49 protein-coding genes and 1 riboswitch (1 of these 50 only partly in view) are annotated in these 57,671 nt (G+C 59.0%); of the genes, 30 read left to right on the top strand and 19 right to left on the bottom strand.

The window, feature by feature from the left end; translation table 11 throughout:
- Window positions 1-39: 39 nt before the first annotated feature.
- Window positions 40-1,341 carry an extracellular catalytic domain type 1 short-chain-length polyhydroxyalkanoate depolymerase gene (locus EDC30_RS05910; RefSeq protein ID WP_132257883.1) on the top strand — a complete coding sequence of 434 codons (1,302 nt, stop codon included), beginning with the start codon at window positions 40-42 and terminating at the stop codon, window positions 1,339-1,341.
- Between the two features lie 152 nt (window positions 1,342-1,493).
- Here EDC30_RS05910 and EDC30_RS05905 read toward each other — a convergent pair whose 3' ends face one another.
- Window positions 1,494-2,258: a helix-turn-helix transcriptional regulator gene (locus EDC30_RS05905; RefSeq protein ID WP_132257882.1), complete on the bottom strand. Its 765-nt coding sequence runs from the start codon at window positions 2,256-2,258 to the stop codon at window positions 1,494-1,496.
- 435 nt (window positions 2,259-2,693) lie between these two features.
- Between EDC30_RS05905 and EDC30_RS05900 the strand changes: the two genes are divergently transcribed.
- Window positions 2,694-3,995: an extracellular catalytic domain type 1 short-chain-length polyhydroxyalkanoate depolymerase gene (locus EDC30_RS05900; protein ID WP_207907219.1), complete on the top strand. Its 1,302-nt coding sequence runs from the start codon at window positions 2,694-2,696 to the stop codon at window positions 3,993-3,995.
- A 154-nt stretch (window positions 3,996-4,149) separates the two neighbouring features.
- Here the strand turns inward: EDC30_RS05900 and EDC30_RS05895 are convergent, their stop codons facing one another.
- The 4 genes from EDC30_RS05895 to EDC30_RS05880 all read right to left on the bottom strand — a co-directional run bounded on the left by EDC30_RS05895 (window position 4,150) and on the right by EDC30_RS05880 (window position 9,046).
- A complete protein-coding gene (locus EDC30_RS05895; RefSeq protein ID WP_165973742.1) occupies window positions 4,150-5,139 on the bottom strand; it encodes a glycosyltransferase family 2 protein in 990 nt (329 codons plus the stop codon).
- A complete protein-coding gene (locus EDC30_RS05890) occupies window positions 5,136-7,676 on the bottom strand; it encodes a 6-pyruvoyl-tetrahydropterin synthase-related protein (protein WP_165973741.1) in 2,541 nt (846 codons plus the stop codon). Before EDC30_RS05890 ends, EDC30_RS05895 begins: the two co-directional genes overlap by 4 nt.
- Window positions 7,677-7,750: 74 nt before the next feature.
- Window positions 7,751-8,557 (bottom strand): hypothetical protein, encoded by an 807-nt coding sequence (locus EDC30_RS05885; protein WP_165973740.1) that lies wholly within the window; start codon window positions 8,555-8,557, stop codon window positions 7,751-7,753.
- 96 nt (window positions 8,558-8,653) lie between these two features.
- The gene (locus EDC30_RS05880; RefSeq protein ID WP_132257877.1) at window positions 8,654-9,046 is read right to left on the bottom strand and encodes a GtrA family protein; all 393 of its coding nucleotides are present in this window, start codon (window positions 9,044-9,046) and stop codon (window positions 8,654-8,656) included.
- A 300-nt stretch (window positions 9,047-9,346) separates the two neighbouring features.
- On the opposite strand from EDC30_RS05880, the gene gspG reads away from it, so the two are divergent.
- The 12 genes from gspG to EDC30_RS05820 are packed head-to-tail and all read left to right on the top strand — an operon-like array spanning window position 9,347 to window position 20,673.
- On the top strand, window positions 9,347-9,799 hold the full coding sequence (gspG, locus tag EDC30_RS05875; RefSeq protein ID WP_279389747.1) for a type II secretion system major pseudopilin GspG: 453 nt from the start codon (window positions 9,347-9,349) through the stop codon (window positions 9,797-9,799).
- A gap of 8 nt (window positions 9,800-9,807) precedes the next feature.
- Window positions 9,808-10,284, top strand: coding sequence for a type II secretion system minor pseudopilin GspH (gspH, locus tag EDC30_RS05870; RefSeq protein ID WP_132257875.1), 477 nt, complete (start codon window positions 9,808-9,810; stop codon window positions 10,282-10,284).
- Window positions 10,285-10,294: 10 nt separating this feature from the next.
- Complete coding sequence (gspI, locus tag EDC30_RS05865) at window positions 10,295-10,669, top strand: type II secretion system minor pseudopilin GspI (protein ID WP_132257874.1); 375 nt, start codon at window positions 10,295-10,297, stop codon at window positions 10,667-10,669.
- 6 nt (window positions 10,670-10,675) lie between these two features.
- Window positions 10,676-11,368, top strand: coding sequence for a PulJ/GspJ family protein (locus EDC30_RS05860; RefSeq protein ID WP_132257873.1), 693 nt, complete (start codon window positions 10,676-10,678; stop codon window positions 11,366-11,368).
- Window positions 11,365-12,420, top strand: coding sequence for a type II secretion system minor pseudopilin GspK (gene gspK, locus EDC30_RS05855; protein ID WP_132257872.1), 1,056 nt, complete (start codon window positions 11,365-11,367; stop codon window positions 12,418-12,420). Before EDC30_RS05860 ends, gspK begins: the two co-directional genes overlap by 4 nt.
- Window positions 12,421-12,438: 18 nt before the next feature.
- Entirely contained in the window at window positions 12,439-13,698 is a 1,260-nt protein-coding gene (gspL, locus tag EDC30_RS05850; protein WP_132257871.1) for a type II secretion system protein GspL, read from the top strand.
- Entirely contained in the window at window positions 13,695-14,204 is a 510-nt protein-coding gene (gene gspM / locus EDC30_RS05845; RefSeq protein ID WP_132257870.1) for a type II secretion system protein GspM, read from the top strand. The genes gspL and gspM overlap by 4 nt, the downstream gene beginning before the upstream one ends.
- 35 nt (window positions 14,205-14,239) lie before the next feature.
- Window positions 14,240-15,001: a type II secretion system protein N gene (gspN, locus tag EDC30_RS05840; RefSeq protein ID WP_132257869.1), complete on the top strand. Its 762-nt coding sequence runs from the start codon at window positions 14,240-14,242 to the stop codon at window positions 14,999-15,001.
- Window positions 15,001-17,304: a type II secretion system secretin GspD gene (gspD, locus tag EDC30_RS05835; RefSeq protein ID WP_132257868.1), complete on the top strand. Its 2,304-nt coding sequence runs from the start codon at window positions 15,001-15,003 to the stop codon at window positions 17,302-17,304. Before gspN ends, gspD begins: the two co-directional genes overlap by 1 nt.
- A gap of 15 nt (window positions 17,305-17,319) precedes the next feature.
- Window positions 17,320-18,756, top strand: a complete 1,437-nt coding sequence (gene gspE / locus EDC30_RS05830) for a type II secretion system ATPase GspE (protein ID WP_132257867.1) — start codon at window positions 17,320-17,322, stop codon at window positions 18,754-18,756.
- Between the two features lie 8 nt (window positions 18,757-18,764).
- Complete coding sequence (gene gspF, locus EDC30_RS05825; protein WP_132257866.1) at window positions 18,765-19,985, top strand: type II secretion system inner membrane protein GspF; 1,221 nt, start codon at window positions 18,765-18,767, stop codon at window positions 19,983-19,985.
- A 25-nt stretch (window positions 19,986-20,010) separates the two neighbouring features.
- Window positions 20,011-20,673: a type II secretion system protein N gene (locus EDC30_RS05820; RefSeq protein WP_132257865.1), complete on the top strand. Its 663-nt coding sequence runs from the start codon at window positions 20,011-20,013 to the stop codon at window positions 20,671-20,673.
- Between the two features lie 5 nt (window positions 20,674-20,678).
- Here EDC30_RS05820 and hslU read toward each other — a convergent pair whose 3' ends face one another.
- The 4 genes from hslU to dksA all read right to left on the bottom strand — a co-directional run bounded on the left by hslU (window position 20,679) and on the right by dksA (window position 24,980).
- Window positions 20,679-22,022, bottom strand: coding sequence for an ATP-dependent protease ATPase subunit HslU (gene hslU / locus EDC30_RS05815; protein ID WP_207907218.1), 1,344 nt, complete (start codon window positions 22,020-22,022; stop codon window positions 20,679-20,681).
- A gap of 19 nt (window positions 22,023-22,041) precedes the next feature.
- Window positions 22,042-22,578 (bottom strand): ATP-dependent protease subunit HslV, encoded by a 537-nt coding sequence (gene hslV, locus EDC30_RS05810; RefSeq protein ID WP_132257864.1) that lies wholly within the window; start codon window positions 22,576-22,578, stop codon window positions 22,042-22,044.
- A 311-nt stretch (window positions 22,579-22,889) separates the two neighbouring features.
- Window positions 22,890-24,278, bottom strand: a complete 1,389-nt coding sequence (locus tag EDC30_RS05805; RefSeq protein ID WP_132257863.1) for an STAS domain-containing protein — start codon at window positions 24,276-24,278, stop codon at window positions 22,890-22,892.
- Window positions 24,279-24,575: 297 nt separating this feature from the next.
- Window positions 24,576-24,980, bottom strand: a complete 405-nt coding sequence (gene dksA, locus EDC30_RS19950) for an RNA polymerase-binding protein DksA (RefSeq protein ID WP_132258142.1) — start codon at window positions 24,978-24,980, stop codon at window positions 24,576-24,578.
- Window positions 24,981-25,011: 31 nt separating this feature from the next.
- Here dksA and EDC30_RS19945 point away from each other — a divergent pair, with 31 nt between their 5' ends.
- Window positions 25,012-25,506 carry a hypothetical protein gene (locus EDC30_RS19945; RefSeq protein ID WP_132257862.1) on the top strand — a complete coding sequence of 165 codons (495 nt, stop codon included), beginning with the start codon at window positions 25,012-25,014 and terminating at the stop codon, window positions 25,504-25,506.
- A gap of 53 nt (window positions 25,507-25,559) precedes the next feature.
- Here EDC30_RS19945 and EDC30_RS05790 read toward each other — a convergent pair whose 3' ends face one another.
- From EDC30_RS05790 to EDC30_RS05765, 6 genes are all read right to left on the bottom strand, one after another.
- Window positions 25,560-26,621, bottom strand: coding sequence for a CobW family GTP-binding protein (locus EDC30_RS05790; protein ID WP_132257861.1), 1,062 nt, complete (start codon window positions 26,619-26,621; stop codon window positions 25,560-25,562).
- Between the two features lie 126 nt (window positions 26,622-26,747).
- Complete coding sequence (xerC, locus tag EDC30_RS05785) at window positions 26,748-27,701, bottom strand: tyrosine recombinase XerC (protein WP_132257860.1); 954 nt, start codon at window positions 27,699-27,701, stop codon at window positions 26,748-26,750.
- A gap of 19 nt (window positions 27,702-27,720) precedes the next feature.
- Window positions 27,721-28,389, bottom strand: coding sequence for a DUF484 family protein (locus EDC30_RS05780; RefSeq protein WP_132257859.1), 669 nt, complete (start codon window positions 28,387-28,389; stop codon window positions 27,721-27,723).
- A gap of 155 nt (window positions 28,390-28,544) precedes the next feature.
- Window positions 28,545-29,396, bottom strand: coding sequence for a diaminopimelate epimerase (gene dapF, locus EDC30_RS05775; RefSeq protein WP_132257858.1), 852 nt, complete (start codon window positions 29,394-29,396; stop codon window positions 28,545-28,547).
- 48 nt (window positions 29,397-29,444) lie between these two features.
- On the bottom strand, window positions 29,445-30,311 hold the full coding sequence (locus EDC30_RS05770; protein WP_132257857.1) for an LpxL/LpxP family acyltransferase: 867 nt from the start codon (window positions 30,309-30,311) through the stop codon (window positions 29,445-29,447).
- On the bottom strand, window positions 30,308-31,165 hold the full coding sequence (locus EDC30_RS05765) for a lysophospholipid acyltransferase family protein (RefSeq protein ID WP_132257856.1): 858 nt from the start codon (window positions 31,163-31,165) through the stop codon (window positions 30,308-30,310). Before EDC30_RS05765 ends, EDC30_RS05770 begins: the two co-directional genes overlap by 4 nt.
- A gap of 230 nt (window positions 31,166-31,395) precedes the next feature.
- Here EDC30_RS05765 and metK point away from each other — a divergent pair, with 230 nt between their 5' ends.
- From metK to EDC30_RS05735, 6 genes are all read left to right on the top strand, one after another.
- Entirely contained in the window at window positions 31,396-32,559 is a 1,164-nt protein-coding gene (metK, locus tag EDC30_RS05760) for a methionine adenosyltransferase (RefSeq protein WP_132257855.1), read from the top strand.
- 294 nt (window positions 32,560-32,853) lie between these two features.
- Window positions 32,854-33,843, top strand: a complete 990-nt coding sequence (locus tag EDC30_RS05755; RefSeq protein WP_243656667.1) for a M14 family zinc carboxypeptidase — start codon at window positions 32,854-32,856, stop codon at window positions 33,841-33,843.
- Window positions 33,844-33,984: 141 nt separating this feature from the next.
- Window positions 33,985-34,064: riboswitch (S-adenosyl-L-homocysteine riboswitch) on the top strand.
- A 25-nt stretch (window positions 34,065-34,089) separates the two neighbouring features.
- On the top strand, window positions 34,090-35,514 hold the full coding sequence (ahcY, locus tag EDC30_RS05750; RefSeq protein WP_132257854.1) for an adenosylhomocysteinase: 1,425 nt from the start codon (window positions 34,090-34,092) through the stop codon (window positions 35,512-35,514).
- Between the two features lie 95 nt (window positions 35,515-35,609).
- Complete coding sequence (locus EDC30_RS05745) at window positions 35,610-35,951, top strand: phage holin family protein (RefSeq protein ID WP_132257853.1); 342 nt, start codon at window positions 35,610-35,612, stop codon at window positions 35,949-35,951.
- The gene (gene metF, locus EDC30_RS05740; RefSeq protein ID WP_132257852.1) at window positions 35,948-36,805 is read left to right on the top strand and encodes a methylenetetrahydrofolate reductase [NAD(P)H]; all 858 of its coding nucleotides are present in this window, start codon (window positions 35,948-35,950) and stop codon (window positions 36,803-36,805) included. The genes EDC30_RS05745 and metF overlap by 4 nt, the downstream gene beginning before the upstream one ends.
- Window positions 36,806-37,048: 243 nt before the next feature.
- Complete coding sequence (locus tag EDC30_RS05735) at window positions 37,049-38,548, top strand: methyl-accepting chemotaxis protein (RefSeq protein ID WP_132257851.1); 1,500 nt, start codon at window positions 37,049-37,051, stop codon at window positions 38,546-38,548.
- Window positions 38,549-38,637: 89 nt separating this feature from the next.
- Here EDC30_RS05735 and EDC30_RS05730 read toward each other — a convergent pair whose 3' ends face one another.
- Window positions 38,638-39,609: a helix-turn-helix domain-containing protein gene (locus EDC30_RS05730; protein WP_132257850.1), complete on the bottom strand. Its 972-nt coding sequence runs from the start codon at window positions 39,607-39,609 to the stop codon at window positions 38,638-38,640.
- A gap of 380 nt (window positions 39,610-39,989) precedes the next feature.
- Between EDC30_RS05730 and EDC30_RS05725 the strand changes: the two genes are divergently transcribed.
- Entirely contained in the window at window positions 39,990-41,246 is a 1,257-nt protein-coding gene (locus EDC30_RS05725) for an extracellular catalytic domain type 1 short-chain-length polyhydroxyalkanoate depolymerase (RefSeq protein ID WP_165973739.1), read from the top strand.
- 280 nt (window positions 41,247-41,526) lie between these two features.
- Entirely contained in the window at window positions 41,527-44,997 is a 3,471-nt protein-coding gene (locus EDC30_RS05720) for a pyruvate carboxylase (RefSeq protein ID WP_132257848.1), read from the top strand.
- A gap of 103 nt (window positions 44,998-45,100) precedes the next feature.
- On the opposite strand, the gene EDC30_RS05715 is transcribed toward EDC30_RS05720, so the two are convergent.
- Window positions 45,101-45,661 carry a 5-formyltetrahydrofolate cyclo-ligase gene (locus EDC30_RS05715; protein ID WP_132257847.1) on the bottom strand — a complete coding sequence of 187 codons (561 nt, stop codon included), beginning with the start codon at window positions 45,659-45,661 and terminating at the stop codon, window positions 45,101-45,103.
- 67 nt (window positions 45,662-45,728) lie between these two features.
- Between EDC30_RS05715 and EDC30_RS05710 the strand changes: the two genes are divergently transcribed.
- From EDC30_RS05710 to EDC30_RS05690, 5 genes are all read left to right on the top strand, one after another.
- A complete protein-coding gene (locus EDC30_RS05710) occupies window positions 45,729-47,663 on the top strand; it encodes a lytic transglycosylase domain-containing protein (RefSeq protein WP_132257846.1) in 1,935 nt (644 codons plus the stop codon).
- Window positions 47,660-48,649, top strand: coding sequence for a complex I NDUFA9 subunit family protein (locus tag EDC30_RS05705; RefSeq protein ID WP_132257845.1), 990 nt, complete (start codon window positions 47,660-47,662; stop codon window positions 48,647-48,649). Before EDC30_RS05710 ends, EDC30_RS05705 begins: the two co-directional genes overlap by 4 nt.
- Before the next feature lie 94 nt (window positions 48,650-48,743).
- Complete coding sequence (locus EDC30_RS05700; protein WP_132257844.1) at window positions 48,744-49,454, top strand: glutathione S-transferase family protein; 711 nt, start codon at window positions 48,744-48,746, stop codon at window positions 49,452-49,454.
- On the top strand, window positions 49,451-50,680 hold the full coding sequence (locus EDC30_RS05695) for a multifunctional CCA addition/repair protein (RefSeq protein WP_132257843.1): 1,230 nt from the start codon (window positions 49,451-49,453) through the stop codon (window positions 50,678-50,680). The genes EDC30_RS05700 and EDC30_RS05695 overlap by 4 nt, the downstream gene beginning before the upstream one ends.
- A gap of 206 nt (window positions 50,681-50,886) precedes the next feature.
- A complete protein-coding gene (locus EDC30_RS05690; RefSeq protein ID WP_132257842.1) occupies window positions 50,887-51,561 on the top strand; it encodes a GNAT family N-acetyltransferase in 675 nt (224 codons plus the stop codon).
- A gap of 162 nt (window positions 51,562-51,723) precedes the next feature.
- Here the strand turns inward: EDC30_RS05690 and EDC30_RS05685 are convergent, their stop codons facing one another.
- Window positions 51,724-52,254, bottom strand: a complete 531-nt coding sequence (locus EDC30_RS05685) for an EF-hand domain-containing protein (protein ID WP_132257841.1) — start codon at window positions 52,252-52,254, stop codon at window positions 51,724-51,726.
- 305 nt (window positions 52,255-52,559) lie between these two features.
- On the opposite strand from EDC30_RS05685, the gene EDC30_RS05680 reads away from it, so the two are divergent.
- Together EDC30_RS05680 and EDC30_RS05675 are read left to right on the top strand one after the other, a co-directional pair.
- Window positions 52,560-56,189, top strand: coding sequence for an indolepyruvate ferredoxin oxidoreductase family protein (locus tag EDC30_RS05680; RefSeq protein WP_132257840.1), 3,630 nt, complete (start codon window positions 52,560-52,562; stop codon window positions 56,187-56,189).
- Window positions 56,190-56,304: 115 nt separating this feature from the next.
- A complete protein-coding gene (locus EDC30_RS05675; RefSeq protein WP_132257839.1) occupies window positions 56,305-56,826 on the top strand; it encodes a GNAT family N-acetyltransferase in 522 nt (173 codons plus the stop codon).
- Between the two features lie 47 nt (window positions 56,827-56,873).
- Here EDC30_RS05675 and EDC30_RS05670 read toward each other — a convergent pair whose 3' ends face one another.
- Window positions 56,874-57,671, bottom strand: the 3' portion of a protein-coding gene (locus tag EDC30_RS05670) for a helicase HerA-like C-terminal domain-containing protein (RefSeq protein WP_132257838.1). 747 nt of this gene lie beyond the right edge of the window; only the last 798 of its 1,545 coding nucleotides appear in the window; its start codon lies beyond the right edge, outside the window — the gene reads right to left on this strand; it ends in the stop codon at window positions 56,874-56,876.

Raw genomic sequence — 57,671 nt, 5'->3', positions numbered from 1 at the left:
TCATTCCAACTAATAAGTTCAATACCGGAGACAAGAATTATGAGAAACACTTTGAAGGCCGCTTTCAAGCTCGGCGTCATTTCTGCAGCATTGCTCGCCCCGTTTGCCACCCAGGCTGCCACCGCCGGGCCAGGCGCTTGGTCGAGCCAGCAAACCTGGGCGGCCGATTCCGTCAATGGCGGCAATCTGACCGGCTTTTACTATTGGCCGGCCACGCAACCGGTCCATGCCAACGGCAAGCGCGCGCTGGTGCTGGTCTTGCACGGCTGCGCCCAGACCGCTTCCGGCGACGTGATCAACAATGGCGACAATGGCTATAACTGGAAAGCCGCCGCCGACCAGTATGGTGCCGTGATTCTCGCACCGAATGCCACCGGCAATGTCTCCAGCCAGCACTGCTGGGATTATTCCCGCACCAGCCATAGCCGCAGCACGGGCCACGAATACGTGCTGCTCGACTTGATCAACCGTTTCAAGAATGACCCGCAGTATGAGATCGACCCGAACCAGGTATATGTGACCGGCTTGTCCTCGGGCGGCGGTGAAACCATCGTGCTGGGTTGTATCGCTCCGGACGTGTTCGCTGGCTGGGCCTCCAATGCCGGCCCGACTCCAGGCACCACCACGCTGCAAATTGGCGCCGTGCCGTCTGGTTATACCGCCACCAATGCGAAGAATAATTGCCTGTCGCTGGCTGGCAGCAACTCCAGCTACTTTTCCACGCAAATTGCCGGCGTCGTTTGGGGCACCAGCGATTTCACGGTCGCTCCAGGGTACAACCCATTGATGATGGATGCGATGCGCCAGATTTACGGCGGCACCTTCACCAAGCAAGCCAGCACGTCAGTAGCAACCGGCGGCACCAACACGACCTACAAGGACAGTAGTGGCCGGGTGCGTACGCATGAATTGTCGGTCAGCGGCATGAGTCATGCCTGGCCCGCGGGCACTGGCGGACAGAACACCAACTACGTCACTAGCCAATACGTGAATTATCCGCTGTTCGTGATGGATTACTTCTTCACCAACAACATCCGCGCAGGCAGCGGCGGTGGAACGACAACCACCACGGCAGGAGGCACCACTACTACCACTGCCGCCGGCACGACCACCACCGCGGCCACCACGACCACTACCGCCTCCAGCACGACCACCACGGTAGCGGCGACTTGCTACACCTCCAGCAACTATGCGCATGTGACGGCTGGGCGGGCGCATAACAGTAGCGGCTATGCCCTGGCCAACGGTTCGAACCAGAATATGGGGCTGAACAATACCTTCTACACCAGCACGCTCAAGCAAACCAGCCCTGGTTATTACGTGATCGGTACCTGCCCGTAAGCAGGCACGGGTAGACGGAAGCGGGGCAGCCGACGGCATATCGTTTGGCTGCCTCGAATGGCAGGGAGTCAGTAATAAAAAAAGCGGATCGAATCAGATCCGCTTTTTTTATTGGACAGCAACGTCGCGTCGAGTCGCTTAAAGTCGCACTTCTAGAACAGCAAGCCCAGCAGCATCGCTTTGGCGACAGCCTGCGTGCGATTCCTCACCTGCAATTTCGAGAAAATCTGCTCGATGTGGTACTTCACATTCTTTTCCGTCATTTCGAGGATTTGCGCGATTTCCCAGTTGGTCTTGCCTTCGTTAATCCAGCGCAGGATCTGCTTCTGGCGATCGCTCAGCGCTTCATTCGGCGCCGTCAAATGGCTGAATTCCTGCACCGTTGTCAGGGCGCGCACCAATGCCAGATGCAGGTGCGGCGTGATCATCTTCATGATGAAGACTTCGCGCGGCCCAACTTCGCCGGGGATGCGCGAAAAGATGAAATACGACGACAGCGTGCGCTGCACATCGAGCACGCCATGGGCGACGGTATTGCGCAGCTGGTACTTGTTAAAAATCCGCACCCAGTCGGCAGGATATTGCGCATCGTCGCGCCCGCTCTGGAAAAACACCGGCTCCTGCTTTTCTCGCCAGCGCTGCATCAACGGGCTGTCAACCCGGCCTTCGGCACTGACCAGATCCTCAAAGTAAGCAGGGGGATAACTATGATGCAGCACCTTATGGGCGTAGCTGCCCTTAGGGCTGACGCCGCCTACGCCGCATACCATGACATCCTGGTGCAAGACGCTCTGCACTTCGTTGTTCAGTAGTGTCAGGAGAGCTTGCGAGTCGGCGACTGCGGTCGAGCGCACGATAATATTCATTAGCAGGCCGGGATCGACCCCCAATTCCGTCGCCTGCGCAAGCGCGTCCATCTCCGTTTCCAATGCCTGTCTCCGTTTCCGGCTTAAATTTTTTTATGACTCGCGCCATTTTTTAAAGGCTGCGCGCTCGTCTTTGCTGCGCTGCTCTTTGATCCTTTTAATGGGCTTTTTCGAATTTTATTCGGGCTATTTTGCTGCTTAGCAGCACATTTGGCGGCTGGCCAAATGGCCCGTTGTCTAGTCTTATACCGTTTACTATGATGAATTTATTGGCTTATCGCAATATTTTAATTGTCGTAAAGGCGAAACTTGTTGGCAAATGTTGCTAAGCCAAAAATCGAAGGATCACAGTACGCAGCCGGTTTTCAATCATAACCTCAATATCCGTGAGGTGAAAGATTGTGGCGGTATTGGCAACAAGATTTTACAAGAGCGAAAAGCCAACCCTTAAAAGTAGATCACATAAAAAATATTCAGGAGACATTTATGATGTCAAGTCAGACCACACAATCTTCGAAATTCTCGCTGTTCCTCAAGCGCGGGCTTCTCCTTGCGGCAGCACCCTTGCTGGCAATGAGCGCATCCTCGGCTCTCGCTGCGACCCAGGTAACCGGCTTCGGCTCGAACCCCGGCAATCTTCTGATGTACAAGCATGTGCCGTCCAGCATGCCGGCCAATGCGCCGCTGGTCATCGCCATGCATGGTTGCACCCAGAGCGCCTCTGCCTATGAAGCCACCGGCTGGACCCAGCTCGCCAACACCTACAAGTTCTATGTGGTGTATCCGGAACAGCAAAGCAGCAATAATCAGAACAAGTGCTTCAACTGGTTCGAGCCCGGCGACATCGCGCGCGGCCAGGGCGAAGCCCTGTCGATCAAGCAAATGGTCGACAAGATGAAGGCAGACCACTCGATCGATACGAATCGTGTGTATGTCACAGGCCTGTCGGCGGGCGGTTACATGGTCAACGTCATGTTGGCTACTTATCCCGACGTCTTTGCCGGCGGCGCGCCTTTTTCGGGCGGTCCGTACAAGTGCGCGACTTCGATGACCAATGCGTTCACCTGCATGAGCCCGGGCGTGGATAAAACTCCGGCTGCCTGGGGCGACCTGGCGCGCGGCGGCTACAGCGGCTATACCGGCCGTAAGCCGATCGTATCGATCTGGCACGGCGATGCTGACTATACCGTCAAGCAATCCAATCAGGTCGAAGAAGTGGAGCAGTGGACCAACTACCATGGCATCGACCAAACCGCAGACGTAAGCGACACGGTGGCCGGCTTCCCGCACAAGGTGTACAAGGATGCCAGCGGTAATGCGCTCGTGGAAACCTATACCATCACCGGCATGGGTCATGGCACTCCGGTTGATCCGGGCACCGGCTCCCTGCAATGCGGCACCGCTGGCGCCTATATCCTCGATGTGAATATCTGCTCGAGCTATTACGTTGCCAAGTTCTGGGGATTGATCGGCGGTAGCGGCACCACCACGACCACGTCGGCTGGCACCACTACGACTACGTCGGCAGGAACCACCACGACTAAGGCTTCAACCACGACCACCAAGGTTTCCACTACAACTACTGCATCCACCACGACGACAACTGCAGGCGCTTGCTACAACTCGAGCAACTACGCGCACGTGACGGCTGGTCGTGCTCATGACACCGGTGGCTATGCATATACCAACGGTTCGAACCAGAAGATGGGGCTGAACAACACCTTCTACACCAGCAAGCTGCGTAAGACCGGTACCAATTACTACGTCATCGACACTACTTGCCCGTAATAGGCAACATGGAGCGCGCTGTTGCGGCGCGCACCAAAGCAAAGCGGATCCAATGGATCCGCTTTTTTTATGCCAAGTTACCGGTGGTATGGGGCGACAACACTTTAAAAGTGGCCCGGCTATCTGTCTGCCACTCGATAAAGCTTTATGGTAGTTAAATAGTTTTGCTAGCCGTGATGTCGTGTTGAGTTGTGATAGCCGGCGCAGGCAAAATTTCACCGACCAGGAATTCGGGGCGGCCTTTGATTTCATCGAAGATCTGCGCCAGATACGCGCCCAGGATACCGATGCCAAGCAGGTTGGCGGAACCGAAGAACAGCACGACCACAGTCATCGATGTCCATCCCGACACGGCGACGTGCGTAAACCACGAGTAGACCGCCTGCAGTAATAGCAGGAAAGCAGCCAGCATGCCGAACAGGCCGAGACGGAACACGATCGACAGCGGCTTGGCGCTATAGGAAGTAATCGCCGTGACGGCTAGGCGCATCAGCTGCGCTGTGCTCCACTGGCTGCTGCCGGCGATCCGTGGCGCCACATCGAAGGCCAAGGGCACCGTGGTAAATCCCGTCCAAACGGTCATGCCGCGGAAGAAGCGAATCTTTTCCGGGAAAGCCAGCAGCGTATCGACCACGCGCCGGTCCAACAGCCGAAAATCGGAGGCGCCTTCGAGATCGAGCCCGGTAAGGGTATGCATCAAGCCATTGAACAAGCGGGCGTTGAGGCGCGCCAGCCAGCTGTCGGTATCGCGATTGGCTTTTTGCGCCGCCACGATTTGCGCTTTGCCGCTGCGCCACAGGTCGAGCATCTGCGGCAGCAGCGAAGGCGGGTGTTGGCCATCGGAATCCATGACCACGACGGCGCGCCCGCGCACCTGGCGCAGGCCGGCCAGAATCGCGGCTTCCTTGCCGAAATTGCGGGTGAAGCGCAAGCCATGCAGTTGCGGGTAACGCGCCAGTTCACCGCGCAGGCGCTCCCAGGTCGCATCGCGGCTGCCGTCATCCACTACCCAGACTTCATAACTGTCGCTGCACGTCGCCAGTACGCCAAACAATTGCGCGAGAAAGGCTGCTAAACCTTCTGCTTCGTTGAAGGCGGGGACGATAACGCTGAGTTCGGGTGTGGCAGGGATGGTCGAGTTCATTTGAGTTCGTCCAGCTTTTGAGTCCATTTGTTGTTCGGGTATTCCTCACGGAGTCGCTGCGCATAGGGCTTGATCGCTTCACGATTGCCATCTTCCCACTCAAGGAGAATATAGGTGTACATGGCTTCCGGCACCCAGAAGCCATGATAAGTGTCGATCAACTCGCGATAGCCGGCCTTGGCTTGCGTGCGTTTGCCGGCGAGTTCATTGGACTTGGCGTGCCAGAACAGCGCTTCTTCTTTCTTGGCGGGCGGCTTGCGCAAGACGAAGGCGCGCTGGAATTTCTCGCTTGCTTCGGCATAGCGGTTGGCATTCATCGCTTCCCATCCGGCCATATACACCCGTTCCGGCGAGTTGAGACCCAAATAAATTCCCGCCACGAGCAGCAGTAGCCAGCACGCAACCAACGGAATCCAGCCGCGCAGGCCGATTGGGGCGGAAACAGGAGCAGCCGGGCTGCCTGCCGCAACAGTCCTGCGCGCGCGCCAGAGCAGGAAAGCGGTCATCAAGAAGCCGATCGTCGTCGCAACCATGCCGAGCTTGCCGACCAGGGTATGACCATATTCCAGGCGGATCTGTTTTTCCTGCGGCACCACCAGCATGAAGCCCGGGCCGGCAATATGCATGCTGCCCTTTGTCGTGAGGTGCCAGCGCGGGTGATACGCCATCTTGATCAGATGCGGGCTGCCGACGGCATCAGTTTCAAACACGAGCTCATTGCGTGTCAAAGATATTTCGCGCACTGCCGGCGCGGCGCCCTGGTGCGGCTTGATCGCCAAATCCTTGCCATATACCGGCAGGTAGTTGTCGAAACGGCTGCGGGTGCGGAACCAGGCAAAGGCATCCTGCATCCATTCTTTTTGCGGCCGCAGCTGCAGTGGTTGGGTCACCACCTGTGCCATGCGGCTGTCGAAATTCTTCACGCGATACAGGGCAAACGGCGGCGCTTCCGCCGTCTTGGTGAAATGACCGCTATTTTCGATCGCGGTTTTGGCGCCGTCGCTGCGCAGCAGGATGGTGTCCGCATGCAGGAAATTCAAATGCCGCGCGGCGAATTCCGGGTCCAGGCTGCCGCTCGGGAAACGCACCAGCGGCGAAGAGGGTCGCGTCGAGATCTCCGACTGCACCTGGTAGATCGCCGGCCCCAGCACGGCGGATTCCATGTACAAGCCTTCCAGCACCGGGCGGTGGTTGAGGAACATGGGCAGCGCTTCCAGCGAACGGGTCGAGCCAAGATCGTTATTGTCCGGGTCATGCTCGAAAGCCAAGCGCGGGCTCCACAGGTTGCCGCTCATGGCAGGAAACAGGCGCGTCAGATTATGCCATTGCGGTTTGGCATCCAGTCCGGAGTGATTCCACAAGCCCCAGTCCGGCGCTTTCTGGATATTCGGGCCGAGCCAGCCCAGCATGCCAAGCGCGGCAGCGGTTGCCAGCAAAACGCGCGCGGAGACGAGCGTCACATCGGCGTTGCCAGTGCCGCTCAATGCGTACAGCGATTGACCCAGCAGCCAGCCGCAGGCAACCGCGCCAAACAGCCAGACCAGCGGAAAGAAGCGGATATCCGCAACGCCCAGCCGGTCGCCGGCGATGAACGCCACCGCAGCCAGGCCGGCGGCGCCGATGAAATAGCATAATGCGCGCCGCTGACCGCTTTCCCAGCCGCGCCGCACCCATGGCAGGACGACCAGTGCCAATCCGAGCGCACCACCGCCCAGCACCGGCCAGAGCGTCACCGGCAGCAAATCTTGCCATCCGCCGAGCGGAAAGGATGCATCGTTGGGAATGGTCAGGCTATGCATTTCCATCATCGGCCACAGCCAGCCGCCCAATAGCGCGAAAGCTAGCGCATGCCCTGCCATCAGCATGAAGAAGGTGCGCTTGAGACGCGCTGCCCGCTCGGGGCCGGCCGCGCCGCAATCGAGCAGCAGCAGGAAACTGGAAAAGCCCAGGATCAGCAGTGGAAAGCCATGCGAAAAACCGCTCGCCGCTTCCAGCAATGCCGCCAGCAGCCAGCCGCGCTGCAGCGTGACGGCGCGTGCCCATGCCATCATCGACAGCAGCGCAAACAGCATGCCGTAGCTGTAGGCGAATTCTCCGGCGAGCGTGGAGAGCAGGTTGCCGCCCCAGATCGAATTCTGTTCATGCACCAGGAAGGCCAATGCGCCCAGCGCGCCGAACATGGAAGCGAGCCAGGAGAATCCCAGCCAGCGCCGGCTGGCGGCGAAGACCGCGCCCGGCATCACCATGGCAGCCAGGAACGAGCCCCACTTGAAGGCGACCGCCAATCCCGTGAACTTGGACAGGCATGCCATGACAATGAAGGGCAGCGGAAAATAATAGGAAAGGAAGGGCATGCCGCCGAATACTTCCGGCATCCATGGCAGGATCTGGCCGGAAAACAGCAGGTCGTCGGCATACAGCTTGGCGTACAGCAGATGCGAGGCAGCGTCGCCGCCAGTCGGCCAATTTCCCGAATTGAGGAAGGCCACACCCAGCACCGAGGCAATCAAGCCTGCGCAAACCAAAGTAAACAACACATCGGCAATCCAGCCGATGTTCCTTAGCGATCGAGGAAATGGAACTGGTCGTGTCTTATTCATTTTTATTATGGTTAGATACTGTGTCGTTGGCGGGTGCCGGCCACGTGCCAGGCCAGCAGCGCCAGCCCGGCCAGCAGCGCGATCATGGCGGCGCTACGGAATCGGTCGCCCCGATCCAGCCAGGCAGTGCGTTGCTGACGCCCTGGCGCCCGGCCGGTCGGCACGACTTGCAGTCGCAAGCCCTGCGGCGTTTCGTGCAGCAGGAATGCGGTCGGCAAGCCTTTGCCCAAATCCAGGTTTTGCTCCTTGCTATCCTTTCCCCACTGGATGCGCAAGGCATCGGGTTGTGGCTGAGGCGTCGTCAAGCTGTCGGTCAGGGCGGCGATGCCTTCTTCCTGCGCCCATACCAGCCAGCTAACTTTGTGTTCGGGATTCTTGGGCGGAGCAATCCGCAGTTTGCCATGCTCGTAACCCGCGTCCAGGATCAAATCGCTGCCGGCTGGTTGCGGCTGGTTGAAAAAGGAAATCTGGCCAAAGCTGGCGCCAGCCTGGTCGAAGAACCGCACCATCACCGGGCGCAAGGTCTCGAGAGACGCCGGCGAAGGCGGCGCAGGTTGCTCGGTCCATACCATTTCCGCCTGGGCTTGCGGCCTGAATTCCACGGGGGTTGGACTGCCTGCCGCTGGCGGCAGCACTTCCCAGTGGCCATTATCCAGCAGGCGCATCACGACGGGATCGAATGCCGGGCTATCGCCCTGATTGCTGAGTAACAGCCGATTGCCGTTGATCGTCAGATTAAAGGAGATATTGCCCGCATGAGCAGGCAATGCCAGGATAAAAACCGGCAGCAAAAGCAGGCAAAACCAGCCGCGTGGCATTCGAAGAAATGGCCTCATGCTTGTTCGGATGAATGGTTGACATTTTGGACATGAAGGGGCCTGCCATGATAGCAGCTAGTGCAGGACTGGATTTGTCTATTTTCCATCGGCGACGTGGAAAGTCCAGAAGCGATTCGCCAAAAAGCTCCATACCATCACTAAGCCAGTAGTGATTACCTGGGCGAGCAGGTAATACAGATGTAGCAGGTCAACGCCGATCCACATGAATAAGGTATTGAGCAGCAAGCCGATAACGGCGACGACAGCGAACTTTGTCACGCTTTCGACGTGCCGCTTGTTGCTGCGAAAGGTGAAACGATAATTCAGGCTGTAATTGATCCACGCGCCCAGCAAGGCGCCCGCAGCCGACGCCGGCACGGCGTCAATCCTGGCAACCTGCACCAGCAGGATCAGCAGACCATAGTGACCAATCGCGGAGACGCAGCCCACACCGAAAAAGCGCACAAATTGTCGGAACAGATCGGTCATGTCAGCTCGTTTTCATGAAACTTCCATAATAAGTAAAGGGGTTGGACATGTCGAATTGATATTATTTTGCCGGTAAACTGATGGCAATCTGATGCCAACGACACTGCTCGCAAACCCGAATAGTAGCCGCTGGGGCACTTTTTGGGAATTTTTGAGTCTTAGAGTATCGTGTTTTAAATCAATCTTTCTCCAGATCAGGTTTTACCCTGCACGTGGATAGTGTAAGAATTGCTACTTCGGCCTTATACTTCCAATCTCTTTTTGTTCCTTTTATAAAAGTGAATCCGTATGGCAAATGCTTTGACTGTTTTTAAACAGCGTGCCGCGTCGCGTCGCCGCTCCCTTGGTTTTACGTTGATCGAAATCATGGTTGTTGTCGTGATCATGGGTATTCTGGCGGCGCTGGTTGTGCCCAAGCTGATGGGACGGACGGACGATGCACGCATCATCGCGGCTCGTCAGGATATTTCCACCATCATGCAAGGCCTGAAGTTGTACAAGCTGGACAACCTGCGGTATCCGACCACTGAGCAAGGCTTGCAGGCATTGATCGCAAAGCCGACTGCCGGCCCCGAGCCACGTGGCTGGAAGCAGGGCGGTTACCTCGAACGTCTGCCGAATGATCCGTGGGGACATCCGTACCAGTATCTCTCGCCAGGCATGCACGGCGAGGTCGACGTGTTTTCCTTTGGCGCGGACGGTCAGCCGGGCGGCACTGGCCCTGATGCCGACATCGGCTCCTGGGAACTGTAAGGATATCAATGAAGCACATTCGCCAGCGCGGTTTCACGCTGCTGGAATTGCTGGTGGTGCTGGTCATTGTCGGCATCATGCTGGGCTTTGTCACGTTGAATGCCCTGCCCAGCGGCCGGCAGGCATTGCAGAATGAAGCCCAGCGTATCGCCCTGTTATTGCAGCTGGCGCGTGACGAGGCGATTGTGCGCAATCGCCCGGTCGCCTTCGAAGTGGACCAGTACCGCTATCGATTCTGGATACTGGATGAAAACAATGTCTGGCAAGCGATGGATAGGGATGACATGTTGCGCGAGCGGGAATTTCAAAGGGCTCCGGTCAGTCTGGCCATCGATCCTCCCATGATGGGGCAGAACAACGACAATACGCTGCGCATCGTCTTTGGCCGTGAACCGGTCGATAAACCATTCATTCTGAGCATGTCGGTCGGCGACGCCACGGTATCGATCCGTGCCGATGGCATCGGCAACTTCACGGTGGATTAGCATGCCTGGTATGCGCAGATACTCCTCAAGAGGTTTTACCCTGCTAGAAGTGCTGGTGGCGCTGGTCATCGTCGGTACCGCGCTGGGGGCAAGCCTGCGCGCAGTCGGCAGCCTGACTCAGAACAGCAATGGCTTGCGCGCCTCCATGATGGCGACCTGGTCGGCGGAAAACCGCCTGTCGCAAATCCGCCTGGCGCGCGAATGGCCGGCTTTGGGCAAGCGTACCTTCGAGTGCCCGCAGGGGGATCTGCCGCTGCTATGCGAGGAGGAAGTCTTGCCGACACCGAATGCCAATTTCCGCCGGGTGGAAGTCGGCGTCTTCGACGCCCAGAATCCGCAGCGGCGCATCATCAAACTGTCGCAGATTGTGCCCAATAACGGCTAGATAAACATGCATACATCTTCGTCACGCCGATCTTCTCGCGTTACGCCCGCAGCGCGTAACCGGCGTGGCTTTACCCTGGTGGAATTGCTGGTTGCCATTACCGTGCTCGCCATCGTCGCGGTGCTCGGCTGGCGCGGACTCGACGGCATCATTCGTGCGCGGATTGCCCTGACTAGCGAAATGGAACAGACTCGGGGCATGCAATTGGCATTCGCGCAGATGCAGCGGGATTGCACCCAGTTGGTCGAACTGGATGCAATTCCAGGCCGCGTGCCGATCGTGGTCGAGCCCGATCGCATCGTCCTTGTGCGCAAGGTGTTCGCCGAGAATCAGCCTTCACGCATACAACTGGTCGCCTATAGCTTGCAAAACGGTGTGTTGACGCGTCGCGAATCGCTGCCCACGCGTGACCTGAATGCACTGGACACCTTGTGGCTATCCGTCACCAGCAATACCGGCGGCGCTCCCGGCGTGGCGCTGGAGTCGGGCGTGTCGCAAATGTCGGTGCGCACCTGGATGAATGATGGCGCCGGCTGGCGCACTCCTGGCGTGGATGCCGTTGCCGGCTCCAACCCGGCCTCGAACGCAAGTTCGGTTTCCTCTACCTCGCTGACCGTGCCGACCGGGATCGAAGTGTCGATCCGCATGAATGACCGGCCAGGCGCGCTGGTGAAAACTTTTCTGCTGGGGCCGGTATGAGAAGGGGTACTCGCGCATTTGACCGGCAGCGCGGCGTCGCGGTGGTGACGGCGCTACTGCTGACGACCCTGGCCATCACGATCGTCGCCAGCCTGTTCTGGCAGCAGCAGGTGCAGGTGCGCTCGATCGAAAACCAGCGCCTGCAGCTGCAAAAGCAGTGGATCCTTCGCGGTGCGCTCGATTGGTCGGCGCTGATCCTGCGTGCCGATGTCTCTACCTCCGGTGCCGATCATCTGGGCGAGCCATGGGCGGTACCCCTGGCCGAGACGCGCCTGGATCAGTATGTCGAAAACGGCCAGGCGGATTCCGATGCCGGTGAAGCGATCCTGTCGGGCAGCATCATTGATGCCCAGTCCCGCTTCAATCTGACCAACATGGCGACCGGCGGACAAATCAACCTGGCTGAAGTGGCGGTGTTTCGCAATCTGCTTGGTGAATTGCGCTTGAACCCTGGCCTGGCGCTGCCGGCCGCGCAGGCTATCGCCGCCGCGCAGCCAAAGATTGTGCAGCCTAACGCGACAACTCCCGATGGCAGCGCCAGCACCAGCAGCACGGTGTCCACGACCACCACCACGACAGTCATGATCAATCCCGGCATGAGCGGTGATGACCAGGCGCGGCCGCTGCGAATCGAGTACGTCGACGACTTGTTGGCGGTGCAGGGCTTTACGCCGGAGATCGTCAACAAGCTCAAGGACTACGTGGTGGTGTTGCCGCGCTCGACAAAAATCAATGTCAATACCGCATCCCGTGAAGTTCTCGCTGCAAAGATGCAAACTATTGATACACTGTCGGCATCAGACGCGCCGACGTTGATCGCTAGCCGTGACCAGGCATATTTAAGAGACAAATGCGAGATTGGCACGCGGCTGGCCAGAACCAACCTGGATTGCGACATCTTTGACTTCAAGACCGAATACTTTCTGGTCAACGGCAAGGTCCGCATGAATCGCGCGGGACTGGAAGTGCAGGCATTGATGCAGCGCGGTGGCATTGATAATCCCGTGGGAGCGGCGCGAATGCCACAAGTGATCTGGATTCGGGAAAATTAAAAGAATAGCGAGAACGCCTTGAGTACACTGTATATTCGATTGCCTTCGAAGGCCGCGGTGGAGGCAGCGCCGCCGGAGGCTGCGCCCGAGTGCCGCTTTGCGCTGGCGACCGATGGCGGCGCCGTCGAGCGCGAAAGTAGCGCCACGCTCGACCAGCTGGAAAAAACCATCAGCGCGGCCCAGAAGGTCGTCCTGCTGCTGGCCGCCAGTGATGTCAACCTGCTGCAGGTCCAGGTGCCGCCGATGCCGGCGTCCAAGCTGAAGGCTGCATTGCCCAATCTGGTGGAAGACCAGTTGATGACCGATCCGGCTGATTGCGTGCTGGCGGCCGGCCCTTCGATCGAAGGCAAGCGCACAGTGGCCGTGGTGAGCCGCGCATGGCTCGAACGGAACGTGCAGCGCATGCTGTCGCTGGGCGCACGCAGCGTTGCCGCGCTACCCATGCAGTTGTGCCTGCCCTACCAGCCCGATACCGTATCGGCTGCATTCACGGAATCGAATACCAGCCTGGACGTCGATCTGGCGTTGCGCATGAGCGACGTGGATGGCGTCGGCCTGGCATTGCTGCCCGCGCAGCCTGAAGCGGCGGCGCGCGAAGCCCTGGAATCCTTGGCGGCACTGGCGCCGCATCAGGCCATCGCGCTGTTTGTGCCGCAAGATCGCATTCCCGCCTACCAGGCAGCGGCGCAGGAAATGAATCAGGAAGAGCGCATCGCGCTGTTCGCGGATAACTGGCCGCGCTGGATTACCGAAGCCAAGGCATCGCCTTTCAATCTGGCGGCAGGATTGGGCGCGGCCGGCGGTCCCGGCCTGCAACTGCAAGCCTGGCGCTGGCCGTTGATCCTGGCGGGCCTAGTCCTGCTGATCAATATCGTTGGAATGAATGTCGAGTGGCTGCGCCTGCGGCGGGAAGCCAATGATCTGCGTGCCGGCATGGCGCAGACATTCAAGTCCGTCTATCCGAAGGAACCGCTGACCAGCGATCCGGTGCTGCAAATGCGCCGCAATATCTCGACGGCCAAACAGCGTGCGGGGCAACCCGCGCCGGATGACTTCCTGGTGCTGTCGTCGGCATTCGGCGATGCCTGGCAGGCGGCTACGCAAGGCCGTCCCGGTGCCGGCATTGCTTCGCTCGACTACAGTGACCGAGCCCTGCAAGTGACGCTGAAGGATGGTGCCGGCGCGCCCATCGAACAAGTGCGCTCCATGCTGCAATCGCGCAATCTGACCGTCACCCAGAAAAACGACAAGGTCTGGCAAATCAGGAGTGGCAAATGAGTCCAGCCGTTGAAAATTACCGTCAGAAGTTTTCGGATTTCTGGAATGCGCGCAACGAACGCGAGCGCAAACAATTACTGCTGATGGCGGTCGTCATCGTGCTGGCGCTGATCTACATACTGTTGATCGAGCCGGCATACGTCGGGCGGCAGCAGTTGCAGAAGAATCTGCCCACCATGCGCCAGCAAGCCGTCGAACTGCAAGCCATGTCGGCGCAAGCCTCGGCGCTGTCCCGTGAAACGCCGCCACCGCCTCCCCCCATGACCAGGGAAGCCATCGATGCCGCGCTGAATCGTGCTGGGCTGAAGGCTCAGAACGTGGCGATGGCAGGGACCGACATTGCCAAAGTTCAGCTTACCTCCGTATCCTTTGCCGGTATGGTTGCCTGGCTCGATGAAATGCAAAAAACTTCCCGGGTAACCGTTACCGAAGCGAATATTACTGCGCAGGCGCAAATCGATACGGTGAATGCAAATCTGACTTTGCAGCAACAAAAGAGCGAATAGTGGTGACTAAAAGCAAAGGCACAGTAAATCGCCTCATGCTATGGTTACTGGCAGGCATTGTCAGCATTGCCATTACGATCCTGGTTTTTCTGCCGGCGGCGTGGATGGCGACACTGCTGGAGCGCCAGACTGGCGGACGTTTTACCTTGGGGGATGCACAGGGCACATTGTGGCGCGGTTCCGCATTCGTTGGCGCGGCACCAAGCGGACGTGACCCGGTATCGCCATTGCTGCCGGGGCGTTTCAGCTGGACGTTGTCGCCGGCGATATTGATCGGCAAGACAAACATGACGCTGGAAAATCCGGCTGTCCTGTCGAAGCCGATGAGTGTCACCGGCAGCTGGCGAACATGGGAAATCAGCAGCGGCGAAATGGATTTGCCGGCCGAGCGCCTGGCGACCCTGGGAGCGCCGCTGAATACGATACAGCCGTCGGGACGCTTGCGACTGATGTGGTCGCCCTTGCTGCTGACGCACACGGGGCAAGCCGTTGCCCTGCAAGGCAGGATGATGCTGGAAATGCAGGATATGTCGTCGCGCCTGTCGCCGATCAAGCCCCTGGGGGCGTATGCGATGGCGTTCGACTGGGAGGGGCAACAGGCGCAGGTGGCATTGAAGACATTAAGGGGACCGATGCTGCTGTCCGGGTCAGGCATGCTGATCAACGGCCGGCTGCAGTTTTCGGGGAGGGCGGAAGCCGAAGCAGGGCAGGAGGAACGGCTGGGTAACCTGCTGAACCTGCTGGGGCCACGCCGCAGGGAAGGTAATAAAAACGTAACCAGGCTCGAGTTCAAATAATGAAAATCAAACCAAGCAAGACTTTCCAGGCAGGCAAGAATCTGTGCCGCAGCGGCGTGGTCGCTGCTCTCATGTGTGCCCTGGCGCTGCCGCCGGCATACGCACAGCAGCAGGAGCCTGCCAAGGGAGAAGCCGTACTGAATTTCGTTGGCGCGGATATCGAATCGGTGGTCAAGGCCGTGGGGCACTATACCAACATGACCTTCCTGATCGACCCGCGCGTCAAGGGCACGATCAGCCTGATCTCCGAGCGCCCGGTCTCGAAGTCGGAAGCCTTCAGCCTGCTGTCCTCGGCATTGCGCCTGCAGGGTTATACCGTGGTGATCGGCGATGGATTTGCCAAGGTGGTGCCGGAAGCGGATGCCAAGCTGCAAGCCGGTCCGATCCAGGCCGGTGCGGCGACGCGTGCGCGCGGCGACCAGATCGCTACCCAGATCTTCCGCCTGAATTACGAATCGGCCGCCAACCTGGTGACCGTGCTGCGGCCGCTCATTTCGCCGAACAACACGATCAATGCCAATCCCGGCAATAACTCGCTGGTGATTACGGACTATGCCGATAACCTCAAGCGCATGGGCAAGATCATCGCCGCGCTCGACAGCCCGGCTTCGGGCGACATGGATGTCGTTCCGGTTCGCCATGCGATTGCCAGCGACATCGCGACGATGGTCAACCGCCTGATGGAGCCGAGCGCCGGCGCTCCCGGTGGGGCCGACCGCATCAGCCTGCTTGCGGATTCCCGTACCAATTCGGTCATCGTGCGCGCGCCTTCGGCGGCGCGTGCCAACCTGGCCAAGTCGCTTATCGCCAAACTCGACCAGCCCACTTCCAATCCAGGTAACGTGCACGTCGTGTACCTGAAAAACGCCGACGCCACCAAGCTGGCGCAAACGCTGCGCGCCGTGGTATCGGCAGATGCCTCATCGCTGAATACCAACCAGCAGGGCTCGGGACTTTCCCAATCGCAGCAGGGCGCCTTTGGACAGCAAGGTGGATTGGGACAGCAGGGAAGCACCGGCACCACATCGGGCGCAGGCTTGCAATCAGGCCCGCTGGGCAGCGGTTCGAGTACCCAGCAAGCCGGGCTCCAGTCGGGGTCGGGCTCCGCCGGCTTCATCCAGGCCGACCCCTCGACCAATACGCTGATCATTACCGCCAGCGAAGCGGTTTATCGCAACTTGCGCGCCGTGATCGACAAGCTCGATGCCCGCCGCGCCCAGGTGTATGTGGAATCGCTGATTGTCGAAGTCAATGCCGATAATGCCGGTGATTTCGGCGTGCAATGGTTGGGACTGTCGGGGGATTCCGATAGCCGCTACCGTGTCGGCGGCGTCAGTGCGCTCAATCAGGGCGGCACCAATATCGTCAATCTGGCAACCTCCTTGGCTAACCTGGGTTCGGCCGAGGCAGGTGTCCCCAGTATTGCACCTGGCCTGTCGCTCGGCCTGTTCCGCCAAATTAATGGCCAGCTCGGACTTGGTGCCGTGCTGCATGCGCTGCGAAGCGTGTCCGATACCAATATCCTGTCCACGCCTAACCTGCTGACTCTGGATAACGAAGAAGCTCGCATCATCGTCGGCCAGAACGTGCCTTTCATTACCGGCCAGTACACGACCGCCGCATCGGGCGGAGCTGCCGGCGTGAACCCGTTCCAGACGGTCGAGCGCAGGGATATCGGTTTGTCATTGCGGGTCAAGCCGCAGGTTTCCGAAGGCGGGACCATCAAGCTGGGTATTTATCAGGAATCGTCGGATATCGATAGTTCGGTTTCCAGCACCGCCGGCATCATTACGACGAAACGTTCCATCGAAACCAATGTCTTAGTTGATGATGGTCAAATTATCGTCCTAGGCGGCTTAATTTCGGACACGACCCGGGATGGCACCGACAAGGTTCCCGGCCTGGGCGATATTCCCATCATTGGCAATCTTTTCAAAGCCCAGTCGCGGCAGCGCACGAAGCGCAACCTGATGGTGTTCCTGCGGCCGGTGATCATTCGCACCGCCGAGCAAAACGCCAGTGTAGTGGCCGATCGTTACGATTACATTCGCGGCGCACAGATGACCGCCACGCCGAGACAGTCCCTGGTCCTGCCCAACACCGGCGGACCAATGCTGCCGCCTCTGGAAAACGGCCGCCCAGTTGGCGGCACGATGTTGCAGCAAGCCTTGCCGCTGCAGCCGGCCGCCGTCAATGGCACCCAGCCGGCCAGCGTGCCGGCGGGGAGCATGCCACCGTCCAGCGTTCAGCCGTCCACCCAGACGGTGCCGCAGCCGGCGGCAGTGCCGGAACCGGGCAAATGAGTTATTGGAATCAATATGGAAAACGCAACAATCGAATCCCGCCTGCTGCCGTATGCCTATGCGCGCGACTTTGCCGTGCTGGCGCAGCGTGGCGGTGATGGTGCACCGGTAGAGGTCTGGGTCTCGGATGCGACCCAGCCTGCTGCCATCGCCGAGGTCAGCCGCCGTTTCGGCCGTATCCGCCTGAAGTCGATGGACCGGGAAGAGCTGGAGGCAGCGATCGCGCAGGCCTATGCGGGCTCCGGCGGTGACGCCGCCCAGGTCATCGATGAGTACGAATCGGATATGGATCTGGCCAAGCTGATGCGCGACATGCCGGCGGTCGAGGATTTGCTGGAGTCCGCCGACGACGCGCCGGTAATCCGCATGATCAATGCGCTACTCACGCAAGCCTTGCGCGAAGGCGCTTCGGATATTCACATCGAGCCGTTCGAACAGGTATCCGTCGTGCGCTTCCGCATCGATGGCGCCTTGCGCGACATCGTGCGGCCGAAGAAGGCGATCCATGCTTCGCTGATTTCGCGTATCAAGATCATGGCGCAACTCGATATTGCCGAAAAGCGCTTGCCGCAAGATGGCCGCATTACCTTGCGCATCGGCGGCAAGCCCGTCGACGTGCGTGTTTCGACCCTGCCTACCGGTCACGGCGAGCGCGCCGTGCTGCGTCTTCTGGACAAGGAAGCCGGCCGGCTCGATCTGAGCCATCTGGGCATGAGCGAATCGGTATTGCCCGAGTTCGACCGCCTGATTTCGCAGCCGCACGGCATCGTGCTGGTGACTGGCCCGACAGGTTCCGGCAAGACCACCACGCTGTATGCCGCGCTGTCGCGCCTCAATGCCTCGACCACCAATATCCTGACTGTCGAAGACCCGATCGAATATGAGCTGGCCGGCGTCGGTCAAACCCAGGTCAACGCGAAAATCGACATGACTTTCGCCAAGGCCCTGCGCGCGATCCTGCGCCAGGATCCGGACGTCATCATGATCGGTGAGATCCGCGACCTGGAAACCGCGCAGATCGCGGTGCAGGCATCGCTGACCGGCCACCTGGTGCTGGCAACGCTGCATACCAACGATTCGGCTGCAGCCGTTACCCGTTTGCTGGACATGGGCATCGAACCGTTCCTGCTGTCGTCTTCGCTCCTGGGCGTGGTGGCGCAGCGTCTGGTGCGCAAGCTCTGTCCGGAATGCCGCCGTTACGATGGCAAGACCTGGCACGCGGTCGGTTGCGACCACTGCGGCCATACCGGTTATCAGGGGCGTGTCGGCGTGTATGAGCTGTTGCAGACCAATGACGAGATTGCCGCGCTAATCCATAACCAGGCCTCTGAAGCCGATATCCGCGCTACTGCGCAGAAGTATGGCATGCGTACCATGCGCGAGGATGGCGAGCGCTGGCTGGCCGAGGGTGTGACGACCGAGGCCGAACTCTTGCGTGTTACTAAAGAATAGGTGGCGTCTTGCCAGCATTCCGATATGAAGCCGTCGATGCCGGCGGCAGTACCAAAAAAGGCGTACTGAATGCCGACAGCGCCCGTGCTGCGCGTGCCGATTTGCGCTCGCAGAGCATGGTGCCGATCAAGGTCGAGGCAATCGCTGCCCAGGTTGACGCGGCGGGCCAGACACGCTCGCGCGGCTTCGGCGACAAGCTCTCGACGGTCGAGATTGCATTATTTACGCGCCAGCTTGCCAGCTTGCTGGAGGCGGGCTTGCCGCTGGAGCAATCGTTTACCGCCTTGCTGGAGCAAGCCGAACGCACTTATGTGCGCGACCTAATCGCGTCGATCCGCTCGGAGGTGATGGCAGGCTCGTCGCTTTCCGATGCGCTTTCCCAGCATCCGCGCGACTTTCCGGATATTTACCGCGCCCTGGTCGCTTCCGGCGAGCAGATCGGTCAACTGTCACGCGTGCTGTCGCGGCTGGCCGATTACATCGAGCGGCGCAATTCGCTGGTGCAGAAAGTTCGCTTGGCATTTACCTATCCGGCGATTGTCACGATCGTCGCCTTCGCCATCGTCATTTTCCTGCTCACCTATGTGGTGCCGCAGATCGTTTCGGTGTTTGCCAATACCAAGCAGAAGCTGCCGTTCCTGACCGTGATGATGCTGGCGATTTCGGACTTCGTGCGCAACTACGGCTGGATCGTTGCGGTCGTCATCATTGTCGCCTGGCTTATCTGGCGCCGCATGCTGAAGAATCCATCGGTCAAGCGGCGCTGGCATACCTGGCTGCTGGACGCGCCCCTGTACGGCAAGTTCGAGCGCAGTCTGAATACCTCTCGCTTTGCCAGCACGCTGGCGATCACCACCGGTTCCGGCGTGCCGATTTTGCGCGCCTTGCAGACGAGCCGTGATACGCTTTCCAATGTCGCCATGCGCGAACAGGTGGAAGAGGCAACCAATAGCGTGCGTGAAGGCGTGAGCCTGGCGCGCGCGCTGTCGGCGCACCAGCATTTCCCGCCGATGCTGATTCACATGATTCGTGCCGGCGAAGTGACCGGTGAGCTGCCGACCATGCTGGAGCGTGCTTCCAATGCCCAGGAGCAGGATCTGGAGCGCCGCGCGCTGACGATTGCCGGCTTGCTGGAACCGGTGCTGATTCTGGCAATGGGTGCGGTGGTGCTGCTGATCGTGCTGGCAGTGCTCATGCCTATCATCGAGATCAACCAGTTGGTGCGCTAGCCCAGAAAATAATAAAAGGAATCGAATGAAGCAGTTGCCTCTCGTTGCCAGTTTCATCCTGTTCATCGCTCTGTGCGCTTCGGTGGCGTACTGGGGGCTGCAGTTATTCAAGCCCGCCGAGCGACCGGTGGCGCCGCCGCCGGCAACGGCACAAGCGGAGGTAAGGGTGGACGCCGCCGCTTCCCTGTTCGGCGGCCGGCCTGCGGCAGTGGCCGTGGCCAGCAACTATGAATTGAAGGGCGTGCTGATGTCGGGTACGGCGCGCGAAAGTGCGGTGATTTTGTCAGCCGATGGCAAACCGGCAGTAGCTATCCCGGTAGGTAAGGAAATCATGCCGGGCGTGGTCCTCAAGGAAGTGCATCCCATGTATGTGGTGCTGACGGAAAATGGCGTGCCCAAGCGGGTGGAATTGCCGGAAAGTGCCAGAGGCCAGTCTGACATGCTGATTACGGCGCCGGTACCGACGAGCCCTGGTCCGTCGCCAGCGCAGCCTACAGAACTGGGCAATCAGTCGCCACAGCCAGGGGCGATTACCAGCCCTACTTCGGCCTTGAAACCAATCCCGGGCTATGCCGGCGCACCGCCGAGCATGCAGTCCGGGCAGGCTGCGCCGGGTACGCCGCCCAGTCCCACCCCGCCTTCCGACATGGGAGGGCCGGGCGGACAAGTGCGTGCGCCAAGCCGCTGAACGGCTTACAGCACGTAGCGCGACAAGTCTTCATTGACGGCCAGCGCGCCCAGCTTTTCATCGACATAGGCCGCGTGGATTTCGACGGTTTTTTCCGTCATGTCGCTGGCCGTATACGACAGTTCTTCTAACAATTTCTCCATCACCGTGTAGAGCCTGCGGGCGCCGATGTTTTCGGTTTTCTCATTGACCGAATAAGCGATTTCCGCCAGGCGCTTGATGCCATCCTCGGCAAACTCCACCTTCAGGCCTTCGGTAGCCATCAACGCTTCATACTGCTTGGTCAGGCACGCATCGGTGGATGTCAGAATGCGTTCGAAATCCGCGATGGACAGCGACTCCAGTTCGACGCGAATCGGGAAGCGCCCCTGCAGTTCCGGGATCAGGTCTGAAGGTTTGGCCAAATGGAATGCGCCGGATGCGATAAACAGGATGTGATCGGTGCGGATCATGCCGTACTTGGTATTGACCGTGGTTCCTTCGACCAGCGGCAGCAAGTCGCGCTGTACGCCGGCACGCGAAACATCGGCGCCGCCGACTTCGGAGCGAGACGCGATCTTGTCGATCTCATCGAGAAAGACGATACCGTTCTGCTCGACATTGGCAATGGCCTTTTGCTTGAGCTCATCCTCGTTGATCAGCTTGGCGGCTTCTTCTTCCACCAGCAGCTTCAAGGCTTCCTTGATCTTGAGCTTGCGCTTTTTCTTGCGCCCGCCACCGATGCCGGAAAACATCGACTTGATCTGCTCCGTCATTTCTTCCATGCCGGGCGGCGCCATGATTTCCATGTGCGGCGCGGCTTCCGAGACTTCGACTTCAATTTCGCGGTCGTTCAGTTCGCCTTCACGGAGACGCTTGCGGAAGGTCTGCCGCGTGGAGCTGCCGGCGCCGGCATCTTCTTCCGGTGCGGGGCTGGAGTGAAAGCCGAAGTCGCGCGGCGGCGGCAGCAGGATGTCAAGCACGCGGTTTTCCGCGGCATCTTCGGCGCGCGAACGCACCTTGCGCATTTCCGATTCGCGCGTCTGCTTGATGCCGATGTCGATCAGATCGCGGATGATGGTGTCGACGTCGCGGCCGACATAGCCGACCTCGGTGAACTTGGTTGCTTCGATCTTGATGAATGGCGCATCGGCCAGCTTGGCCAGGCGGCGGGCGATTTCAGTCTTGCCGACGCCGGTCGGACCGATCATGAGGATATTCTTGGGCGTGATTTCGTGGCGCAGCGGTTCCTCGATCTGCTGGCGGCGCCAGCGGTTGCGCAGGGCGATAGCAACGGCGCGCTTGGCATTGGCCTGGCCGACCACGTGCTTGTCGAGTTCGGAGACGATCTCCGGAGGAGTCATATTCATGGTGTCAGTCTGCAATAGGTTATTCGAGGGTTTCGATCACGTGGTTCAGGTTGGTGTAGATGCACAGCTCGCCGGCGATGGTCAGTGCTTTCTTGACGATATCCTGTGGCGGCAGATCGGTGTTTTCCTGCAGCGCCTTGGCTGCCGATTGCGCGTACAAGCCTCCCGAGCCGATGGCGCCGACGCCGTCTTCCGGTTCCAGCACATCGCCATTGCCGGTGATGACAAGGGTTGATTCGCGGTCCGCGACCAGCAGCATGGCTTCCAGGCGGCGCAGCATGCGGTCGGTGCGCCAATCCTTGGCGAGCTCGACCGAGGCGCGCAACAAATGACCTTGATGCTTTTCCAGCTTGGCTTCAAAACGTTCAATCAGCGTGAAAGCGTCGGCAGTACCGCCGGCGAAACCAGCCAGCACCTTGCCGTGATACAGCCTGCGGATTTTGCGAGCGCTGGCTTTCATGACTGCGTTGCCGAGAGTCACTTGTCCATCGCCGCCGAGTGCGACCGCATTGCCGCGCCGAACGGAAACAATGGTGGTGCCGTGAAATTGTTCCATGAAAACCTCAATTGAAAGATGGCTGTTATTTTGCTCCGCGTCTGCAGGATTCACTCTGCCATGTAGAGAAGCGTTGAAACTGCTCAAGCCAGACGGACAGGCAATATCAAGATAATGGGGACCAAATCGGCAATTACAAGATAAGGCAATGACGAACGCAATGACGAGCGCAATGAGATTCGGCTGATCCCGGAAGACAAGCTAAAGAGCTGAACGAGGGAGGAACAGCCTGAATGGAATTAGCCTGGAATGGCTACCTTGCAATTCTGCAATTTCATGCAGGCTGGCGATGAGAGAAAGGCGGTTTAATGCTAGTTCTTGCGCAAGGTGATCTGGGCAACTTCACGCAAGCCGATCACTTGGAACAATGCCGCGACCAGATAGCTGACGTTACACAATTCAATCACTTTACCCTGGCCGGTCAATGGCGCCATCAAAGATAGCAATTGGCCGGCCGCGCTGAAATCGACGCGAATCAGGTTTTTACAATCAAGAACGGCATGCTCATGCCGGTTGATGTAATCCGTGATGGTGTTGAAGGCATTGCTGCGGACGTCGATCACGGCCGGCATTTGGAATTTTTCCGATTCCGCCTCTTGCGACAAATCCGGCAATTCTACGGCGGTCGATACTTTTTTCGGCGCGATAAAAGCCGGCGGCGATACCTCAAACGTGACACAGTAATCGATACTGGTTTCTTCGAATTCCTGTTCGCGGTTCAGCAATTGCAGAATTTCCAGCAGCAGCAACCACGGAGCATCGGTGGCATCCCGGCGGCCGGTTTCGATAATGCCGCGAATCTTGGAAGCCAGTTCGGGTGCGCCTACCAGAATCAGTTCGTAGCCTGCCTTCTGCAGTTTCTTTAATGTCGCCAGCAGCAGTTCGCAGCCTTCCGGCAAGACTTCGCTGACGCGCGCGAATTCCAGGCGCAACATGCCATTCTTTTCGCTCAGCTTCTGGGCACGCTCGAGTTGCTTGACGATTGATTCATCGAGCTTGCCGGAGAAGGTAATGGCAGGAGTGGCACTGGCGCTTGGTTGCACCGTATTGTCCAAATCGGCACGACCGTCGTCCCACGCCGGTGGCGACGTTTCAAACTTGGCAGCAAATTCAATCGACAGGTTTTCGAATTTGTCTTGCTTGCCCATGACCTGGTAAAGATCGAACAACATGCGCCAGACCATGCCGCTCTTTTCGCCGAGCGAAGGGTCGTGGATAGCGTCAAGCAGCATTTGTTCGACCAGATCATTTTGCTCATTGGCGAACAAGACCGCTGCTTCTTCGATGGCCGGATGCGTTTCCGAGCTGGCGACGACGACGCTGCCTGCTTTCAAGTCCAGGCCAAATGCCGTGGTGTTGTCGAGTCTCGGCAGAGCAGAGGTCGAAGCCGGCTGGCTATTGGCTGGCTGGCCAGTAGCGGTGGATGGCGATGCGGGCTTCGACGTTGCCGGAGGCAGAGTGTTCTGGCTGCCCGATTTACTGGATGAGCGACCCAGTTCCGAGGTCATTTCGGATTCGATCGCATCGATTTTTTCGGCGGTCGCGCGCGCTGCATCACGCTGCTGCAGATTGCGTGCGGGAGAGCGAGCGCTGGATGAACGAGCTTGTTCGCTGGCGGGCTTGCGGCGAGAAGCGTCCCGGTCAGACTCGGGTGTGTCTGCTTGTCGGTCCTTCTTGCCTAAAAACGAAAAAATCCCCACGTCTCTCCTGTCCCTATTACTACCGGCATCTGCGTATTTCCGTCATTACATCGCAGCATGCCAAAACCAGCGTTAGTCTGAAAGACTAAATTCCATTCGGCAATTATAGCCCTAAGAAAAGGGCGGATGTCGATTACAGCTTGCTGAGGGCGATTTGTCAAATGATCCGTGCTGAATGCCGTCTTTTTGGCAACAATATGCGAGCTGTCTTCATGCATCATTTCGGCGGACCACTGAAATGAAAATGCCGGCAAGTCGCCCTGCCGGCATGAATACAGAAAACCTGAATGGATGGTATCAGTCGCCGTACAGCTTTTGCTTGAGTTCACGACGTTGCTGCGCTTCCAGCGACAGGGTTGCCGTTGGACGGGCCAGCAGACGCGGGATACCGATCGGGTCGCCGGTTTCCTCGCACCAGCCATAGTCGCCAGACTCGATGGCAGCCAGGGATTGCTGCACTTTCTTGAGCAGCTTGCGCTCGCGATCGCGGGTGCGCAACTCCAGGGCATGCTCTTCCTCGATGGTGGCGCGGTCAGCCGGATCCGGCACCAGCACGGTTTCACGCAGGTGCTCGGTAGTTTCATCGGCATTCTTGAGCAAATCGCGTTCAAGTTGCTGCAGGCGAGCCTTGAAGAAGGCCAACTGCGCCTCGTTCATGTAATCCTTTTCATCCATCTTCAGGATTTGCTCTTCGGTCAACAGGCTGCCTTGGGCAGGAGTGTCAGGATTCGGTTTGCTTGTCTTGGTTGCCACTTCGCTTACTTTCGAATCGAGGGCGGTATCGACTGAAGGAGAAAGACGTTCCGGCGCACTCTTGGTGCTCTTGCGCGGGACCGGCTTTTCCGTTTTGCTTGAGGCAGAAGCAAGAGTTGCTGGAGCCTTGGCAATCGATTTCGCCGCTTTGTTAACTGCCGGCCGTTTTGACGTGCCGGATGATTTCGCAATGACCGCGCTCTTGGATGGCTTTTGTTCTGCTGCCTTCTTGGTTGCTGAACGGCTGGCCGCAGAGGCGGTTTTTTTTGCGGTCACGGATTTTACAGCAGATTTGCCCGAGATTTTGTTCAAACCGTTATTTGCCACGGATTTAGCGGCAGTTTGCTTTCCGCTGCTCGGGCTTTTCGCCTTGGGACTTGCAGTTTCGCTGATTTTTCGTGTTTTTTTTACAACGGTTGCGTTCATGGCGCGCTCCTTGAAGCAGTCCCGATGCCCATTGATCAAATTAATTTAATTCAGAAAAGCCTTTCCCATCTATTTATTAGCAATTTTCTGAACTGAACTAATTTATACCAAACATTGTTTTAATCCAGCAATAAAAATGTCTTTTGGTAAATCTTTTCCGATAAAGACCATTTTGCTGCAGCGCGGTTCGCCGTCCTGCCATTTCGCTCCCAAGTCCGTCCCCATCATTTGATGAACGCCCTGGAAGATGACCTTGCGCTCGCCGCCGGCCATCGACAGGATACCCTTGTAACGCAAGAGTTGCGGACCGAAGACCTGGATGATCTGGCCGAGAAATTCATCGAGCTTCAGGCTGTCGAACGGGCGCTCGCTGGTGAAGGCGAATGCGGCGATCTGATCGTGGCGATGGTGTGCATGTCCATGATGCTTGTGGTGGCCGTGATGGGCATGGTCGTGCTGACAGTCTGCGCTGCATGCATGCTCGTGGTGAGCATGCTCGTCTTCATCCGCACGCAGGAAGTCGGGATCGAGTTCCAGCTTGTCATTGAGGTTGAAGCCGCGCAGATCCAGCACGTCGGCAAGCGGCACGCGTCCGAAATCGGCCTTGCTGATCGGTGCGCGCGGGTTCATGCGGCCGAGCCGTTGCGTCAACTGGTCGATGGCAGGTTCGTCGACCAGGTCGGTTTTCGACAGCAGGATGCGGTCGGCGAAACCGACCTGGCGCTGCGCTTCTTCCTGCGCATCGAGCTGCTGCATGCCATGCCGGGCATCGACCACCGTAACGATGGCGTCGAGCATGTACCGCGAGGCGACCTCGTCATCCATGAAAAAGGTTTGCGCCACCGGACCGGGATTGGCCAGGCCGGTGGTTTCGATGACGACGCGGTCGAACTGGATTTTGCCGGCGGCGCGCTGGCGTGCCAGGTTGTTCAGCGCTTCAATCAGGTCGCCGCGCACGGTGCAGCAGATGCAGCCGTTATTCATTTCGACGATCTGTTCATTGCTTTCCTGTACCAGGATGGCATTGTCGATGTTTTCCGGGCCAAATTCGTTTTCGATGACCGCGATCTTGTAGCCATGCGATTCCTGCAGAATGCGGTTGAGCAGGGTGGTTTTGCCCGCGCCGAGAAAGCCGGTGAGGATGGTGGTCGGGATCAGTGCCATATCGAAAAGTCAGTGAAAGGTTCAGGACAGCCCAGAAATCCAGCGGTACGCGGCTTCGGACCTGGGCGCCGCAGGGATTTGTCGCGCGGTCTGCCGGCGCAGCCAAGACGCATGATGATAGCGCGGCTATTTTTTCTTTGCGCGGGGATGCGCCGCATCGTACACCTGGGCCAGGCGCTGGAAGTCCAGCGCGGTGTAAATCTGTGTCGCCGCGATCGAGGCATGGCCAAGCATTTCCTGCACGGCGCGCAAGTCGCCGGAAGATTGCAGGACGTGCGAGGCGAAGGAATGGCGCATCATGTGCGGATGGACGTCGGCTGGAATACCCAGCGCCTTGGCATGTGCCTTGATGCGCAACTGCACGAGGCGCGCCGACATGCGCGTGCCGCGCTCCGTTAGAAACAGCGCATGCGGGTCGAGCTTCTCCAGTGCCGGACGCACGGCGATCCAGGCAGCAAGTGCTTGCATCGCCGCGCCACCCACAGGCACCCGGCGCATCTTGCCGCCCTTGCCGGTGACGGTGACTTCGCCGGCGTCGAAATCGATCCAGCCGGCCGATTCATGGCCGTTTTCCTTGGCATAGCGGACATCCAGTTGCACCAGTTCAGAAATGCGCAAGCCGCTCGAATACAGCAACTCGAACATGGCGCGGTTACAGAGTTCGCTGGTGGCATTGGCATCCTTGCGCGGATTGGGTTGGTTCACGAGGCGCACGGCGTCATCCGCCGACAAGGCCTTGGGCAGGAGCTTGGCGCGTTTGGGCGGCTTGATGCCTTCGACGGGGTTGGCTGGCAAAGTGGTCTGCTGCGCCAACCAGGCATAGAAGCCGCGCCAGGCTGACAGCTTGCGGGCGATGCTACCGCCGCTCAAGCCTTGCGCATGCAATTGCGCGGCGAATTTACGGATGTGGAAATGATCGAGTGCTTCGAGCGATAGCGCCGGTTTGGCGGCCTCGGCCAGTTGCATCAGTTCGGCCAGGTCGCGGCGATAATTGGCGACGGTGTGCTCGGCCAGCTTGCGCTGTGTCGCCAGGCTATCCAGGTACCGGTTCAGCCATTCCTGATTACCGGGCTTTTCCATTGCCTTCTGCAGACTACGTTTAATCGAGAAGGCAAGTCGTCGCCGCCGCGGCGCAATCGCCGATGCGGGAAAGGAAATCGGTGGCCATGTCCGAGGTAAAGCGGCTGGCATCCGGGGAGCCTAGCACCAACAGGCCGAAGGTGTCGGCCGCGCCGTCGCGGCGCAGCGGCAGGATGGCGACGGACTCGATGGCCTGTGCTTCATCGATCCAGGAGGCGACTTCGAAATCGTTGTTGCGGCCGCAGAACGGGCCATTCAAGCCATTGGCAAACAGGCGGGCATCGTCGGAAACGCCCTCGGCGAACCAGGTGTGCGAATAGTCGGGTGCCACGCCCCACAGGCGCAGGGTGGCGTAAGGCACGCCGAAGATGGTTTGCAAGCCATCGATCAGCACGTGCGGCAAATCGACATCATTGCGCGCCAAGAGCAGGCTGCGCGCCCATTGCTGAAATTTTTGCGCGATCTCGTCATTTTCCCGGCCGATGCGAATGAGTTCGGCCAGCTTCAATTCCAGTGCGTGATATTTATGCCGCAGCACTTCCATCTGTCGCTCCTGCAGCGATACGGCGCGACCGCCCAGCGGGCTGGACAGCTTGACCTGTGCCAGCAGGTCGGCATGCTCTTCAAAGAAGTGCGGATGGTCGAGCAGGTATTGGGCGACGGTGTTGGAATCGAGTTGGGCAGTCATCGTGATTAGCCGATATCAGTGGGCAGTATGGTTGGCGCTAAAAGCAGGTCCTATAAAGCTTGCGCTAGGCAGATGCTGCAAGCGCGCTTGCTATATGTACAGGACGTGCGTAATTGTACATCGCCGGCTTGCGTTGGCGGCTTTTTCGACAACGGTCAGATGTCGATTTCGCCTTCAAAAACCGTGACTGCAGGCCCGGTCAGCATCACGTGCGCATCGCCGCCGTCCCAGGCAATCGACAGTTCGCCGCCGCGTGTCGAGACTGCCACGGGAGAATCGAGCAAGCCACGGCGGATGCCGGCTACCACGGCGGCGCAGGCGCCAGTGCCGCAAGCCAGGGTTTCGCCGGCACCGCGCTCGAATACGCGCAGCTTGACGTGGTGACGATCGATGATTTGCATGAAGCCGGCATTGACCCGCTTCGGGAAGCGCTGGTGGTTTTCAATTGCCGGACCATCCTGTTCCACCGGCGCGTTATCGACATCGTCCACCAACTGGACGGCATGCGGATTGCCCATCGATAGCGTAGAAAAGAGCAGCGCCTTGCTGTTGATCTCCAGCAGCCAGAGCTGGTCATCTCCTTGCTGTACAGGGTGAAGGCCGCTGGCATCGAACGGCACCAGCGCCGGTTCCAGAATCGGCGCGCCCATGTCGACGGTAATGCGGCCATCTTCCTGCATGGTCGGTTCGATCACGCCCGACATGGTTTCAACGCGGATGGCGCGCTTGTCGGTCAAGCCTTTTTCGATGACGAATTTGACGAAGGCGCGGGCGCCGTTGCCGCACTGTTCGACTTCGCTGCCGTCGGCATTGAAAATGCGGTAACGGAAGTCGACGCCGGGCGTTTGCGACTTTTCGATGACGAGCATCTGGTCGGCGCCGACACCGAAGCGCCGGTCAGCGAGCGCCTGCCATTGCGCCGGCGTGAAATCGATGGATTGGCGGATGGCGTCGAGCACGACAAAGTCGTTGCCGGCGCCATGCATTTTGGTGAATTTGATTTTCATGGTGCGATTATAGCGCTGAGCACTTGGTGCAGCGCTGCCTGAAGTGGCTTAGTCGTAGAAGCCGGGAGAGCCGGGCGGGCGGGTCTTGAAGCGCTTGTGCGTCCACAGGTATTCGGCCGGCATCTCGCGCACCCGGTCTTCGATGAAGGCATTCATGCGGCGGGTGGCGGCCAGCAGATCCTTGCCCGGATAATCCGGCACGGGCGGATAAAACTTCACCGTCCAGCCGCGATAATTGGGCAGGAAAGTGGCGATGACGGGGATCACCTTGGCGCCCGTGGCTGCGGCGATGCGAGCCGGCGCCGTCAGGGTCGCGGCGGGAACGCCAAAGAAAGGCACGAACTCGGCATCCTTCAAGCCAAAATCCAGATCAGGCAGCATGAAGTAGGGAAGGCCTTCGCGCATGGCGCGCAGGATCGGCTTGATGCCTTCGGCGCGCGACAAGAGTTTGACCGGCTTGAAGCGCGAGCGTCCACGGCGAAGCGCGGCATCGGCGACCTTGTTGCGCTGCTCCATGTAGACGGAGGATGCCGAAATTTCCATGGCAATCCGCGCTCCTGCCACGTCCAGGCAGACGAAATGCGGACACAAGAGGATGACCGGGCCGGACTGGATTTCTTCCAGTGGTAGTCCGGGTTCCATGTGAATCAGCTTGCGCAGGCGCGATTCCGGCGCCCACCAGAGGATGCCGCGCTCCAGGATGCTGCGGGAATAAGCCTGGAAATGGCGACGCGCCAGGGTGCGTCGTTCTTCTTCCGTCAAATGCGGCAGGCATAAGGCCAGGTTGGTCAGGGCGATGCGGCGGCGCTTGGGAATGGCCCAGTAAAGGAGCGACCCGAGCGCCTCTCCCAGTCGGCCCAGGATCGGCAGGGGCAACCAGTGCAGCAGCCACATCAGTGCAATCAGTAGCCTCATGTTGGCTTTCCCGGGTTGGTGGTTGGCGGCGTGACGCCGGCCGGCACTTTGTAGCGGTTGTAGCTCCAGAAATACTGTGCGGGACACTGGGCGATCAGTTTTTCCATGGCGGCATTGATGGCGCGGGCCTGTTGCTCGGGCGTGTCTCCCAGTTCCTCGTCGAACAGCGTGAAGTGGAGCCGGTATCCTGCGCCCCGCGGCAGCCGCCTCGCATAGGCCAGCACGATCGGTGCGCCCGACATCTGCTGCAGCTTGGCTGGCAGCGTCATGGTGTAGGCAGGCTTGCCGAAAAAGTCAGCCCATACGCCTTCGCCGTTTTGCGGCACCTGGTCGGGCAATAAGCCGATCGGCTTATTATTCTTGAGCGCTTTGAGCAGGATGCGTACGCCGGCTAGATTGGCGGGCGCCAGCGCGAGATTTTCACGAGCCCGCGCGCCTTCGACCAAGGGCTTGAGTGCTTCCTTGCGCGGCGGGCGGTAGAGCACGGTAAGCGGATGGCGCGCGGCGAAACCCTGCGCGAGGATTTCAAAGCAGCCCAGGTGGGGGGTCAGGAAAATGATGCCGCGTCCGCGGGCCAGCGCCGCTTCGACGGCTGACCAGTCTTCGCAGACAGCAAGTGGCAAGACCTTGCGGGGATCGGCGAACCAGACGAAGGGCAGTTCCATGACATTCTTGCCAGCTTCGGAAATGGCCGCGCGCAAATGGCTCGCGTGGCCGGCACGCGTGATGTTTTCTTTCAGCCTGCGGCGGTAGGTGGGGGATGCCCAATACACGACCCAACCCAGCATGCTGCCGATGGCATGCAGGGCGGGCAAAGACAGGTGGGAAAGCAGGCGAAACAGTTTGACAAGCATCAGCGGGGACAGAGTTTTTTGCCGATTTTTTCCAAGACGCGTAAAATAGCACGATATCGATAGGCAAAACAGCGCCAGTCTGGCAATTGCCAGGGTGCCAATGCCATCGATTCCGCCGAGTTAATGACAACTTGCGAGGCGGTATACAAATCTCGCTAAAGCGTCGCAGGCTCAAATATCTATGTTCTGGCCGCGACACCATGGTCAATCATTACGTAATGGAGCCTGCGATGGCAAATGAATTCCTCTTTACTTCGGAATCGGTTTCCGAAGGCCACCCCGACAAGGTCGCTGACCAAATCTCCGACGCCATTCTCGACGCGATCCTGGAACAGGATCCGAAGTCGCGCGTGGCTGCGGAAACGCTCTGCAATACCGGTCTGGTGGTGCTGGCTGGCGAAATCACCACGACTGCCAACGTCGACTACATCAACATTGCCCGCGAAACCATCAAGAAGATCGGCTACGACAATGCCGACTTCGGCATTGACTACAAGAGCTGCGCGGTGCTGGTCGCCTATGACAAGCAGTCGCCCGATATCGCCCAGGGCGTTGATGAAGGCAAGGGCATCGATCTTGACCAGGGCGCCGGCGACCAGGGCTTGATGTTCGGTTACGCCTGCGACGAAACGCCGGAGCTGATGCCGGCGGCGATTTACTATGCCCACCGCATCGTCGAGCGTCAGTCGCAATTGCGCAAGGATGGCCGCCTGCCATGGCTGCGCCCCGACGCCAAATCGCAAGTCACGCTGAAATATGTCGATGGCAAGCCGGTGGCGATCGACACCATCGTGCTGTCCACCCAGCATTCGCCGGAAATGTCGCACAAGGCCATCGAGGAAGCCGCCATCGAATCGATCATCAAGCCGGTGCTGCCGGCTGAATGGCTCAAGGGCACGCGTTACCTGATCAACCCGACTGGCCGTTTCGTCATCGGCGGCCCGCAAGGCGATTGTGGCCTGACCGGACGCAAGATCATCGTCGATACCTACGGCGGCGCCGCGCCTCACGGCGGTGGCGCTTTCTCCGGCAAGGACCCGTCCAAGGTCGACCGCTCGGCAGCTTACGCCGGCCGTTATGTCGCCAAGAATATCGTCGCTGCAGGCCTGGCGTCGCGCTGCCAGATCCAGGTGTCGTATGCAATCGGTGTTGCCAAGCCGACCTCGGTGATGGTGACGACCTTCGGCACCGGCAAGATCAGCGACGAGAAGCTGGCGGAACTGGTGCGCGAATATTTCGACCTGCGTCCGAAGGGGATCGTGCAAATGCTCGACCTGCTGCGTCCGATTTACCAGAAGACTGCCGCGTATGGCCACTTCGGCCGCGAAGAACCGGAATTCTCCTGGGAGCGCACTGACAAAGCCCAGGCGCTGCGTGCAGCGGCCGGGCTGTAAGCTCGGCGTTCGCGAAGTGAACCCTGGGCTTTGGGGCGGAGTTCATATCCGCGCAGCGGATGTGAACGTAGACCACAATGCGGTCGTGCTGCGTGCAGCGGCCGGGCTGTAAGCTCGGCGTTCGCGAAGCGAACCCTGGCCTCGGGTAGAGTCCATATCTGCGCAGCGGATGTGTTTGCAGACCACAAGACTGTTGCTTTGCGCATCCGCTCCCCTGTCTCTTCGATTAAGATACGGTTTTTGTGTTGAGTAGTGGCAGGATAATGAGGCAATCTAATCATGGCGTCAGCAATAATGGCTGACGCCTTTTTGCATCTGATGCAGCGTGGCATTTTGGCATCGGTCTGCGCCGCCGGTCTGGTTCTTGCCACGACCGCAAGCGCGGCTTCCAAGGATGCGTCCCCCGCGTCAGCTGAGAGCAATAACAAGGCTGTAAAGCTTGGCGGAGCAACAATGTCTGCTGCCCGCAATGCTGCGCCGCAGGTGGACTGGTGCCAGCGCTTTTCCGCTCGCTTGGCGAGCCTTTCACTGGAGACCTGCCGGCAAAGCGGCCTGACCCCGAGCGGCACGCTTTCCGTGCAAGGCTTTCCCATCCTGCACCGGCAAATCCCGCCAGTCAAAAGTGGCAAGAGCACACCTCCGGTCCGCGTGCTCTTGCTCGGCGGGATACACGGCGATGAACTGACTGCGCCCGCCATTGTGTTCAAATGGATGCAGTGGATGAATCAGGGGGCAGCCCAGGAATTCCACTGGAGCGTAGCGCCGGTGGTGAATCCGGATGGTTTTCTGACCAATAAGCCGACCCGCATGAATGCCAACGGCGTCGACTTGAATCGCAATTTCCCCACGCCTGACTGGCACCAGGAAGCGCCGACGTACTGGGTTAAGCGTACCGGGCGCGATCCGCGTCGTTTTCCCGGCAAGCAGCCGCTGTCGGAGCCGGAAAGCCGCTGGGTCAATGATGAAATCGCCCGGTTCAAGCCGGATGTGGTGATTTCCGTGCATGCGCCATTCGGCGTGCTGGATTTCGACGGGCCCGTGCAGCCGCCGCGTAAATTCGGCCGCCTGGTATTTACGCCCGTCGGCGTGTATCCGGGGTCACTGGGTAATTACAGCGGCTTGCATAAGAAAGTGCCGATCATTACGATCGAATTGCCGAATGCGCTGGCGATGCCAAGCGAAGCCGAGTCGAAAAAAATCTGGGAAGATATGCTGACCTGGATCCAGCGAAATGTGTCGCAAAAGCCGGTAGCATCGCCGATCCGCCAGGTTGTGGCGAAATAACCTGCAATAAGTGGATGGGCCGCGACATTCAGCGGTCTGCGCCGGTAGACTTGCGATGCTTGAATAGAGAATTAACACGGGACTGGTGCGCAGATTGGGCGCGGGTGAGCACGATTTCGCGCCAAACTCAGTTATAATCTCGGCTCCAAGGAGCGTTGCAGCATGGCGGCCCGCCATGTCAGGCTTGGACCAATTTTCACCCGCAACGGCGCTCACGTTACTTTTTTCTCATGAAAGGAGGGCGTGATGAACGCCGCAGTCTTGAATTCCAAAGATTCCACCCAGGATTTTGTTGTTGCCGACCTGAGCCTTGCCGATTGGGGCCGCAAGGAAATCCGCATCGCCGAAACCGAAATGCCCGGCCTGATGGCCATCCGCGAAGAATTCGCCGCGCAACAGCCGCTGAAAGGCGCGCGCATCACCGGTTCGCTGCACATGACCATTCAGACCGCCGTGCTGATCCAGACGCTGGAAGCGCTGGGCGCCAAGGTGCGCTGGGCTTCCTGCAACATCTATTCGACCCAGGACCACGCCGCCGCCGCGATTGCCGCCAATGGCACGCCGGTGTTCGCCTTCAAGGGCGAGAATCTGGATCAGTACTGGGATTTCACGCACCGCATCTTCGAATGGACCGATGGCGGTTATTCCAACATGATCCTCGATGACGGTGGCGATGCGACCCTGCTGCTGCACCTGGGCGCGCGCGCCGAGAAGGATGCCAGCGTCCTGAACAATCCGGATTCGGAAGAGGCCGTTTGCCTGTTCAATTCGATCAAGGCAAAGCTTGCCGTCGATCCGACCTGGTACTCGACCCGCCTGAAAGAAATCAAGGGCGTGACCGAGGAAACCACCACCGGCGTGCACCGCCTGTACCAGATGCACAAGGAAGGCAAGCTGGCCTTCCCGGCGATTAACGTCAACGATTCCGTCACCAAGTCGAAGTTCGACAACCTGTACGGCTGCCGCGAATCGCTGGTCGATGGCATCAAGCGCGCCACCGACGTCATGGTGGCCGGCAAGGTCGCCGTGGTCTGCGGTTACGGCGATGTGGGCAAGGGCTCGGCGCAGGCGCTGCGTGCCTTGTCGGCGCAAGTGTGGGTCACCGAGATCGACCCGATCTGCGCGCTGCAGGCCGCGATGGAAGGCTACCGCGTGGTGACCATGGATTACGCCGCCGAGCATGGCGATATCTTCGTCACCTGCACCGGTAACTACCATGTGATCACGCACGAGCACATGAAGAAGATGAAGGACCAGGCCATCGTTTGCAACATCGGCCACTTCGATAATGAAATCGAAGTCGCTGCGCTGCGCCAGTACACCTGGGAAAACATCAAGCCGCAAGTCGACCACATCATTTTCCCGGATGGGAAGCGCATCATCCTGCTGGCTGAAGGCCGCCTGGTCAATCTCGGCTGCGCCACCGGCCATCCGTCTTACGTAATGAGCTCGTCGTTTGCCAACCAGACCATTGCGCAGATCGAGCTGTTCACCAATACGAAGGCTTACCCGGTGGGCGTCTACACGCTGCCCAAGCATCTCGATGAAAAGGTCGCGCGCCTGCAACTGAAGAAGCTCAACGCGCAACTGACCGTGCTCTCCGACGAGCAGGCTGCCTACATCGGCGTGAAGAAGGAAGGCCCGTACAAGGCTGACCACTATCGTTATTGATTCGAGGCGCCACCCCTTTTCCTGACGCAGGGAAGGGGCGCGTGCCCGCCGCAGGAATTTGCAGAGCGTTTGTCCCCAACCATAAGGAGTCCCGCATGCGTTTGTTACTGACCTGGCTGATCAATGCCGCCGCGCTGTTCGTGCTGCCTTACCTGATCCAGTCGATCAAGATCAGGAGTTTCGGCGTCGCGCTGATTGCGGCGCTGGTGCTTGGCTTGATCAATACCCTGATCAAGCCGGTGCTGGTGATCCTGACCTTGCCGGTGACATTACTGACCCTGGGCTTGTTCATCCTCGTCATCAATGGCTTGCTCTTCTGGTTTGCCGGGCGGCTGGTGCCGGGCTTCCATGTGGGCGGCTTCTGGTCTGCCGTCGGTGGCGCGCTGGTGTATAGCCTGATTTCCTGGGCCCTGTCTTCATTATTACTAAGCAAATGACAAACCCGACATCTGTTCAACAAAATTTCAGCATCGAGTTTTTCCCGCCGCGCACGCCGGAAGGCGTGGAAAAGCTGCGTGCCGTGCGCGCGCAACTGGCGGCGCTGAAACCGGCTTATTTCTCGGTGACGTTCGGTGCTGGCGGCTCTACGCAAGCCGGCACGCGCGATACCGTGTTGGAAATCCGCAAGGAAGGCCACGAGGCCGCGCCGCATCTGTCGTGCATCGGTCGTTCGCGCGATGAATTGCGCGCCATCCTGAAAGAGTATCGCGAGCACGGCATCCGTCGCGTGGTGGCCTTGCGTGGCGACCTGCCCAGCGGGTATGGCGCGGTCGGCCATGAAGCGGGCGAATTCCATCACGCTAACGAGCTGATCGAATTCATCCGCGCCGAGACTGGCGACTGGTTTCATATCGAAACGGCCGCTTATCCGGAAATGCATCCGCAAGCCAAATCGCCGCAGGATGATTTGCAGAATTTCGTGCGCAAGGTGAAGGCCGGCGCCAATTCGGCCATCACCCAGTATTTCTACAATGCCGACGCTTACTTCCGCTTTGTCGATGAAGTGCGCGCGGCGGGCGTCGAGGTGCCGGTGGTGGCGGGCATTATGCCGATCACCAATTACACGCAGCTGACGCGGTTTTCCGACATGTGCGGCGCCGAGATTCCGCGCTGGATTCGCCTCAAGCTCGCCAGCTTCGGCGACGATACCGAGTCGATTCGTGCCTTTGGCCTGGATGTCGTCACGGCCATGTGCGAACGCTTGCTGGCGGGCGGTGCGCCCGGCCTGCATTTCTATACGTTGAATCAGGCAGCGGCGACCACGGCGATCTGGCAGCGCTTGGTGAGATAGGAGGTTTTACCGCAATGCTGCGTTGCAGTATTCCTTGATAAGGGGAGGAAGCCATGTTTCCTCCCCTTATTTTTTGTTTGCGATTCGGTAATTCCTTTATGCTAGTGTTGGGCTCTAGCATCATTCCATCGTGTCCCGTGTCTTAAGGCAATACTTGGTTTATGATGAAGTTGCTTTTAGGTATGGCAGGCAAACGGATATGCCGCCTTGCGCTAGAAGTGGAGACAAGGAAAATTACAAAGAATGAATTTCGCAAATCTTAAAATCGGCGCTCGCCTGACCGTCAGCTTTGGCATTCTGTTAATCCTCGTGGCAGGCTTGACCGGGTTGGCCGCTTATAGTCTGTCTGGCAGCGCCAGTGAGGCGACCAGCTATGTCGTGGGACTGGGCATTGGCACGATCGCGCTTGGTCTGATTGCCGGCTGGTGGTTGTTGCGCAGTATCGCCAAGCCGCTGCAGGAAGCAACGGAAATTGCCAGACGCCTGGCGCAGGGTGACTTGAGTGAGCCGTTTGAAGCCCATGCCAAGGGCGAGCTGGGCGAGTTGCAGCAGGCGCTGCAGGAAACCAGCGAGCGCATGTTCAAGATCGTGGCGCATGTGCGCTCTGGTACGACGGCAGTGGCAGCGACTTCCGGCTTGATTACCGCTGATAATACGGCGCTGTCGGCACGTACCGAAGCGCAGGCCAGCTCGCTGGAAGAGACAGCTTCGTCGATGGAAGAACTGACCTCGACCGTGCGCCAGAATGCCGACAATGCCCGTCAGGCCAACCAGCTGGTCGCGCATGCCGCCGAGTCCGCCGTCAAGGGCGGCCAGGTCGTCGGCAGCGTGGTGGCGACCATGGGGTCGATCAAGGAAAGCTCGCGCAAGATCGTCGACATCATTTCCGTCATCGACGGCATCGCCTTCCAGACCAATATTCTCGCCTTGAACGCCGCGGTGGAAGCAGCGCGCGCCGGCGAGCAGGGACGCGGCTTTGCCGTGGTGGCGGCGGAAGTGCGCACGCTGGCGCAGCGCTCCGCGGCAGCAGCCAAGGAGATTGCCGGCCTCATTTCGAATTCGGTGGAAAAAGTCGATGCCGGCAGCAAGCTGGTGGATGACGCCGGCACGGCAATGAATGAAATCGTCGCCAGCGTCAATCGCGTCGCCGGCATCATGAGCGAGATCGCCGCCGCCAGTTCCGAGCAGAGCAGTGGCATCGAAGAAGTCAACAAGGCCGTAGTGCAGATCGATGCCACCACCCAGCAGAATGCCGCCCTGGTGGAAGAAGCCATGCGCACTGCCGCCAGCCTGCAGGAACAGGCCGTGGCGCTGTCGCAAGCGGTGTCGATCTTCAACCTTGGCGCGCGCGAATATGGCAATGCCGACGAAGCTGTCGCCATGGTGCAGGCCGGCGCGCAATACATGCGTAGCTACAGTCGTGCTGCGCTGATCGAGGATGTCAATAAACTGAGCCAGGGTCAGTTTGTCGACCGTGATCTGTATCTCAGCATTTATGCCACAGACGGCACGATCGTCGCGCATGGCGCGAATCGTCGCCTGTGGAATCAGGATTGGAACAAGATCAAGGACACCGACGGGCGCTTCTTTGTCAGCGAAATGGTTAATGCCGCGCGTGCTCAAGGCAGCGGCTGGATGGATTACAAGTGGGTGCATCCGCTGACCAAGGAAACCATGGTCAAGTCTGCCTACTTTGAAATCTGCGACGATCTGGTGATCGCCTGCGGCTTTTACAAGAACTAAGGCAAGCGGTGTCCATGCGGCAGCAGCGGTAAACGGCCGCTGCCAGTCGCCTGATATATGGAAGCGTCCAGAGGGAGCTTACGTTTTCCTTAATCCTGCGCAGCTTCTTTGTGGGCGGCCCGGAAGTCCGAGGGCGATACGCTGAATTTTTCCTTGAATAGCCGGCTGAAATGAGAAGGGTGATTGAAGCCGGACTGGTAAGCGATTTGCTGAACCGAGTAATGCCGGTACTGCGGATCAAGCAAAAGAGTCTTGCAAGTTTCCAGCCGCTGCGAATATAAAAAGTGTTCTACCCGTAGATTCACAGCCTGGAAAATCTTGTGCAGGTAGCCAACCGAGATGCCGCAGGCCCCTGCAATCAACTGTGGATTCAGCTGCGCATTGCGATGGTTGTATTTGATGTAGGCCATTGCCCGTTCCCGATGCGCTGCCTTGATGCTGGATTCTTCAGACGACATGACCTTGCTCTTGTCGCTCACCATCAATAACACGATCAAGTCCAATAGCTGTTCTCTCAAAGCCATGAATTCTGGCTCGGTCCACCCGCTGATTCCTTCATTCAGACATTGCAAGAAATTGGCAAGCAGCTGGCCGCGCGGTGAGCCCTGGACCGCGTCCAGTTTATAGAACGCGCCAATTTGCGGTGCACGCTGAAGCAGCAGCTTTTTGGGAATGGATACGCTGAATGCGTGATAACAGGCGTTGGTGAAAGCCTTGTACGGCGATGTCTGATTCAGCAGCACCAATGTGCCTGAATTGACAGTGAATTTCCCACCGTTTTGCTCAAAATACAAGGGGCCCGATACCGGCCGGCTGAAGGTGAAGTATTCCTGGTCGAATCCAGCGAGGTTTTGCGCCGTGCGCTCCAGGGTCTGGCCGCGATAGCAAATCTCGTTGAATTGCAGTTCCTGTCTTTTATAGGTACGAACGAAGCCGCTGAAGTCTTCACGCGAATTCAATCCTACTTCGATTGGGCCAAAGGCCTGGCACAAAGTATGGCGCCAGGCCTCCACTTTTGGCCGTCCCTCGTCAGCAGAAATTGAAAAGCTGATACCGCTCATATCCTTCCCATGGCCGAGCCTAGCTGAAGCAAATTGGTGAGTGAGTTGCCCTTGGATACAGAATACGCGTAAGCCAGTAGATTTTCCAGTTTGCAGAAAAAAGTGCAAAAATTTTAACAATTCTCTTTGCTTGAAATTTCAAGATGGCCTCCGGAATTGCACGACAGTGTCCGAAACCTTGACTGACGCAATCCTAACGAGAAATCTCCTTGCAGAGCCAATCCTGAAAAAAGATATTTCAATTAACCAGGACTTGATGAAAGGGCTGCCTATAAGCGAAAGCAACCAGGATGCAAAAACAGTTTAACGATTTTCCCGCGCCGTAGAAAAACAAGAATAAGTTCTAGAAACCGAATACGAGGATGAATGGAGACGACAACATGCAAGTAAATAAAATGACTCAACGCGCAGCGACTGCGCTCATCGCCACGTTGGCATCGACTGCTGCTTTCGCCCTTACGCCAGGAAGTGGTGCGTGGGTAAAAGAAAGCGCAACCTATGGCACGCCGAATTTGCAGGATGCCTATGTCTATGTTCCCAGTAATGCCAATCCTCAGGTCATCAATGGCAAGCGGGCATTGATGTTAAGCCTGCATGGTTGCGGACAAACCGCATCCGGCAATGTAACCAATAAAAAATTCAACTGGGAGTCAGTTGCAGAACAATACGGCATGGTCGTGATTGCTCCTACGGTGCCGAGCGGTACCAGTTCGACGCGCACAAGTTCCGGTTGCTGGGATTGGTTTGGCGCCAATCATAATCGCACGAGCCGCGACGCCGTGCCATTGATTAAATTGATCGATGCGGTAAAGGCACGCGCCAATCTGGATATCGACCCGAACCAGATTTATATCAGCGGCCTGTCGTCCGGCGCGGCTGAAACCCATGTGCTGGGCTGTTCCTTCCCGGATTATTTTGCTGGCGTCGTGCCCAATGCCGCACCAGCGCTGGGGTCGGCTTCGACTGATATTTTCTCCGACCCGGTGCGCACCGCTCAGCAAGTCGCGGATACCTGTAAAGCGATCAACGGCAATCAGTACAACAGCTATTTCAATACCCAGATATTCGCCAATGTTTACGGTTCCAACGATGCTATCGTCAAGCCATCGCATAACGTACGCAATCGCGACGGCATGAAAATTCTGTACGGCGCCAATACCAGTGGCGGCACGGTAACCGTTTCCGGCGGCGGAACTGCCGATATCTGGAAAGACGCTAATGGCAAGGTGCGCATCTCGAATATGGTTGTCAGTGGCATGAGCCATGCGTGGCCTGCAGGCTCGGGCGGCTCCGGCGGCGGCACCTACGTCGACTATACGCATGTCAACTACCCGTCCTACATCGTTCCCTGGATATTCGCCAATAACCTGCGGGTAGGCGGTGGTGGCACGACGACCACGACAACGGCAGGCTCAACGACTTCCACGACGTCGACAACGACAACGACTGTCGCGGCGACCTGCTACTCGGCGAGTAACTATGCGCATGTCCAGGCAGGCCGTGCTCATCTGGTTATCAGTACGGGGCGTGCTGCGGCGAATGGTTCAAATCAGGATATGGGTTTGTATAACACCTTCCAGATGACTACCTTAAAAATGACAGGATCCAATTACTACGTGATCGGAACCTGCCCTTAACGAGAGAGCCGGCATTGGTTTTGCCATGGTTAAACGCACGGCCAATGCCTGAAGTTTTTTCGCCATTTATCAGCTGCAGGATAGATGGATTTACCCGCTCTGGATGAGCGGGCTTTTTTTCGATTGCCGTTATGGCAGTGGCAAATGTTTGAATAGAGCGGCGGCGACAGTATCGCTTCTGGGACCAGGCGCGCTGAACGGGCAAGCATGGCTATATGTTGTCTTGTAAAAGTTTTTAAAGCAGCACATCAATCTTTCCAACTTTAGTTTGAGTCATACCATGTCCACGACACTTCCCGGCCGCCGTATCGAAAAAATCCTGGTCGCCAACCGTTCGGAAATCTGTATTCGCGTCATGCGTGCCGCGGCTGAACTGGGCATTCGCACGGTGGCGATCTATGCCGCTGAAGACCGTTTTGCGCTGCACCGATTCAAAGCCGATGAAAGTTACCTGGTTGGCGAAGGCAAGAAGCCGATTGCAGCTTACCTCGACATCGATGACATCATCCGCATCGCCAAGCAAGCCGGCGTGGATGCGATTCACCCAGGCTATGGTTTCCTGTCGGAGAATCCGGAGTTTGCTGAAAAATGTGCGGCAAACGGTATCGTATTTATTGGCCCCCGGCCTGAGGTCATGCGCTCGCTCGGCAACAAGGTGGCGGCCCGTGCAGCTGCTGTTGCGGCCGGCGTGCCGGTAATGCCGGCAACTGCAGCGCTGCCACACGATATCGACGAGGCCCGGCAGCTGGCGGCACAGATCGGCTATCCGCTGATGCTCAAAGCCAGCTGGGGCGGCGGCGGTCGCGGCATGCGCGTGATCGAGTCTGAAGCGGAATTGCCGGGCCAGCTGGAGGTGGCGCGCCGCGAAGCGCTGGCGGCTTTCGGCAACGATGAAATGTACCTGGAAAAGCTGGTCAGGCGTGCACGTCACGTCGAGGTGCAATTGTTGGGCGATACGCATGGCAACCTGGTGCACCTGTTTGAGCGCGACTGCTCGGTGCAGCGCCGCAACCAGAAGGTGGTGGAGCGGGCGCCGGCGCCTTATTTGAGCATGGAACAGCGCGATGCCTTGTGCAGGGCTGCCTTACGCCTCGGGAAAGCCGTCCGCTACTCTCATGCCGGCACGGTGGAGTTTCTCATGGACGCCGACACTGACGAGTTCTATTTCATCGAGGTCAATCCACGCATTCAAGTCGAGCATACCGTAACCGAGCAGGTGACCGGCATCGATATCGTCAAGGCGCAAATCCGCATTTCCGAGGGCGCGGCAATCGGCGTCGATGGGCCTGCCGGCGCCGGCGTGCCGAGGCAATCGGATATCCGCCTGAATGGTCATGCGCTGCAATGCCGTGTGACTACCGAAGATCCGGAGAACAATTTCACGCCGGACTACGGCCGCCTGACTGCTTACCGCAGCGCTTCCGGATTCGGCATTCGCCTCGATGGCGGCACCGCCTATTCGGGCGCGATCATTACTCCTTACTATGACTCGTTGCTGGTAAAGGTTACTGCCTGGGCTTCATCTTCCGAAGAAGCCATATCGCGCATGGACCGGGCTTTGCGCGAGTTCCGCATCCGTGGTGTGTCGACCAATCTGGCGTTTCTGGAAAACGTCATCAATCACGACTTGTTCAAGAGCGGCGAATGCGCAACCCGCTTCATCGATACTACACCGGAGCTATTTCAATTCGCGAAGCGACGCGACCGGGCGACGCGTTTGCTGCAATTTATCGGCGATGTAACGGTCAATGGCAACCCCGAGATGCAGGGGCGCAGTCAGCCACAAGACACCTTGATGGCGCCGCTGCTGCCGCGTGCTGGCATGGAGTTGGCGATACAGCCTGGCACGCGCGATCGCCTGCGCGTGCTTGGCACGGAAAAATTCGCGCAATGGATGCGTGAAGAAAAGCGCGTGCTGTTGACCGATACCACCATGCGCGATGCGCACCAGTCGCTGTTTGCCACGCGCATGCGTACCGCCGACATGCTGGCGATCGCGCCCTATTACGCTCGCCTGCTGCCGGAGCTGTTTTCCATGGAGTGCTGGGGTGGCGCCACGTTCGACGTGGCGATGCGCTTTCTAAAGGAAGATCCCTGGGAGCGCCTGGCGAAATTGCGGGAGCAGGTGCCCAATATCCTGTTCCAGATGCTGCTGCGCTCATCCAACGCCGTGGGATACACCAATTACCCTGACAATGTGGTGCGGCACTTCGTCGTGCAGGCTGCAAAGGGCGGCATCGATCTCTTCCGCGTGTTCGATTCGCTCAACTGGGTGCACAACATGCGCGTGGCGATCGATGCGGTGCGGGAAACCGGCGCGCTGTGCGAAACGGCGATCTGCTACACCGGCGACCTGTTCGATGCGGCCCGCCCCAAATACAATCTGCGCTACTACGTCTCGATGGCGAAAGAGCTGGAGCGCGCCGGCGCCAATATTATCGGCATCAAGGATATGGCAGGCGTGTGCCGGCCTCGCGCGGTGACGGCTCTGGTCAAAGCATTGAAGGAAGAAGTCGGGCTGCCGATCCACTTCCATACCCATGACACCAGCGGAATCGCCGCGGCCAGTGTGCTGGCTGCTATCGAGGCAGGCTGCGACGCCGTCGATGGCACCATGGATGCGATGAGTGGCCTGACCTCGCAGCCTAACCTCGGTTCGATCGCCGCCGCTCTTGAAGGCACCGGGCGTGATCCGCATCTCGACAGGAAAGCGCTTTTCAGTATTTCCCAATACTGGGAAGGTGTGCGCCGCGCCTATGCGCCATTCGAGGCCGATATCCGCTCCGGTACGTCAGATGTGTACCGCCATGAAATGCCGGGCGGCCAGTACACCAACCTGCGCGAACAGGCGCGCGCGATGGGACTGGCGCACCGCTGGAGCGAGGTGTCGCAAGCCTATGCGGATGTGAATCAATTGTTCGGCGATATTGTGAAAGTCACGCCGACATCGAAGGTCGTGGGCGACATGGCCTTGTTTATGGTGGCTCACGATCTGAGCCCGGCCGATGTGCAAAATCCGGAGAAAGAAGTCGCTTTCCCCGAATCGGTCATTTCCCTGTTCAAGGGCGAGCTCGGCTTTCCCTCGGACGGTTTTCCGCAGGACTTGCAACGCAAGGTGTTGAAGGGCGAACAGCCGCTGCAGGATCGTCCGGGAGCTAGCTTGCAGCCGGTTGATTTCGCCGAGGTGAAAAGACAGGTTGAACAGAAGGTCGGACGGGTCATCGGCGAACAGGAGCTTGCATCCTACCTCATGTACCCGAAGGTGTTTATCGAGTTTGCCGAACATGACAGCCGTTATGGCAACGTCAGTGTGCTGCCAACCCCGGCATTTTTCTACGGTTTGAAGGATGGCCAGGAAATTTCAGTCGATATCGACCAGGGGAAAACCCTGGTGATCCGGTTGCTGGGCGTAAGCGAAGCGGAAGAAGGGCAAGCGAAGATCTTTTTTGAATTGAACGGCCAGCCACGCGTCATGCGCATCGAGCGCGCCGGCGCAGTCAAGCCTGCCGTCGCGCCCAAGGCCGAGGAAGGGAATGCATGTCATATTGGCGCACCGATGCCAGGCATGGTGGTGACGGTGGCGGTCAAGCCGGGTCAGTCGGTTGCCAAGGGAGATCCATTGGTATCGCTAGAAGCGATGAAAATGGAAACCATGATCCGTGCTGAGCGTGACGCCACTGTGGCTCAGGTGCACGTCAAGGCCGGCACCGCCGTCAGCGCCAAGGACCTGCTGATCGAGTTGGCCGTTTGAGACCTGCGCGATTGCGCTTTCCGGCCCGCCATCTTTTATCGGCTGTCATTCGGAATAATTGATAACCTGGTAAGGGTACCGTAAATGGCAGGAGCCGGCGATTTCAGCTTTCGATGCCGGCCTCCGTCACTACCGCATCCAGCGCAATGTCATGGCTTTCCACGGCAAAGTCGGCGCGGCTGCAAGAATAAGCCACGCCGATGGCGCGCGGCCGCGGCGATGACGCCAGCGTACGGTCATAGAATCCGCCGCCATAGCCCAGGCGGAACTTGTCACGGTTGTATCCCACACATGGGATCAGCAGCAACTCGGGCTCCAACTCCCCACACGCTTTCGCCGGTACCCATACGCCCATGGCATCCTTCATCAGCGGGTCGCCTGGTGCCCAGGCCAAGAACTTCAAGGGCAAAAGCGGGTCGATTACCACTGGCAATGCCAGTTGCACGCCGGATGCGGTCCATTCGTCAAAGAGCTGGCGCAAATCCGGCTCGCTGCGCATGGGCCAGAATACGCCGATAGAACGTGCCGGTTGCCACTCCAGCAAGTGCTGTAAGTGTTTGCCAATAGCGGCATTCCACTCTTCACGCAATACCGAGGAAATAGCTTGACGCTGTGCCAATAATTCCTGGCGCAGGCTAGGTTTATGTTGTGGATGTGCAGCCATAAAGGGGTAGTGAGCGTGCTATGCTAATTGCCGAGCAGAATAACCAAGATCGACGGGATTGAAAACAATGTCTTCTTTAAAACGGATTGCCGGAATCGCATTCGCAGCCGGTGCGTTCGTAATGTCGCTGCCGCTCGCGCACGCTGCCGGCGATGACGATATCTTCCTGGCGCTGCGCGATGCCGCGCGCCGCAACGATGCCAACCAGGCGGCGCAACTGGCTGCGCGCCTGCCGAATTATGCCATCCCTTCGTATGTTGACTACTACCGCCTGAAGCCGCGTCTCAAGGATGCGGCGGGCATGGAGATCCGCGATTATCTGGCGCGCTACGATGGCGAAGCGATTGCCGACCGCCTGCGCAATGATTGGCTGCTGGAATTGGGCAAAAAGCGCGACTGGACCGTGTTCGATGAACAGCTGCCCTTGTATGTCGTGAATGACGACACGCAGGTCAAGTGCTATGCCCTGATGTCGAAGCTGGCGAAGGGCAGTACGGTCGCGGAAGAGGCGCGTGCCTTGCTGGTGTCGCCGAAGGATTACGGCGAGGCTTGTCCGGCGCTGATCACGACCTTGGTCGAATCCGGCCAATTCAACGCGGATGACGTCTGGGCGCAGATTCGCCTGGCGGCGGAAAACAATCAGGTCGCGGTGGCGCGACGTCTGGCGCCGTTGGCTGGTGGCGATGAAAAACGGGTGGCGGCGGCGATCGAAAGCCCCGTGGTATTCGTGGCGCGCGGTGTCGGCTCCGGCCGCGCCGAACGCGAAACCTATCTCGTGGCGCTGGGCCGCGCCGCCAAGCAGAGTCCCGAGCAAGCCGCCAATGCCTTGTCCATGAGGGCGGCCGACAAGCTGACGGCACGCGAACAAGCCATCGGCTGGGCGCAGATCGCCTTGCAATCATCCTACAAGCTGGAGCCGGAAGCGGCGTCGTACTGGAGCAAGGCGCAAGGCGCGCCGCTGTCGCAGGAAGGGCAGCAATGGAAAGTGCGCATCGCCTTGCGCAATGAAGACTGGAAAGCCGTCAAGGCTAACATCGATCAGATGCCGGCAGCGCTGCGCAACGACCCGGCCTGGGTGTACTGGCGCGGCCGTGCATTGCAGGCCGAAGGCAAGCGCGAGGAAGCGCGCGAGCTGTATCGTTCGATCGCCGACCAGTTCCATTTCTATGGCCAGCTGGCGACGGAGGAATTGGGTCAGAAAATTTCCATTCCTCAAACCGCGTCACCAGTCACCATGACTGAACTGTCAGGCGTGGCGTCGAATGCCGGTTTGCGCCGTGCGTTGAAATTCTTTGCCATGGATTTGCGCTTTGAAGGCGTGCGCGAATGGAATTGGGAATTGCGCCGCATGAAAACCGAGCGCGAGTATCTGGCGGCCGCCGAATTCGCCCGCCAGAACAATGTGCTCGACCGCATGGTCAATACCTCTGACCGGACCCGTTCGGAGCATGATTTCGACCAGCGTTTCCCGACGCCTTTCCGCGACGTGATGTACAAGACCACGCAGGCGCTGGGCATGGACATGGCATGGGTCTATGGCCTGATCCGACAAGAGTCGCGCTTCGTCATGCATGCCCGGTCGCATGTGGGGGCGTCGGGCCTGATGCAGCTCATGCCGGCCACGGCGCGCTACGTCGCCAAGAAAATTGGCATGAACGATTTCGATCATGGGCAGGTCAATCAAATCGACACCAATATTCAGCTTGGTACAAACTATCTGAACATGGTGTTGAACGACCTGGATGGCTCCCAGGCGCTGGCGACGGCGGCGTACAACGCCGGTCCCGGTCGGCCGCGGGCCTGGCGTTCAACCTTGCCGCGCGTGGTCGAGGGCGCGATCTTCGCCGAGACCGTGCCATTTTCGGAAACGCGCGGTTATGTGAAAAATGTATTGTCGAATGCCACGTATTACGCGGCATTGTTTGAGGGTAAGCCGCAGTCGCTCAAGGCGCGGCTGGGTACGGTAGCCCCGAAAGGAATGGTGCAATCCGAACTGCCATGAATACCTTCGGCCTGGATGGCGGTCGCAAGTATCCCTCGTTATTGGTCATCGGCGGCTCCGGCTTTATCGGCAGCCACCTGATTGCGCAATTGTCGGCGCACGATTACCGTGTGCTGGTGCCGACCCGGCACGAGGAACATGCCCGACATCTGCTGGTCTTGCCGGGCGTCGATATCACGGTTGCGGATGTGCACGATGAAGCGCAATTGCGCAGCCTGATGGCCGATGTCGATGCCGTCATCAACCTGGTGGGTATTCTTCATGGCAAGCCGGCGGCACACGGTGAACCTTATGGTCCGGATTTCGCGCGGGCGCATGTCGAGTTACCGAAAAAGATCGTTTCTGCCTGCGCGGCGACCGGCGTGCGGCGCTTGCTGCATATGAGCGCGCTCGGCGCCGATCCGCAGGCGCCATCCATGTATCTGCGTTCCAAGGCCGCGGGCGAAGCGGCGGTCAGTGGCAATCCGGCAGTCGGCGTCACCATTTTCCGGCCAGCCGTCGTGTTTGGCGAAGGCGATCATTTCCTCAACATGTTCGCCCATCTGCAAAAAATCCTCCCGGTGATTCCGCTCGGCGGCGCGGAAGCGAAATTCCAGCCGGTCTTTGTGGGCGATGTTACGACAGCTTTCCTGCATGCGCTGGAAAACGACCATACCATCGGCCATGTCTATGAGCTGGCCGGCCCCAAGGTCTATACCCTGCGTGAACTGGTCGAACTGGCCGGCAAGCTGAGCGGCCATCCGCATCCCGTGGTGAACCTGCCGCCAACATTGGCGCGCCTGCAAGCCTGGTTCCTGGAGCATGTGCCGGGCGGGCCGATCATGAGCCGCGACAATCTCGACTCGATGCAGGCCGATAATGTGGCCCGCCTGCCGATTCCTGCCGAACTGGAAATCACCCCGACCCCATTGGAAGCCGTGGCGCCGACTTACCTGGCCGGGAATGTCAACCGGGTAGAGCTGTACCGTGAAAGAGGGCGAGGATAGGCCGCCTTGCCAGGCGCGCGTTACATTAGGGATTGTGTCAAGGTAAGGCTGTGGTAAGGTTTCACTCTTACTCCGTCAACTAGTCCAACAAGCAATGCAATCCACCGAACTCGATCCCACCCTGGCGCAAACCCTGGACAAGGCTGGCAAGGACAGGCTGACCCTTGTCATCGCCAATAAAAATTACTCTTCCTGGTCGATGCGGCCGTGGGTCGTACTGAAGGCGTTCGGCATTCCTTTTCAGGAAATCCAGGTCAGGCTCGGCGAGCCTGATACCGCCAGCCAGATCGCCAGCTACACCGCCAGCGGCCGCGTGCCCGTGCTGCTGCATGGCGATATGGTGATCTGGGATTCGCTGGCCATTTGCGAATACCTTGCCGAGCAATTTCCCGACAAGCATATGTGGCCGACCAATGTCGCTGCGCGCGCCATGGCGCGCAGCATGTGCGCCGAGATGCATGCCGGCTTTGCCGACTTGCGCCAGGCGATGTGGATGAATATCCGCGCCAACTTTGCCGGCAAGGGCCGCACTGCGGGCGCGCAAGCGGATATCGGCCGCATCAGCGAGCTGTGGGAAGATTGCCTGTCGCAATTCGGTCATCATGAATACCTGTTCGGCGACTTCTCGATTGCCGATGCCTATTACGCGCCGGTGGTGATGCGCTTCGCGACGTATGACGTGGCGCTGGCGCCGGCGCTGCAAGCATACTGCGAGCGCGTCAAAGCCCATCCTGCCGTGGCGGAATGGATCACCGCCGCCAGGGAAGAGCCCTTCGGCGTGGCCAAGTACGATACGCATCCATGAAAATCTATACAGTCGGCGGCGCGGTACGCGATGGCTTGCTCGGCTTGCCGGTGCAGGATCGCGATTACGTGGTGGTCGGCGCCTCGCCCAACGAGATGGTGGCGCGCGGCTTCACGCCGGTGGGCAAGGATTTTCCGGTTTTCCTGCATCCAAAAACGCATGAGGAATACGCCCTGGCGCGCACCGAGCGCAAGACGGCGCCCGGCTACAAGGGCTTCGTCTTTCATGCCGATGCCGATGTCACGCTGGAAGAGGATTTGCAGCGGCGCGACCTCACCATCAATGCCATCGCCCAGGCTGAGGACGGCACGCTGATCGATCCCTTCCATGGCCAGGCCGACATCGCCGCCAGGGTTTTTCGCCATGTCTCGGATGCCTTTGCCGAAGACCCGGTGCGCATCCTGCGCTTGGCGCGCTTTGCTGCGCGCTTTGCCGATTTCACGGTGGCGCCGGAAACGCAACAGCTGATGCGGCAGATGGTGGAAGCCGGCGAAGTCGATGCGCTGGTGCCGGAACGCGTCTGGCAAGAACTGGCGCGCGGCTTGATGGAGCAGGCGCCGTCGCGCATGTTCGCGGTCTTGCGCGAGTGCGGCGCGCTGGCGCGCATCCTGCCGGAGCTGGATGCCTTGTGGGGCGTGCCGCAGCCGGAAAAGCACCATCCGGAAATCGACACCGGTGTGCATGTCATGCTGGCGCTGGACTGCGCCGCTCGCGCACGATTGAGCCTGCCGATCCGTTTTGCCGTGCTGACCCACGACCTGGGCAAGGGCGCCACGCCGCCTGAGGAATGGCCTTCGCATCATGGCCATGAATTTCACAGCATGAAGCTGGTCGAACAAGTCTGCAAGCGCCTGAAAATCCCCAACGATTGCCGCGACCTGGCCGTGATGACGGCGCGCGAGCACGGCAATATTGCGCGTGCACTGGAATTACGCGCCAATACCATGGTCAAACTCTTCGAGCGCTGCGATGGTTTCCGCAAGCCGCAGCGCTTTGTCGACATGATCCGTGCAGCGGAATGCGACCAGCGGGGACGCACCGGTTTTGAGGACCGTCCCTTCCCTCAGGCGACTTACCTCGAGGCTTTGCTGGATATTGCACGCCGGGTCGATGCCGGGGCGATTGCACGGCAGTTGACGAACCAGCCGCAGAAAATCGCCGAAAGTGTGCATGCTGCACGCGTGACAGCCGTGGCCACCGCAATGGCGGAGTTGAAGCCGCATTAAATATTAATACAGGTAAATAAATCAGCGTTTTTATTTCCTCTACTCATTTCTTAGCTGTTAAAGCCTTGCGTTTGGGCTAAGAAACTCCACCGCGATATCGCTTTTCTCAAATCTCGCGTTTTTAATGTTTTCGTATTTTTACTCGAAGCGCCTACAATGAATTTGTGCGCCGCAGCATGTGGGCGATTCGAGAAAGGAATGCTTTGATGGTTTCTGATGAGATCTTCGCCAAGCAGACTGGTCATCCCGAACATACGCACTTTCCGATCCGTGTTAAAGAATTGATGGAACGTGATCGGCGCCGTTTGCTCATGCATTTTCTCGCGCTGAACGAGGAAGAAAGGCAGATGCGATTCGGCAGTGCCTTGCCGGATGAACTCGTGACTCGTTATGTGCAGAAAATAAATTTCGCCCGCGACGTGCTGTTCGGCGTCTATGACGATGCGCTGAACCTGGTGGGCGTGGGACATCTGGCTTATATCCCGCGCGACGCCAAGCCGGGCATGGATACCGCCACCGAGCGCGAACGGATCGCGGAATTCGGCGTCTCTGTGCTGGCGGCGTACTGCAACCAGGGCATCGGCACCAAGCTCTTCGAGCGCGCAGCCATGCATTGCCGCAACGACGATATCGATACCTTGTACATGCATTGCCTCTCGTCCAACGATGTGATCCTCCATATCGCGGCAAAGGCCGGCATGAGCATTCACCGTGAACATGGCGAAGCAGAGGCTTATCTGAAATTGCCCCCTGCCGATACGGCCAGCATGTTTCGCGAAGTATTGGACGAGCAAGTCGCCAACCTCGATTACACGCTCAAGGCCAATACGCGCGCATTCGGCAAATTCATCAAGAGCTTTCCGCGCGTAAAAGGCAATTAGCCGGATCGCACTCGGCAATCGGGCTGCGCACGACTTCACCAATGCACTTTCCGTCTCCATAAAAAAAATCCCTCCCCGAATACTGCAGGGGAGGGCGGAATCGCCGCATCGCGCGGCGAAAGGGAGAAGTGAGAGACTACGAAATGATCAGTGCGTGACGGCTTAGCTGCCGGCGGCAGGCTTGCGCTGGTGCCCTTGGGCGCGTCCGGCGCGCAATTCTTCCTGGGTCAGTTTGCCATCCTTGTTGGTATCCAGGCGTTCGAACATGCGGGCGACTTTTTCACGCGCGGCCTCTTCGGCTTCCTGCCGGCTCAGGGCGCCATCGCCATCCTTGTCTGCAGCCTTGAAGTGGGCTTCGCCGCGTTCACGGTGCTTCTCGCGCATTGCCTGGTGCGCTGCCTGCATTTCTTCCTTGGATAGCTTGCCATCCTTGTTGCTGTCGATGGCGTCGAACTGCTTGCTCAGCATTGGATGGCCGGCGGCTTCTGCCTTGCTGATGAAGCCATCCTTATCCTTGTCGAGCTGTTCCAGATGGCGGCCGGGTGCGTGGTGCGGACGTGCCGCCTTGTCTGCCGGGGCGGACTGCGTGGCAGGTGCGCCGGGAGTGCCGGTAGCCGGAGCAGTCGATTGCGCCATTGCCGCACCGGCGACGAACAGGCCAGCAACCAGGCTGGTGATCAGTTTCACTTGCATAGTGTTCTCCTTGAAAAGAGCCGTATCGGCTTGAGGACATTAAACCGCGTGGAAAACAGTTTCCCAAGCAAGCTTACGGTTTGTTACGCCTGTTACAGCCGGCCTTTGGCCTGCCTTTTGCGCTGTCTCGCCTTCTGTTGACCGATGATGAGGCTTTTTGCTGCGCCGCGCATAGTTGCCGCCGCAGGCCTGTGTTAGGGTCTACAATATGAAAAACAAGCGCTCACAAGGCGCCTGATTAGATGGCATGAATCACGTGCCGCAGTACTTCCAAAGACACGATTTTTGGCAAGGAGACATATCGCATGAACGCCCCCCTTTACCCGGAGCAGGCCGCGAAGCCGGCAGCGCGCTCGGATGGCATTTCCCTAGACGACAAGTTTACCATCGAGCAAGGCCGCGCCTTTCTGACAGGAACGCAGGCATTGATCCGGCTGCCCATGCTGCAGCGACAGCGTGACGTCGCAGCTGGCTTGAACACGGCCGGGTATATCAGCGGCTACCGCGGTTCTCCGCTGGGCAATGTCGATATGACGGCCTGGAAGGCGCAGCAGCACTTGCAGGCGCATCACGTCAAATTCCAGGCCGGCGTCAATGAAGACCTCGCGGCGACGGCCATCTGGGGCACGCAGCAAGTCAACCTTTTCCCCGGCGCGCAGTACCAGGGCGTGTTCTCGCTATGGTACGGCAAGGGGCCGGGCGTGGACCGCTGCGGCGACGTGTTAAAGCATGCGAACATGGCTGGCACGAGCCCTCATGGCGGCGTGTTGATGGCGGTCGGCGACGATCATGCGGCCAAGTCTTCCACGACCGCGCACCAGAGCGAGCATATCCTCAAGGCCTGTGGCATTCCGGTGTTCTACCCGTCCTCGGTGCAGGAGTATCTGGACTATGGCTTGCATGGCTGGGCCATGAGCCGCTATACCGGCTTGTGGGTGGCGATGAAATGCGTGACCGACCTGGTCGAGTCGGGCGCGGTGGTGGAGATCGATCCGCACCGTGTACAGATCGCCATGCCGGAAGATTTCGATTTGCCGCCGGGCGGCCTCAACATCCGCTGGCCGGATACCGTGCTCGAACAGGAAGCGCGGATGAACAATTTCAAGTGGTATGCCGCGCTGGCGTATGCCCGCGCCAACCGCTTCAATCGCATCATCTGGGATAGCCCGCGCGCGAAGATCGGCATCATCACGGCCGGCAAATCCTATCTCGATACGCGCCAGGCGCTGGCCGACCTGGGAATCGATGAAGCGGTGGCGCGCGATATCGGCATTCGCCTGTTCAAGGTCGGCATGACGTGGCCCCTGGAAGCCGAAGGCGTGCGCGACTTTGCGCAGGGATTGGAAGAAATCCTGGTGGTGGAGGAAAAGCGCCAACTGCTGGAATACCAGTTGAAGGAAGAGTTGTACAACTGGCGCGACGATGTGCGCCCCCGCGTGGTCGGCAAGTTCGACGATAGCGGCGAATGGAGCAACCCGCATCATGAAGGGCATGGCCACTGGCTGCTGCCGGCCACCTACGAATTGTCGCCGGCGCAGATCGCCCGCGCCATTGCCAGCCGCATCAGCCGGTATTTCGCCGGCCATCCGGTCGAGGCGCGCGTGCGCGAACGCATCGCTTACCTGGAGGCCAAGGAAACCGTGCTGCAAGCCAGCAGCCCGAAGCCTGATCCCAGTCGCGACCGCATGCCGCATTTCTGTTCCGGCTGCCCGCATAACACCTCCACCAAGGTGCCGGAAGGCAGCCGTGCCTTGGCTGGCATCGGTTGCCATTACATGGTGTTGTGGATGGACCGCGAGACCGCGACGTTTACGCACATGGGAGCGGAAGGCGTGACCTGGATCGGCCATGCGCCCTTCACCAGCGAGCCACACGTGTTCACCAACCTTGGCGATGGCACGTATTACCACTCGGGTATCCTGGCAATCCGTGCGGCAGTGGCGGCCGGCGTGAATATCACCTACAAGATTCTCTACAACGATGCGGTGGCGATGACCGGCGGCCAGCATGTCGACGGGCCGATCGATCCGGCGATGATTTCGCGGCAGCTGGCGGCGGAAGGTGTGACGCCGATCGTGGTGGTGACGGATGAGCCGGAAAAATATCCGGACGGGACTAACTGGGCGGCCGGCGTGACGATTCGCCATCGCCGCGAGCTGGATGAGGTGCAGCGCGAAATGCGCGAAGTGAAGGGCGTGTCGGCCATCATCTATGATCAGACATGCGCGTCCGAAAAGCGCCGGCGCCGCAAGCAGCATGCCTATCCCGATCCGGCCAAGCGCGTGGTGATCAATGAAGCGGTGTGCGAAGGCTGCGGCGATTGCAGCGTCACGTCCAATTGCCTGTCGGTCGAGCCGCTCGAAACCGAATTCGGCCGCAAGCGCCAGATCAATCAATCATCCTGCAACAAGGATTATTCCTGCGTCGAAGGATTCTGCCCCAGCTTTGTGACTGTCGAAGGCGGCGAGTTGAAACGCTCGTCGAAAAACAAGAAAGGGAACGTGGACCCGTCGCTTGCGACAGTACTGGCGCAAACCTTGCCAATGCCGGCTGTGCCTGCCGCGACCCAGCCGTACAACATCCTGGTTGCCGGCATCGGCGGCACCGGCGTCATCACGATCGGCCAGATCATGGCCATGGCGGCGCATATCGAGGGCAAGGGTTGCACCGTGCTGGACATGAGCGGCCTGGCGCAAAAGGGCGGGCCGGTAATGTCGCATGTGCGCATCGGCGAGCATCAAGATGACATCTACTCAACGCGGGTAGGCACGGGCATGGCCGATCTCGTCATCGGCTGCGACACGATCGTCACCGCCAGCCGCGATGCCGTCACGCGCATGGGAGAAGGGAAAACGCGTGCCGTGATCAACACGACCGAAGCGCCGACTTCCGCCTTTGTGCGCAATCCGGACTGGCAGTATCCGGGCTCCTCCGCCGAGCATCAGATCGAGCAGGCATGCGGCAAGCGCCATGTCGATTTCATCAACGCCGGCCATGTGGCTTCCTCACTGATGGGCGACGCCATCGCTACCAACATGTTCATGCTCGGTTATGCCTGGCAAAAGGGCTGGGTGCCGCTTGGGCTGGAAGCGCTGACGAAAGCCATCGAGCTCAATGGCGTGGCCGTCGACTTCAACCGGCAGGCCTTCACCTGGGGACGGCGCGCGGCACATGACTTGCCGATCGTCGAAAAGCTGGTCAAGGTGGAAGACGCTTCCATGCATGTGGTGCAGTTCAAGCGCACGCCCAAGCTGGAAGACGTGGTCGCCACGCGCGAAGCCTTCCTGACTGCGTATCAGAACGCCGGCTATGCATGGCATTACCGCAGCTTCATCGACCAGGTGCGCGCCGCGGAAGAGAGGCTGGGGCACGCTGCCAAGTCGCATCGTCTGACGGAAGCGGTGGCGCGCAACCTTTTCAAGCTGATGGCGTACAAGGATGAATATGAAGTGGCGCGCCTGCATGCCGATCCGGCGTTCCTGGAGAAAATCGCCGGCATGTTCGACGGCGATTACAAAATCAAGTACCATCTCGCGCCGCCGCTGTGGGCCAAGCGCGACGCCAAAGGCCGTTTGCTCAAGCAGGAATACGGCCCCTGGATGTTGCAGGCTTTCCGCGTGCTGGCACGGCTGAAGTTTTTGCGCGGCTCGCCGCTGGATGTCTTCGGCTATTCTCAGGAGCGCCAGACAGAGCGCGCCCTGATCGGGCAATATCGCAACACGATCGAATCGCTGTTGCCCGCGCTGACCGAGCAGAATCTGGCGCAGGCAGTGGCGATCGCCAGGATACCGGAAGACATCCGCGGTTACGGTCATGTCAAGGAGCGTAATTTGCACAACGCCCGCGAGAAGGAAGCGGCGCTGCTGGCCGCATTTCATGCGCCGGCGGCGCCGGCTGCGGCTTCGCATGGCGGTGCCAGGATGGCCTGGACTTGAAACGAAAGTAGCGAGAATATGAAAGTGGAGCCTGGCCCTGCCATGCCGTACTAGGTGAGAGGCTGGGCAATCAGGCAAGTGGCGGGCATGGGAGCTGAACAAGAGATAAAAAAAGATGAAATTTGTTTCGTGTACTTATGAGCGCCATGCCTCAGCCATTCTCGCTATCTTCAACGATGCCATCCTGCATTCGACGGCGCTCTATGACTATCGCCCGCGCTCGCCCGAAAGCATGATCGGCTGGTTTAGAGCCAAGGAAGAGAGGCGCTTTCCCGTCATCGGCGTGGAAAGCGAGACAGGCGAGCTCATGGGCTTCGCAACCTACGGAACATTCCGCGCTTTCCCGGCCTATAAATATACGGTCGAGCACTCGGTGTATGTAGAAAAGTCCCATCGCGGCAAGGGACTGGGACTGCAACTGATGCAGCGCCTGATCGAGGCGGCGCGCGGGCAAGACTTGCATGTTCTGGTCGGCGGCATCGATGCCGCCAATACGACCAGCATCGCCCTGCATCGCAAACTGGGATTCGAGCATGCCGGCACGATCCGCCAGGCCGGCTTCAAGTTCGGCCGCTGGCTGGATCTGGTGTTTTATCAGCTGGTGCTGGCAACGCCGCAGGCGCCGGTGGATGGCTGAAGCGGCGCTGCCTCAGGTAAGGAGGTGGCGCCTTATCGTTGCCGCTGTTATCGACGCCGGCTGCTCTTGCCGAGCATCGAGCCCAGCACGCCGCGGATGATTTCACGGCCGACTTGCGAACCGATACTGCGCGCCGCCGACTTGACCATCGCCTGTACCGGCGAGTCGTTGCGGCCGCTGCCACCAAACAGGCCACCCAGCATGCCTCCCCAGCCCGAGCCGCCTTCATCGGCTTCCACGCGCGTTGACGAGGATTTGCCGCGCGGCGCCGATGCATTGCCGTTGTTTGCGGCCGGTGCAGTAGCGGCACGGCTGCTCAGCTTTTCATAAGCCGATTCGCGGTCCACGGCTTTCTCATACACGCCAGCCACGACGGATTTGGCCATGGCTTGCTGGCGCTCCTCGGGAGTAATCGGACCGATTTGCGAACCGGGCGGCAGAATATAGGCGCGCTCCACCATGTTCGGCCGGCCCTTTTCATCGAGAAAGGAGACCAGCGCTTCGCCGACGCCCAGCTCGGTGATGACTTGCGCCGTATTGAGCGCGGGGTTGGGGCGGAACGTTTCGGCGGCAGCGTTAACGGCTTTCTGATCGCGCGGCGTATACGCGCGCAAGGCATGCTGCACGCGATTGCCGAGCTGGCCCAGCACGGTGTCAGGAATGTCGAGCGGATTTTGCGTGATAAAGAAAACGCCGACGCCCTTGGAACGGATCAGGCGCACCACTTGCTCGATCTTTTGCAGGAGTGCCTTGGGCGCTTCGTTGAACAGCAAATGGGCTTCGTCAAAGAAAAATACCAGCTTCGGTTTGTCGACGTCACCGACTTCCGGCAGATTCTCGAACAG

Source organism: Paucimonas lemoignei (assembly GCF_004342585.1).
Lineage (GTDB): Bacteria > Pseudomonadota > Gammaproteobacteria > Burkholderiales > Burkholderiaceae_D > Paucimonas > Paucimonas lemoignei.
This window is presented reverse-complemented; position numbering and strand designations above follow the sequence as displayed.

What these genes read in the sequence shown, in the direction of transcription:
- EDC30_RS05910 (WP_132257883.1), top strand. Translation starts at nt 40, where the DNA reads ATGAGAAACACTTTGAAGGCCGCTTTCAAGCTCGGCGTCATTTCTGCA.
- EDC30_RS05905 (WP_132257882.1), bottom strand. Translation starts at nt 2,258, where the DNA reads ATGGACGCGCTTGCGCAGGCGACGGAATTGGGGGTCGATCCCGGCCTG.
- EDC30_RS05900 (WP_207907219.1), top strand. Translation starts at nt 2,694, where the DNA reads ATGATGTCAAGTCAGACCACACAATCTTCGAAATTCTCGCTGTTCCTC.
- EDC30_RS05895 (WP_165973742.1), bottom strand. Translation starts at nt 5,139, where the DNA reads ATGAACTCGACCATCCCTGCCACACCCGAACTCAGCGTTATCGTCCCC.
- EDC30_RS05885 (WP_165973740.1), bottom strand. Translation starts at nt 8,557, where the DNA reads ATGCCACGCGGCTGGTTTTGCCTGCTTTTGCTGCCGGTTTTTATCCTG.
- EDC30_RS05880 (WP_132257877.1), bottom strand. Translation starts at nt 9,046, where the DNA reads ATGACCGATCTGTTCCGACAATTTGTGCGCTTTTTCGGTGTGGGCTGC.
- gspH (WP_132257875.1), top strand. Translation starts at nt 9,808, where the DNA reads ATGAAGCACATTCGCCAGCGCGGTTTCACGCTGCTGGAATTGCTGGTG.
- gspI (WP_132257874.1), top strand. Translation starts at nt 10,295, where the DNA reads ATGCGCAGATACTCCTCAAGAGGTTTTACCCTGCTAGAAGTGCTGGTG.
- EDC30_RS05860 (WP_132257873.1), top strand. Translation starts at nt 10,676, where the DNA reads ATGCATACATCTTCGTCACGCCGATCTTCTCGCGTTACGCCCGCAGCG.
- gspK (WP_132257872.1), top strand. Translation starts at nt 11,365, where the DNA reads ATGAGAAGGGGTACTCGCGCATTTGACCGGCAGCGCGGCGTCGCGGTG.
- gspM (WP_132257870.1), top strand. Translation starts at nt 13,695, where the DNA reads ATGAGTCCAGCCGTTGAAAATTACCGTCAGAAGTTTTCGGATTTCTGG.
- gspN (WP_132257869.1), top strand. Translation starts at nt 14,240, where the DNA reads ATGCTATGGTTACTGGCAGGCATTGTCAGCATTGCCATTACGATCCTG.
- gspD (WP_132257868.1), top strand. Translation starts at nt 15,001, where the DNA reads ATGAAAATCAAACCAAGCAAGACTTTCCAGGCAGGCAAGAATCTGTGC.
- gspE (WP_132257867.1), top strand. Translation starts at nt 17,320, where the DNA reads ATGGAAAACGCAACAATCGAATCCCGCCTGCTGCCGTATGCCTATGCG.
- EDC30_RS05820 (WP_132257865.1), top strand. Translation starts at nt 20,011, where the DNA reads ATGAAGCAGTTGCCTCTCGTTGCCAGTTTCATCCTGTTCATCGCTCTG.
- hslU (WP_207907218.1), bottom strand. Translation starts at nt 22,022, where the DNA reads ATGAATATGACTCCTCCGGAGATCGTCTCCGAACTCGACAAGCACGTG.
- hslV (WP_132257864.1), bottom strand. Translation starts at nt 22,578, where the DNA reads ATGGAACAATTTCACGGCACCACCATTGTTTCCGTTCGGCGCGGCAAT.
- EDC30_RS05790 (WP_132257861.1), bottom strand. Translation starts at nt 26,621, where the DNA reads ATGGCACTGATCCCGACCACCATCCTCACCGGCTTTCTCGGCGCGGGC.
- xerC (WP_132257860.1), bottom strand. Translation starts at nt 27,701, where the DNA reads ATGGAAAAGCCCGGTAATCAGGAATGGCTGAACCGGTACCTGGATAGC.
- EDC30_RS05780 (WP_132257859.1), bottom strand. Translation starts at nt 28,389, where the DNA reads ATGACTGCCCAACTCGATTCCAACACCGTCGCCCAATACCTGCTCGAC.
- dapF (WP_132257858.1), bottom strand. Translation starts at nt 29,396, where the DNA reads ATGAAAATCAAATTCACCAAAATGCATGGCGCCGGCAACGACTTTGTC.
- EDC30_RS05770 (WP_132257857.1), bottom strand. Translation starts at nt 30,311, where the DNA reads ATGAGGCTACTGATTGCACTGATGTGGCTGCTGCACTGGTTGCCCCTG.
- EDC30_RS05765 (WP_132257856.1), bottom strand. Translation starts at nt 31,165, where the DNA reads ATGCTTGTCAAACTGTTTCGCCTGCTTTCCCACCTGTCTTTGCCCGCC.
- metK (WP_132257855.1), top strand. Translation starts at nt 31,396, where the DNA reads ATGGCAAATGAATTCCTCTTTACTTCGGAATCGGTTTCCGAAGGCCAC.
- EDC30_RS05755 (WP_243656667.1), top strand. Translation starts at nt 32,854, where the DNA reads ATGGCTGACGCCTTTTTGCATCTGATGCAGCGTGGCATTTTGGCATCG.
- ahcY (WP_132257854.1), top strand. Translation starts at nt 34,090, where the DNA reads ATGAACGCCGCAGTCTTGAATTCCAAAGATTCCACCCAGGATTTTGTT.
- EDC30_RS05745 (WP_132257853.1), top strand. Translation starts at nt 35,610, where the DNA reads ATGCGTTTGTTACTGACCTGGCTGATCAATGCCGCCGCGCTGTTCGTG.
- metF (WP_132257852.1), top strand. Translation starts at nt 35,948, where the DNA reads ATGACAAACCCGACATCTGTTCAACAAAATTTCAGCATCGAGTTTTTC.
- EDC30_RS05735 (WP_132257851.1), top strand. Translation starts at nt 37,049, where the DNA reads ATGAATTTCGCAAATCTTAAAATCGGCGCTCGCCTGACCGTCAGCTTT.
- EDC30_RS05730 (WP_132257850.1), bottom strand. Translation starts at nt 39,609, where the DNA reads ATGAGCGGTATCAGCTTTTCAATTTCTGCTGACGAGGGACGGCCAAAA.
- EDC30_RS05725 (WP_165973739.1), top strand. Translation starts at nt 39,990, where the DNA reads ATGCAAGTAAATAAAATGACTCAACGCGCAGCGACTGCGCTCATCGCC.
- EDC30_RS05720 (WP_132257848.1), top strand. Translation starts at nt 41,527, where the DNA reads ATGTCCACGACACTTCCCGGCCGCCGTATCGAAAAAATCCTGGTCGCC.
- EDC30_RS05715 (WP_132257847.1), bottom strand. Translation starts at nt 45,661, where the DNA reads ATGGCTGCACATCCACAACATAAACCTAGCCTGCGCCAGGAATTATTG.
- EDC30_RS05710 (WP_132257846.1), top strand. Translation starts at nt 45,729, where the DNA reads ATGTCTTCTTTAAAACGGATTGCCGGAATCGCATTCGCAGCCGGTGCG.
- EDC30_RS05705 (WP_132257845.1), top strand. Translation starts at nt 47,660, where the DNA reads ATGAATACCTTCGGCCTGGATGGCGGTCGCAAGTATCCCTCGTTATTG.
- EDC30_RS05700 (WP_132257844.1), top strand. Translation starts at nt 48,744, where the DNA reads ATGCAATCCACCGAACTCGATCCCACCCTGGCGCAAACCCTGGACAAG.
- EDC30_RS05695 (WP_132257843.1), top strand. Translation starts at nt 49,451, where the DNA reads ATGAAAATCTATACAGTCGGCGGCGCGGTACGCGATGGCTTGCTCGGC.
- EDC30_RS05690 (WP_132257842.1), top strand. Translation starts at nt 50,887, where the DNA reads ATGGTTTCTGATGAGATCTTCGCCAAGCAGACTGGTCATCCCGAACAT.
- EDC30_RS05685 (WP_132257841.1), bottom strand. Translation starts at nt 52,254, where the DNA reads ATGCAAGTGAAACTGATCACCAGCCTGGTTGCTGGCCTGTTCGTCGCC.
- EDC30_RS05680 (WP_132257840.1), top strand. Translation starts at nt 52,560, where the DNA reads ATGAACGCCCCCCTTTACCCGGAGCAGGCCGCGAAGCCGGCAGCGCGC.
- EDC30_RS05675 (WP_132257839.1), top strand. Translation starts at nt 56,305, where the DNA reads ATGAAATTTGTTTCGTGTACTTATGAGCGCCATGCCTCAGCCATTCTC.